This is a genomic window from Chryseobacterium sp. TQ-BC-N36, assembly GCF_058382295.1.
This window is the reverse complement of the sequence record NZ_CM178175.1, coordinates 1,268,775-1,326,445: the sequence shown is the minus strand read 5'-3', so window position 1 is coordinate 1,326,445 and position 57,671 is coordinate 1,268,775. Positions and strand designations below refer to the sequence as shown.

Annotated in this window: 60 protein-coding genes, 5 tRNA genes and 1 CRISPR repeat array (2 of these 66 cut by a window edge); of the genes, 39 read left to right on the top strand and 26 right to left on the bottom strand. The window is 36.3% G+C overall.

What is annotated here, in order from left to right:
- From cas9 to AC3FI7_RS05915, 5 genes are all read left to right on the top strand, one after another.
- Positions 1-322, top strand: partial view of a type II CRISPR RNA-guided endonuclease Cas9 gene (cas9, locus tag AC3FI7_RS05935; RefSeq protein ID WP_491461633.1) — the 3' end only. 3,866 nt of this gene lie to the left of the window's left edge; only the last 322 of its 4,188 coding nucleotides appear in the window; the start codon falls outside the window, past its left edge; its stop codon occupies positions 320-322.
- Positions 323-358: 36 nt separating this feature from the next.
- Positions 359-508, top strand: a complete 150-nt coding sequence (locus tag AC3FI7_RS05930; protein WP_172616995.1) for a hypothetical protein — start codon at positions 359-361, stop codon at positions 506-508.
- Between the two features lie 19 nt (positions 509-527).
- Positions 528-1,421 (top strand): type II CRISPR-associated endonuclease Cas1, encoded by an 894-nt coding sequence (cas1, locus tag AC3FI7_RS05925; protein ID WP_491461632.1) that lies wholly within the window; start codon positions 528-530, stop codon positions 1,419-1,421.
- A complete protein-coding gene (gene cas2, locus AC3FI7_RS05920; protein WP_491461631.1) occupies positions 1,418-1,756 on the top strand; it encodes a CRISPR-associated endonuclease Cas2 in 339 nt (112 codons plus the stop codon). The genes cas1 and cas2 overlap by 4 nt, the downstream gene beginning before the upstream one ends.
- A gap of 57 nt (positions 1,757-1,813) precedes the next feature.
- Positions 1,814-3,399: direct repeats of the CRISPR family, unit length 47 nt; unit sequence GCTGTGACTAATCACGAAGATAATAATTTTTGAAAGCAATTCACAAC.
- 189 nt (positions 3,400-3,588) lie between these two features.
- Positions 3,589-4,266, top strand: coding sequence for a YceI family protein (locus AC3FI7_RS05915; RefSeq protein WP_343658652.1), 678 nt, complete (start codon positions 3,589-3,591; stop codon positions 4,264-4,266).
- A gap of 69 nt (positions 4,267-4,335) precedes the next feature.
- On the opposite strand, the gene AC3FI7_RS05910 is transcribed toward AC3FI7_RS05915, so the two are convergent.
- A complete protein-coding gene (locus AC3FI7_RS05910; RefSeq protein ID WP_142722773.1) occupies positions 4,336-4,692 on the bottom strand; it encodes a hypothetical protein in 357 nt (118 codons plus the stop codon).
- Between the two features lie 362 nt (positions 4,693-5,054).
- Between AC3FI7_RS05910 and AC3FI7_RS05905 the strand changes: the two genes are divergently transcribed.
- The 7 genes from AC3FI7_RS05905 (at position 5,055) to AC3FI7_RS05875 (ending at position 12,543) form a co-directional block, all read left to right on the top strand.
- Positions 5,055-5,309, top strand: a complete 255-nt coding sequence (locus tag AC3FI7_RS05905) for a DUF1294 domain-containing protein (protein ID WP_142722774.1) — start codon at positions 5,055-5,057, stop codon at positions 5,307-5,309.
- Positions 5,310-5,420: 111 nt separating this feature from the next.
- Complete coding sequence (locus tag AC3FI7_RS05900; protein ID WP_142722775.1) at positions 5,421-5,627, top strand: bacteriocin-like protein; 207 nt, start codon at positions 5,421-5,423, stop codon at positions 5,625-5,627.
- A 134-nt stretch (positions 5,628-5,761) separates the two neighbouring features.
- Positions 5,762-7,567, top strand: coding sequence for a translational GTPase TypA (gene typA, locus AC3FI7_RS05895; protein WP_142722776.1), 1,806 nt, complete (start codon positions 5,762-5,764; stop codon positions 7,565-7,567).
- A gap of 131 nt (positions 7,568-7,698) precedes the next feature.
- Positions 7,699-9,312 (top strand): glycoside hydrolase family 10-like protein, encoded by a 1,614-nt coding sequence (locus AC3FI7_RS05890; protein WP_491461630.1) that lies wholly within the window; start codon positions 7,699-7,701, stop codon positions 9,310-9,312.
- 244 nt (positions 9,313-9,556) lie between these two features.
- On the top strand, positions 9,557-10,108 hold the full coding sequence (locus tag AC3FI7_RS05885; protein ID WP_142722778.1) for a ferritin: 552 nt from the start codon (positions 9,557-9,559) through the stop codon (positions 10,106-10,108).
- Between the two features lie 180 nt (positions 10,109-10,288).
- Positions 10,289-11,380 (top strand): redox-regulated ATPase YchF, encoded by a 1,092-nt coding sequence (gene ychF, locus AC3FI7_RS05880; RefSeq protein WP_343658649.1) that lies wholly within the window; start codon positions 10,289-10,291, stop codon positions 11,378-11,380.
- Between the two features lie 83 nt (positions 11,381-11,463).
- Entirely contained in the window at positions 11,464-12,543 is a 1,080-nt protein-coding gene (locus AC3FI7_RS05875) for a hypothetical protein (RefSeq protein ID WP_491461629.1), read from the top strand.
- Between the two features lie 52 nt (positions 12,544-12,595).
- Here the strand turns inward: AC3FI7_RS05875 and AC3FI7_RS05870 are convergent, their stop codons facing one another.
- Both AC3FI7_RS05870 and AC3FI7_RS05865 read right to left on the bottom strand, forming a co-directional pair.
- Positions 12,596-12,850, bottom strand: a complete 255-nt coding sequence (locus tag AC3FI7_RS05870) for a bacteriocin (protein WP_142722781.1) — start codon at positions 12,848-12,850, stop codon at positions 12,596-12,598.
- 32 nt (positions 12,851-12,882) lie between these two features.
- Complete coding sequence (locus tag AC3FI7_RS05865) at positions 12,883-13,041, bottom strand: hypothetical protein (RefSeq protein ID WP_172616996.1); 159 nt, start codon at positions 13,039-13,041, stop codon at positions 12,883-12,885.
- A 142-nt stretch (positions 13,042-13,183) separates the two neighbouring features.
- On the opposite strand from AC3FI7_RS05865, the gene AC3FI7_RS05860 reads away from it, so the two are divergent.
- Together AC3FI7_RS05860 and AC3FI7_RS05855 are read left to right on the top strand one after the other, a co-directional pair.
- Positions 13,184-14,122, top strand: a complete 939-nt coding sequence (locus AC3FI7_RS05860; RefSeq protein ID WP_142722782.1) for a helix-turn-helix domain-containing protein — start codon at positions 13,184-13,186, stop codon at positions 14,120-14,122.
- A gap of 89 nt (positions 14,123-14,211) precedes the next feature.
- Positions 14,212-14,976: an SDR family NAD(P)-dependent oxidoreductase gene (locus AC3FI7_RS05855; RefSeq protein ID WP_142722783.1), complete on the top strand. Its 765-nt coding sequence runs from the start codon at positions 14,212-14,214 to the stop codon at positions 14,974-14,976.
- A gap of 89 nt (positions 14,977-15,065) precedes the next feature.
- Here AC3FI7_RS05855 and AC3FI7_RS05850 read toward each other — a convergent pair whose 3' ends face one another.
- Together AC3FI7_RS05850 and AC3FI7_RS05845 are read right to left on the bottom strand one after the other, a co-directional pair.
- Positions 15,066-15,242 (bottom strand): ComC/BlpC family leader-containing pheromone/bacteriocin, encoded by a 177-nt coding sequence (locus AC3FI7_RS05850; protein WP_172616997.1) that lies wholly within the window; start codon positions 15,240-15,242, stop codon positions 15,066-15,068.
- A 161-nt stretch (positions 15,243-15,403) separates the two neighbouring features.
- On the bottom strand, positions 15,404-16,552 hold the full coding sequence (locus AC3FI7_RS05845) for a methionine aminotransferase (protein WP_142722784.1): 1,149 nt from the start codon (positions 16,550-16,552) through the stop codon (positions 15,404-15,406).
- Positions 16,553-16,776: 224 nt separating this feature from the next.
- Between AC3FI7_RS05845 and AC3FI7_RS05840 the strand changes: the two genes are divergently transcribed.
- From AC3FI7_RS05840 to AC3FI7_RS05805, 8 genes are all read left to right on the top strand, one after another.
- A complete protein-coding gene (locus tag AC3FI7_RS05840) occupies positions 16,777-17,316 on the top strand; it encodes a DUF2867 domain-containing protein (protein ID WP_142722786.1) in 540 nt (179 codons plus the stop codon).
- Between the two features lie 466 nt (positions 17,317-17,782).
- A complete protein-coding gene (locus AC3FI7_RS05835) occupies positions 17,783-19,669 on the top strand; it encodes a DNA topoisomerase IV subunit B (RefSeq protein ID WP_142722787.1) in 1,887 nt (628 codons plus the stop codon).
- 127 nt (positions 19,670-19,796) lie between these two features.
- On the top strand, positions 19,797-20,273 hold the full coding sequence (locus AC3FI7_RS05830; RefSeq protein WP_142722788.1) for a hypothetical protein: 477 nt from the start codon (positions 19,797-19,799) through the stop codon (positions 20,271-20,273).
- 6 nt (positions 20,274-20,279) lie between these two features.
- Entirely contained in the window at positions 20,280-22,871 is a 2,592-nt protein-coding gene (locus tag AC3FI7_RS05825) for a DNA gyrase/topoisomerase IV subunit A (protein WP_491461628.1), read from the top strand.
- A gap of 43 nt (positions 22,872-22,914) precedes the next feature.
- Entirely contained in the window at positions 22,915-23,556 is a 642-nt protein-coding gene (locus tag AC3FI7_RS05820) for a rhomboid family intramembrane serine protease (RefSeq protein ID WP_142722790.1), read from the top strand.
- Positions 23,557-23,587: 31 nt separating this feature from the next.
- Positions 23,588-24,676, top strand: a complete 1,089-nt coding sequence (locus AC3FI7_RS05815; protein ID WP_491461627.1) for a helix-turn-helix domain-containing protein — start codon at positions 23,588-23,590, stop codon at positions 24,674-24,676.
- A gap of 158 nt (positions 24,677-24,834) precedes the next feature.
- Positions 24,835-25,620: an SDR family NAD(P)-dependent oxidoreductase gene (locus tag AC3FI7_RS05810; RefSeq protein ID WP_491461626.1), complete on the top strand. Its 786-nt coding sequence runs from the start codon at positions 24,835-24,837 to the stop codon at positions 25,618-25,620.
- The gene (locus AC3FI7_RS05805; RefSeq protein ID WP_491461625.1) at positions 25,617-26,585 is read left to right on the top strand and encodes an NAD-dependent epimerase/dehydratase family protein; all 969 of its coding nucleotides are present in this window, start codon (positions 25,617-25,619) and stop codon (positions 26,583-26,585) included. The genes AC3FI7_RS05810 and AC3FI7_RS05805 overlap by 4 nt, the downstream gene beginning before the upstream one ends.
- A gap of 53 nt (positions 26,586-26,638) precedes the next feature.
- Here AC3FI7_RS05805 and AC3FI7_RS05800 read toward each other — a convergent pair whose 3' ends face one another.
- The 8 genes from AC3FI7_RS05800 to AC3FI7_RS05765 all read right to left on the bottom strand — a co-directional run bounded on the left by AC3FI7_RS05800 (position 26,639) and on the right by AC3FI7_RS05765 (position 33,666).
- Positions 26,639-28,180 (bottom strand): L-type lectin family protein, encoded by a 1,542-nt coding sequence (locus AC3FI7_RS05800; protein WP_142722794.1) that lies wholly within the window; start codon positions 28,178-28,180, stop codon positions 26,639-26,641.
- An 8-nt stretch (positions 28,181-28,188) separates the two neighbouring features.
- Positions 28,189-28,761, bottom strand: a complete 573-nt coding sequence (locus tag AC3FI7_RS05795) for a phage tail-like protein (protein WP_491461624.1) — start codon at positions 28,759-28,761, stop codon at positions 28,189-28,191.
- A 520-nt stretch (positions 28,762-29,281) separates the two neighbouring features.
- On the bottom strand, positions 29,282-29,641 hold the full coding sequence (locus AC3FI7_RS05790) for a DUF4180 domain-containing protein (RefSeq protein WP_142722796.1): 360 nt from the start codon (positions 29,639-29,641) through the stop codon (positions 29,282-29,284).
- Between the two features lies 1 nt (position 29,642).
- On the bottom strand, positions 29,643-30,665 hold the full coding sequence (locus tag AC3FI7_RS05785; RefSeq protein ID WP_491461623.1) for a serine hydrolase domain-containing protein: 1,023 nt from the start codon (positions 30,663-30,665) through the stop codon (positions 29,643-29,645).
- 28 nt (positions 30,666-30,693) lie between these two features.
- Positions 30,694-31,542: a peptide chain release factor N(5)-glutamine methyltransferase gene (gene prmC / locus AC3FI7_RS05780; protein WP_491461622.1), complete on the bottom strand. Its 849-nt coding sequence runs from the start codon at positions 31,540-31,542 to the stop codon at positions 30,694-30,696.
- Positions 31,543-32,301, bottom strand: coding sequence for a peroxide stress protein YaaA (yaaA, locus tag AC3FI7_RS05775; protein ID WP_142722799.1), 759 nt, complete (start codon positions 32,299-32,301; stop codon positions 31,543-31,545).
- A gap of 5 nt (positions 32,302-32,306) precedes the next feature.
- Positions 32,307-33,023 carry a CPBP family intramembrane glutamic endopeptidase gene (locus tag AC3FI7_RS05770; protein ID WP_343658638.1) on the bottom strand — a complete coding sequence of 239 codons (717 nt, stop codon included), beginning with the start codon at positions 33,021-33,023 and terminating at the stop codon, positions 32,307-32,309.
- Between the two features lie 31 nt (positions 33,024-33,054).
- Positions 33,055-33,666 (bottom strand): L-threonylcarbamoyladenylate synthase, encoded by a 612-nt coding sequence (locus tag AC3FI7_RS05765; protein ID WP_142722801.1) that lies wholly within the window; start codon positions 33,664-33,666, stop codon positions 33,055-33,057.
- 101 nt (positions 33,667-33,767) lie between these two features.
- On the opposite strand from AC3FI7_RS05765, the gene AC3FI7_RS05760 reads away from it, so the two are divergent.
- From AC3FI7_RS05760 to AC3FI7_RS05740, 5 genes are all read left to right on the top strand, one after another.
- Positions 33,768-33,840 (top strand) — tRNA-Met (locus tag AC3FI7_RS05760).
- A gap of 37 nt (positions 33,841-33,877) precedes the next feature.
- Positions 33,878-33,950: transfer RNA gene (locus AC3FI7_RS05755), tRNA-Met, on the top strand.
- Between the two features lie 37 nt (positions 33,951-33,987).
- Positions 33,988-34,060: transfer RNA gene (locus tag AC3FI7_RS05750), tRNA-Met, on the top strand.
- 38 nt (positions 34,061-34,098) lie between these two features.
- Positions 34,099-34,171, top strand: a tRNA-Met gene (locus AC3FI7_RS05745).
- A 38-nt stretch (positions 34,172-34,209) separates the two neighbouring features.
- Positions 34,210-34,282 (top strand) — tRNA-Met (locus AC3FI7_RS05740).
- 139 nt (positions 34,283-34,421) lie between these two features.
- Here AC3FI7_RS05740 and AC3FI7_RS05735 read toward each other — a convergent pair.
- The 4 genes from AC3FI7_RS05735 to AC3FI7_RS05720 form a co-directional block, all read right to left on the bottom strand.
- Positions 34,422-34,751, bottom strand: a complete 330-nt coding sequence (locus tag AC3FI7_RS05735; RefSeq protein ID WP_491461621.1) for a hypothetical protein — start codon at positions 34,749-34,751, stop codon at positions 34,422-34,424.
- Between the two features lie 30 nt (positions 34,752-34,781).
- Entirely contained in the window at positions 34,782-35,612 is an 831-nt protein-coding gene (locus tag AC3FI7_RS05730; RefSeq protein ID WP_491461620.1) for a GLPGLI family protein, read from the bottom strand.
- A 123-nt stretch (positions 35,613-35,735) separates the two neighbouring features.
- A complete protein-coding gene (locus tag AC3FI7_RS05725) occupies positions 35,736-35,987 on the bottom strand; it encodes an Ada metal-binding domain-containing protein (protein WP_343658637.1) in 252 nt (83 codons plus the stop codon).
- Between the two features lie 20 nt (positions 35,988-36,007).
- Complete coding sequence (locus AC3FI7_RS05720; RefSeq protein ID WP_343658636.1) at positions 36,008-36,721, bottom strand: 2OG-Fe(II) oxygenase; 714 nt, start codon at positions 36,719-36,721, stop codon at positions 36,008-36,010.
- Between the two features lie 187 nt (positions 36,722-36,908).
- Between AC3FI7_RS05720 and AC3FI7_RS05715 the strand changes: the two genes are divergently transcribed.
- Positions 36,909-37,364: a GNAT family N-acetyltransferase gene (locus tag AC3FI7_RS05715; protein ID WP_343658635.1), complete on the top strand. Its 456-nt coding sequence runs from the start codon at positions 36,909-36,911 to the stop codon at positions 37,362-37,364.
- A 282-nt stretch (positions 37,365-37,646) separates the two neighbouring features.
- Here the strand turns inward: AC3FI7_RS05715 and AC3FI7_RS05710 are convergent, their stop codons facing one another.
- On the bottom strand, positions 37,647-38,228 hold the full coding sequence (locus AC3FI7_RS05710; protein WP_491461619.1) for a hypothetical protein: 582 nt from the start codon (positions 38,226-38,228) through the stop codon (positions 37,647-37,649).
- Positions 38,229-38,562: 334 nt separating this feature from the next.
- Here AC3FI7_RS05710 and AC3FI7_RS05705 point away from each other — a divergent pair, with 334 nt between their 5' ends.
- From AC3FI7_RS05705 to AC3FI7_RS05685, 5 genes are all read left to right on the top strand, one after another.
- Positions 38,563-38,928 (top strand): BlaI/MecI/CopY family transcriptional regulator, encoded by a 366-nt coding sequence (locus tag AC3FI7_RS05705; RefSeq protein ID WP_142722809.1) that lies wholly within the window; start codon positions 38,563-38,565, stop codon positions 38,926-38,928.
- A 5-nt stretch (positions 38,929-38,933) separates the two neighbouring features.
- A complete protein-coding gene (locus AC3FI7_RS05700; RefSeq protein WP_491461618.1) occupies positions 38,934-40,817 on the top strand; it encodes a M56 family metallopeptidase in 1,884 nt (627 codons plus the stop codon).
- Between the two features lie 56 nt (positions 40,818-40,873).
- Positions 40,874-41,776 (top strand): GLPGLI family protein, encoded by a 903-nt coding sequence (locus AC3FI7_RS05695; protein ID WP_343658632.1) that lies wholly within the window; start codon positions 40,874-40,876, stop codon positions 41,774-41,776.
- Positions 41,777-41,920: 144 nt separating this feature from the next.
- Entirely contained in the window at positions 41,921-42,487 is a 567-nt protein-coding gene (locus AC3FI7_RS05690; protein WP_491461617.1) for a sugar O-acetyltransferase, read from the top strand.
- A 354-nt stretch (positions 42,488-42,841) separates the two neighbouring features.
- The gene (locus AC3FI7_RS05685) at positions 42,842-43,375 is read left to right on the top strand and encodes a GLPGLI family protein (protein WP_491461616.1); all 534 of its coding nucleotides are present in this window, start codon (positions 42,842-42,844) and stop codon (positions 43,373-43,375) included.
- 46 nt (positions 43,376-43,421) lie between these two features.
- Here the strand turns inward: AC3FI7_RS05685 and AC3FI7_RS05680 are convergent, their stop codons facing one another.
- Positions 43,422-44,414 (bottom strand): serine hydrolase domain-containing protein, encoded by a 993-nt coding sequence (locus AC3FI7_RS05680; RefSeq protein ID WP_491461615.1) that lies wholly within the window; start codon positions 44,412-44,414, stop codon positions 43,422-43,424.
- A 130-nt stretch (positions 44,415-44,544) separates the two neighbouring features.
- On the bottom strand, positions 44,545-45,198 hold the full coding sequence (gene fsa / locus AC3FI7_RS05675; RefSeq protein WP_089692379.1) for a fructose-6-phosphate aldolase: 654 nt from the start codon (positions 45,196-45,198) through the stop codon (positions 44,545-44,547).
- 239 nt (positions 45,199-45,437) lie between these two features.
- Here fsa and AC3FI7_RS05670 point away from each other — a divergent pair, with 239 nt between their 5' ends.
- On the top strand, positions 45,438-45,926 hold the full coding sequence (locus AC3FI7_RS05670) for a YdeI/OmpD-associated family protein (protein WP_142722815.1): 489 nt from the start codon (positions 45,438-45,440) through the stop codon (positions 45,924-45,926).
- Positions 45,927-46,011: 85 nt separating this feature from the next.
- Here the strand turns inward: AC3FI7_RS05670 and AC3FI7_RS05665 are convergent, their stop codons facing one another.
- A complete protein-coding gene (locus tag AC3FI7_RS05665) occupies positions 46,012-46,542 on the bottom strand; it encodes a tetratricopeptide repeat protein (RefSeq protein WP_491461614.1) in 531 nt (176 codons plus the stop codon).
- Positions 46,543-46,736: 194 nt separating this feature from the next.
- Between AC3FI7_RS05665 and pepE the strand changes: the two genes are divergently transcribed.
- The 4 genes from pepE (at position 46,737) to AC3FI7_RS05645 (ending at position 50,945) form a co-directional block, all read left to right on the top strand.
- The gene (gene pepE / locus AC3FI7_RS05660; protein ID WP_142722817.1) at positions 46,737-47,429 is read left to right on the top strand and encodes a dipeptidase PepE; all 693 of its coding nucleotides are present in this window, start codon (positions 46,737-46,739) and stop codon (positions 47,427-47,429) included.
- A 5-nt stretch (positions 47,430-47,434) separates the two neighbouring features.
- The gene (locus tag AC3FI7_RS05655) at positions 47,435-48,286 is read left to right on the top strand and encodes a hypothetical protein (protein ID WP_343658626.1); all 852 of its coding nucleotides are present in this window, start codon (positions 47,435-47,437) and stop codon (positions 48,284-48,286) included.
- Between the two features lie 108 nt (positions 48,287-48,394).
- Positions 48,395-49,768, top strand: a complete 1,374-nt coding sequence (gene dacB / locus AC3FI7_RS05650; RefSeq protein ID WP_491461613.1) for a D-alanyl-D-alanine carboxypeptidase/D-alanyl-D-alanine endopeptidase — start codon at positions 48,395-48,397, stop codon at positions 49,766-49,768.
- 7 nt (positions 49,769-49,775) lie between these two features.
- Entirely contained in the window at positions 49,776-50,945 is a 1,170-nt protein-coding gene (locus AC3FI7_RS05645; protein ID WP_142722820.1) for a sensor histidine kinase, read from the top strand.
- A 134-nt stretch (positions 50,946-51,079) separates the two neighbouring features.
- On the opposite strand, the gene AC3FI7_RS05640 is transcribed toward AC3FI7_RS05645, so the two are convergent.
- The 5 genes from AC3FI7_RS05640 to AC3FI7_RS05620 all read right to left on the bottom strand — a co-directional run bounded on the left by AC3FI7_RS05640 (position 51,080) and on the right by AC3FI7_RS05620 (position 57,302).
- Positions 51,080-52,936 carry a M61 family metallopeptidase gene (locus AC3FI7_RS05640; protein ID WP_343658624.1) on the bottom strand — a complete coding sequence of 619 codons (1,857 nt, stop codon included), beginning with the start codon at positions 52,934-52,936 and terminating at the stop codon, positions 51,080-51,082.
- A gap of 131 nt (positions 52,937-53,067) precedes the next feature.
- Positions 53,068-54,699, bottom strand: a complete 1,632-nt coding sequence (locus AC3FI7_RS05635; protein ID WP_491461612.1) for a M1 family metallopeptidase — start codon at positions 54,697-54,699, stop codon at positions 53,068-53,070.
- A 150-nt stretch (positions 54,700-54,849) separates the two neighbouring features.
- A complete protein-coding gene (gene tatC, locus AC3FI7_RS05630; RefSeq protein ID WP_491461611.1) occupies positions 54,850-55,677 on the bottom strand; it encodes a twin-arginine translocase subunit TatC in 828 nt (275 codons plus the stop codon).
- A gap of 67 nt (positions 55,678-55,744) precedes the next feature.
- Positions 55,745-56,182: a hypothetical protein gene (locus tag AC3FI7_RS05625; protein ID WP_491461610.1), complete on the bottom strand. Its 438-nt coding sequence runs from the start codon at positions 56,180-56,182 to the stop codon at positions 55,745-55,747.
- 160 nt (positions 56,183-56,342) lie between these two features.
- Positions 56,343-57,302, bottom strand: a complete 960-nt coding sequence (locus tag AC3FI7_RS05620; RefSeq protein WP_142722824.1) for a KpsF/GutQ family sugar-phosphate isomerase — start codon at positions 57,300-57,302, stop codon at positions 56,343-56,345.
- A gap of 158 nt (positions 57,303-57,460) precedes the next feature.
- On the opposite strand from AC3FI7_RS05620, the gene recQ reads away from it, so the two are divergent.
- On the top strand, positions 57,461-57,671 hold the 5' portion of the coding sequence (gene recQ / locus AC3FI7_RS05615) for a DNA helicase RecQ (protein ID WP_142722825.1). Its footprint extends 1,994 nt past the window's final position; 211 of the gene's 2,205 nt are visible here — the first part of the coding sequence; it begins with the start codon at positions 57,461-57,463; the stop codon falls past the right edge of the window.

The window sequence follows — 57,671 nt, the reverse complement described above, 5'->3', positions numbered from 1 at the left end:
ATATAATTCTGAACTAGGTTGGAAATTTTTATTTACAATGAAACAGAATGAAATGTTTTTATTTCCTTCAGAAGATTTTGATCCGAAAGAAGTAGATTTATTTGATGATAAAAATCTGATTTTGATTTCAAAAAATCTTTTCAGGGTACAGAAATTTACAATTAGAGATTATTTTTTTAGACATCATTTAGAAACTACCGTCGAAGATAATTCTACTTTAAAGAATGTTACTTGGAGAAGAGAAGGGTTGAGCGGTTTAAAAGGTATTTTAAAAGTCCGTTTGAATCATCTGGGAAAAATAATTCAAATAGGAGAGTATTGAATTTGATTTATATTTTCAATTGATTAAAAATGTATTATGTCAAAAGCAGCACTGGAATTTTTAAAGAGAAATAATCTTTTACAATCTTTTAAAGCAAGAGCTGAACAATGTGTTAAATGGTCAGAATATTGTGGCTATGGTTTCGCTGATGATATGGAGTATATTTTTAATGAATATTATAGTTAAATAATTCAAATTTAAAACCATGATCACCCGCTCCATCTACATCGGTAATCCCGCTTATCTCAAACTCAAAGATGAGCAGATGAAAATCCTCTGTCCGGAAACCAAAACGGAAAAGGGGAGTGTTCCTGTGGAAGATTTGGGATTACTCATGCTGGACCATTACCAGATTACTATTTCTCATAATCTCATTCAGAAGATGATGGGAAATAACGTAGTGGTCATTAGTTGTGATGCACATCATTTACCCCACGGAATAATGCTTCCCATGTATGGTCATACTGAACATTCTGACAGGGTAAAAGATCAGCTGGAAGCCAGTGAGCCGCTTAAAAAACAGCTTTGGAAACAAACGGTGGAATGTAAAATTGAAAATCAGAAAAATGTACTGATGAAGTTGGGAAACTATTACGAACCTATGATTGATTATCAAAGAAACGTAAAGTCTGGAGATATGACCAATATGGAAGGGATTGCAACTCAGCATTACTGGAAATATCTGATCAGTCTGGATTTCCTGAGACAGCGTTTCGGAGAATCACCCAATCAGTTTTTTAATTTTGGATATGCAGTGCTCAGAAGTATTGTCGCCAGAGCTATAGTGGAAACAGGATTGCTGCCTGTTCTTGGAATTTTTCATAAAAATAAATACAATCCCTATTGCCTGGCAGACGACATAATGGAACCTTATCGTCCTTTCATTGATTTATTGGTAATGCAATGGTTAAAGATTCATCCCGATACAGAAGAATTGACGAAAGAATTTAAAGCTCATATTTTGCAGATTGCAACCAAAGATGTGAGTATTGATGATAAAACAAGACCATTGCTGGTTGCTGTTAAAACAACAGCTTCGTCGCTTTATAAATGCTATACCGGCGAAAAAAGATTGATTTCTTATCCTGAACTGTTATGAACGCCGAAAGGTTTAATGCATACCGTATTATGTGGGTTTTAGTATTATATGACTTGCCGACTGAAACTAAAGCGAATATGAAAGATGCCAATCGTTTTCGCAAGAGTTTGATTGATGACGGATTTACTTTGTTTCAGTTTTCAATGTATGTTCGCCATTGTCCAAGTAGAGAAAATGCTGAGGTTCATATCAAAAGAGTGAAATTTATGCTGCCGAAAGCCGGGAAGGTCGCCATTATGTGTATCACGGACAAACAATTTGGGGATATTGAAATTTTCTTTGTCAGGAATAAAGAAGAGCCGCCTCCGACCTTTCAACAGCTTGAATTATTCTGATTTTTAAATCCTGATTAGATAATAAATCCACTGAAATTCAGTGGATTAAATTTTGAGGCTGTGACTAATCACGAAGATAATAATTTTTGAAAGCAATTCACAACTTTATAGTCGCCCTAACGACTAATGGTTTGGCTGTGACTAATCACGAAGATAATAATTTTTGAAAGCAATTCACAACAAATGCTTAAAGAGGCAAAACAAGTTACGAGCTGTGACTAATCACGAAGATAATAATTTTTGAAAGCAATTCACAACGGGGGACTCGTTAAAGGATATAGGTATCTGCTGTGACTAATCACGAAGATAATAATTTTTGAAAGCAATTCACAACCAACGAATGACGATCCGGAGAATCCTTTTAGCTGTGACTAATCACGAAGATAATAATTTTTGAAAGCAATTCACAACTCTGCCGCTGCTTTTGCTGCTGCATCAGCTGCTGTGACTAATCACGAAGATAATAATTTTTGAAAGCAATTCACAACACTTCCCGTATTTTGAAAACAAGCCTTCTAGCTGTGACTAATCACGAAGATAATAATTTTTGAAAGCAATTCACAACGCCAGATCGGATAGTATTTATTCCTGCATTGCTGTGACTAATCACGAAGATAATAATTTTTGAAAGCAATTCACAACTATATTCCCGGAACCATTCTCATAATTAATGCTGTGACTAATCACGAAGATAATAATTTTTGAAAGCAATTCACAACTGTGTTCCAAGTCTTTAACCATGAACATATGCTGTGACTAATCACGAAGATAATAATTTTTGAAAGCAATTCACAACGGCTTGGTGGGCGAATACCTTAATAGATTGGCTGTGACTAATCACGAAGATAATAATTTTTGAAAGCAATTCACAACCTAAAATCACTTTGTAACTAAATTTGGTTAGCTGTGACTAATCACGAAGATAATAATTTTTGAAAGCAATTCACAACGGCTTGGTGGGCGAATACCTTAATAGATTGGCTGTGACTAATCACGAAGATAATAATTTTTGAAAGCAATTCACAACCTAAAATCACTTTGTAACTAAATTTGGTTAGCTGTGACTAATCACGAAGATAATAATTTTTGAAAGCAATTCACAACTCTCGAGATAATTCCATATTTCAATGGCAAGCTGTGACTAATCACGAAGATAATAATTTTTGAAAGCAATTCACAACAAACGTGATGCTAGCATATAGGTAATGCAGGCTGTGACTAATCACGAAGATAATAATTTTTGAAAGCAATTCACAACTGCGTACCTTTACTATTAACTGATAATCAAGCTGTGACTAATCACGAAGATAATAATTTTTGAAAGCAATTCACAACCAAGGTCAATAACTCTTCCTGTTACTTTTCGCTGTGACTAATCACGAAGATAATAATTTTTGAAAGCAATTCACAACTGAAGTACGCCTCGTTTTGTTTCTTCAAGGGCTGTGACTAATCACGAAGATAATAATTTTTGAAAGCAATTCACAACTAGCGCCAAGCTGATCCACATAAGAAGGCAGCTGTGACTAATCACGAAGATAATAATTTTTGAAAGCAATTCACAACCTGTTAGCTCTATGGCAGAAATATCATTTGGCTGTGACTAATCACGAAGATAATAATTTTTTAAAGCAATTCACAACTAGTATACTGGATTCTTTCAATGAAGACAAGCTTTGACTAATCACGAAGATAAGAATATCCCTGCAAAAAGATTTATAATTTATATAAAAATACCACATTTATTGATGTATGGTAAGGTGCCTCCCGATAGGATTTTCTATTTTTGTACCCGAAAACAACAAAATTCAAACTTTTTTAAACAGTTCAATATGAAAAAAATTAGCGTAATTGCATTAGTAGGAGTAGGATTGCTTTTAGCATCATGTAATAAAGAAAAATCGGCAGAATCTGCAGCTACTGCTCAGGAGCAGAAAGTAGCAGAGAGCAAAGGTGAAACACTTGCTGTAGATACAGCAGGGTCTGTAGTAAACTGGAAGGCATTCCATAAAGGAGGTATGGCACCTCGTTGGGGAACGCTTACAGTAAAATCAGGAGATATCAGTGTTGATGCGGGTCAGATTGCTGCAGGAAACTTTATTATCGATATGAATTCTATTAAAGTAGATCCGGCTTCAGTAACGGAGAAAGATAAAAAACCGGCAGATCTTGAGGCTCACCTTAAAAACCCAGATTTCTTTGATGTAGCGAAAAACCCTACTTCAGATTTCAAAATTACAAGTGTTACTGATCTGAAAGAAGCACCAAAAGATGCTGTAGCAGGAGCTAACAAAACAGTAAGCGGAAACCTTACATTATCAGGAAAAACAATGAATGTTACTTTCCCTGCTAAAGTAGATGTTACTGAAAACTCAGCAGCTATTCAGGCTAAATTCACTGTAAACAGAGCAGATTGGGGAATCAAATTCGGTACTTCAGAAGCAGATCCTGCAGAATGGATGATCAGCAAGGATATTGAGATTGCTATTGATGTGAAAGCTAAAAAATAAGGTATTTAAATTTCAATACCTCTGGGCTGCCTAAATACAAGGCAGCTTTTTTATTTTACGTCAAAAAAATCAGTTCAAAATTTTTGAAGTCTGAATCCTTACACCATATTCACTTCCAAGATACAAAGGATTACCGTGCTTTTCAGACCAGAATCCATCAAGGATATCCTTGCTTAGACATCGGTATACGGCAACGCCTTTATAGATTTTATGATCTTCCCCTTCGTAGCTGAAGTTAATGACTAAAATCTGGTCTTTGTAGAATCCGGTGCCATTTTGTATATGATCACCGATCATCCATTGAGCAATGATACGGTTGTTTTCATCAATGGTTAGGGTTAATATACCGTGATAAGTGGGCAGGGAAGACTCTTCCTGGTTACTTCCTTCAATAGAGTAGCTTCCTGCCAGGTCCTGTACTGTCATTGATTTTATTTTTTAGGAACGGCAAATTTATGAAATCTGTTCTGATAGCGCCACAAATTAAACTTTGGAATTTTTCATGTGAAAACGTTGTTTAAACTTTACCCATCACAAGAGTTACAAAAGGTTTCATTTTAAAATACTTTAGTTCACTTAAGTAAGTTTAAAATGATACCGCAGAAAAGTTCACATAAGATGAAAATCAAAGATTTTCACAAAACTTAGGTGTGCTTAAAGCACAAGGCCTGGTTCTGAAAAGACTTAAGTGTCTAAAACTTTTGTGACTTTTATGGTTAAAATAATGATTATAAAAGTTTAAACAACCTTATAAATTAAATTTTACTTTTGCAGCAAATTAATTTTGAATGCTACCTTTTCTGTTCATCACAAATCTGATTACATTTGGAGCTTTTGGCTTTGATAAATGGCAGGCCAAAAAACATCAATGGAGAATTTCAGAGAATACTCTTTTAGGAATTTCTCTTCTGGGCGGAATTTTAGGAGCTGCTTCCGGAATGATCATTTTCAATCATAAAGTTTCCAAAAAACCGTTTCTGGTAAAATTTATACTGGTGGTATTGATTGACCTGGTATTGTTTTACCGATTGATGAGGCATTGATATATGCATAACTACCATGTTGTTTTCAAATGTTAAATATTGAAATGAAATAGTTTTTGTTAGGTATTTTTTATAAATTTATCATGCTAATAACAAATACAACAAAACAACATGAGAAATCTTAGAAAAATCTCCAGAACCGAAATGAAATCAGTTCAGGGAGGAATTGTAAAAGGAATGGTAAGATGTAAAGATGCAGACACGTGTGTCGTAAGATGGGGATGGGCCACCGGGTCATCCAGTAACTGTGCGGCATTTGACATCATATGTGGAGAACCGCCTGCAGTAGATCCATGCGAAATACAGGCTTGCGTATAAATAATTTAGAGAGTGCTTTTGGGCACTCTTTTTTATGGTCTTGTCAATCGTATTTTAAACAAAATATTAAATATTTGGATAACTAAATATTTTTTCATTAAAAATCACTACTTTTGCACCCGTAAAAATCTTTTATGCAAAACATTAGAAATATTGCGATTATCGCACACGTTGACCACGGAAAGACGACTTTGGTTGACAAGATCATTCACGCTACCAACATTTTCAGAGAAAATCAGGAGAGTGGGGAGTTAATTATGGATAATAACGATCTTGAAAGAGAAAGAGGGATCACAATCTTATCCAAGAATATTTCTGTTACTTATAAAGACACAAAAATTAACGTAATTGATACTCCTGGTCACGCCGATTTTGGTGGAGAAGTAGAAAGAGTATTGAAAATGGCTGATGGGGTTATTTTGTTGGTGGATGCGTTTGAAGGACCAATGCCACAAACAAGATTCGTACTTCAGAAAGCCTTAGAATTAGGATTAAGACCATTAGTAGTTATCAATAAAGTAGATAAACCCAACTGCCGTCCAGACGAAGTTCATGATCAGGTATTTGATTTATTCTTCAATCTTGAGGCTACTGAAGAACAGCTGGATTTTCCAACATTCTACGGTTCTTCTAAACAAGGTTGGTTCAACACTTCATTAGAACAAACTGAAGATATTTTACCATTATTAGATGGGATCTTACAATATGTTCCGGCTCCTACTGTAACGGAAGGAAACCTTCAGATGCAGATCACTTCCCTTGATTACTCTTCTTTCTTAGGAAGAATTGCGATCGGAAAAGTGACAAGAGGAGAGATCAAAGAATCCCAGTGGATCGGTCTTGCTCAGGCAGATGGTAAAATAGTTAAAGGAAAAGTAAAAGAACTTTACGTTTTTGAAGGACTGGGAAAGAAAAAAGTAACTGAAGTACAGGCAGGAGACATCTGTGCTGTAGTAGGTTTCGATGCATTCCAGATCGGTGATTCATTCGTAGATCTTGAAAATCCTGAACCATTGGAAAGAACGGCTATCGATGAGCCTACCCTGAACATGACATTCTCTATCAACAATTCACCTTTCTTCGGTAAAGATGGTAAATATGTTACATCTAACCACCTGAAAGAAAGATTAACAAAAGAATTAGAGAAAAACTTAGCCTTAAGAGTTCAGCAGACTGATGATGCTAACACTTTCTTAGTATTCGGTAGAGGTATTCTTCACTTGTCAGTTTTGATCGAAACTATGAGAAGAGAAGGATACGAGATGACCATTGGTCAGCCACAGGTTATCCTGAAAGAAATAGATGGTGTAAGCTGTGAGCCTTACGAATCTTTAGTAGTAGATGTTCCTGAAGAATATGCTTCAAGAGTTATCGACCTGGCTACACAAAGAAAAGGAGATCTTCACATTATGGAAACTAAAGGAGAAATGCAGCACATGGAGTTCGAAATTCCTTCAAGAGGATTGATCGGATTGCGTTCTCAGATGTTGACCGCTACTGCTGGTGAAGCTATCATGGCACACCGTTTCACAGAATACAAGCCTTTCAAAGGAGCTATTCCGGGAAGAAACAACGGAGTACTGATCAGTAAAACTACAGGTCCTGCGACAGAATATTCAATCAACAAACTGCAGGATAGAGGTAAATTCTTCGTTGATCCGGGTGAGGAAATCTACACTGGAATGATCGTTGGAGAACAAAACAAACCTGGAGATCTGGTTGTGAATATCGTGGAAGCAAAACAGTTGAACAACATGCGTGCGGCTGGAAAAGATAAAGATACAGGGGTTGCTCCGAAAATCTTATTCTCACTGGAAGAATGTATGGAATATATTCAGGCTGATGAAGCGATCGAGGTTACTCCGAACTTTATCAGAATGAGAAAGAAAATCCTTTCTGAAGAAGAGAGAAAAAGAGTAGAGAGATCTGCAAAAGCATAATAAAAATTTTATATATAAAATCAAAGCCTCGATTTTCGAGGCTTTTTTTCTATACCAACTCATTAAAATGCTTATTTTGGCATAATAATCTCTGAGAAATAAAAAATAAATTTTAAAGTAGTTTTGTGACTATGAGAATGAATAAATTAAAACTTATCGTTTTATTGGGTGTTTTTGCTTCTTACACCACCTCATGTTCCGTTCAGAACAATGTTGTAAAAACACCTTCCACGAAGAACCCGACAAAACCAACCAACAATACAAACCCACCAAAAGTAAATCCTGTAACGACAAAACCAGTAACAGGAACAGCATCAACTGAAGAAAGTTTCAGGACCAATCTTCCGGAAATCAAAAGAGAATTCCGTGGTGCCTGGATTGCGAGTGTTGCGAATATCAACTGGCCTTCAAGAAACGATCTTACAGTAGAGCAGCAGAAAACAGAGGCAATCAGTATGCTTGATATGCTCAGGGACAATAATTTTAACGCTGCAATATTCCAGATCAGACCTTCAGCGGACGCTCTCTATACAAGCAATATCGAACCATGGTCTTATTTCCTGACCGGAGAAACAGGAACTGCACCTTCTCCCAACTATGACCCGCTTCAGTTTTGGATTGAAGAAGCTCACAAAAGAGGGTTAGAGCTGCATGTCTGGTTAAATCCATACCGGGCACACCACACCAATGGAGGAGCAGTCAGCAGCCAGTCAATGGTGAATAAGCTGTCCGATATTGTGGTCCGGTTAAAGAATGGAATGTATTGGTTTGATCCGGCCAATCCGAAAACACAGGGACATGTATCAAATATTGTAAAGGATATTGTCAAAAGATATGATATTGATGCCATTCATTTCGATGATTATTTCTATCCGTATGCAGCTTATAATAAAGGTGCGGATTTTCCTGACAATGCAACCTGGAATGCTTATGTGAGCAGTGGAGGTACTTTGTCCAGAGCAGACTGGAGAAGAGATAACGTTAATAAATTTGTAGAACGTATCTATAAGGAAATTCACGCAGAAAAGAATAATGTAAGGTTCGGGATCAGCCCGTTCGGAATCTGGAAACCCGGATATCCTGCAGGAATTGTAGGTTCATCCCAATACGATGAGCTCTATGCCGATGCTAAATTATGGTTAAATAAAGGCTGGGTAGATTATTTTTCCCCACAGCTGTATTGGCCGATTGATTCCAAAGGACAAAGCTTTGAAGCCCTGTTAAGCTGGTGGCAGTCTGAAAATACCATGAACCGCCACTTATGGCCCGGCCTGAATACTGTTGAGATCAAAGTGTCAGATCGCCCGACAGAAATCAAAAACCAGATTGCCATTTCAAGAAATATCCTGAAAAATGATGCGGGAGAAATTCACTGGAGCATTGCAGGATTGACCAAGAATCCCAACATGCTTCCTGCTTTGAAAAGCGGTCCTTACAGTGAAAAAGCATTAATACCGAAATCACCGTGGATAAAAGCTGTTCCATTACAAGCTCCCACATTGTTTATTGCAGATAACGGAAGTTTTGCCCAGACAGGTTGGAGTACAAAAAATGCTGCTGAAGTTTTCCTTTGGGTACTCTTCACACAATATAACGGAGTATGGCAGACGGAAATTTTAACGCTGGACACCCTTTCAAAAGATATTCCTAAATTCAGAGACGGTAAAAAACTGAATGCTGTAGCTATTAAAGCCATCGACAGGTTAGGAAACGAAAGTGATTATACAGCCAGAAGAATTAAATAGTTGGGCTATGACCTGCTACCCAATATGTCATTGCGAACCTTTTGGTGAGTCAATTTCAATAATAAATTTAAAAACCAGTTCTGGAAAAGAGCTGGTTTTTATTTTAGAATAACTATAAATTATTAATTTAAATTACTGAAAATCAATTGTGTTTTAAAGTGGTTTGTAAATTTTAATATAAAATAATAACCTTATCGGAACTGTTTTTGCATGAGTAATCCCATAATCACCAAAATATAACATTATGAATACTAAAAGACTTTCCGACAACATGGAAAAAGCACTGAGTGATCAGATGAACAAGGAAATTCATGCATCACACGTTTTTTTATCTTATGGAATTTGGGCTGATGATAAAGGATATCAGGGAATTGCCAATTTCCTTTACCGCCATGCTCAGGAAGAAAGAAATCATTCAATCAAATTCATGGAATATATTTTAAACAGAGGAGGAAAACCAAAAGTAGAAGCTATTCCGGCTCCTCCGGCAGATCCTGAAAATCTCACCGCTTGTTTTGACGGGGTTTTTAAACATGAAGTTGACAATACAACCGCTATTTACAGAATTGTAGATCTTTCTATGGAAGAAAAAGACTGGGCAACATGGAATTTTATGCAATGGTTTGTACAGGAGCAGATTGAAGAGGAAACATTAGCTCAGAATCTTATTGATAAACTGAAAATTGCAGGTGGTGACAGAGCCACAGATGAATCTTTATTTACTTTAGATAAAACTTTACAGGAAGCACCGAATGATGTTCCGTTGGCTCAGGAAGCTACAGGAGATAATCCATAAGACGATTCGGTGAAATCCAGCCTTTTCAAAATCTGTCGGAATACCGACAGATTTTTTTATTATGAAACTCACCCAAAAATCACTATCTTTGCACACTCGTAATTCAAGGTTCAGAGTTCAATGTTTAAAGTTGTAGAAACCTTGACTTGCTCCTAAACCTTAAACTTTGAATTTTACAATATGAAATGTGGAATCGTAGGCTTACCGAATGTGGGTAAATCAACTCTTTTTAACTGTCTGAGCAATGCTAAAGCTCAATCAGCAAACTATCCTTTCTGTACTATTGAACCGAACCTTGGAACGGTTTCTGTACCGGACCAGAGATTGTTTGAACTGGAGAAAATCGTAAAACCTGAGAGAGTTTTGCCGGCTGTAGTTGAAATTGTTGATATTGCAGGTCTTGTGAAAGGAGCCAGCAAAGGAGAAGGATTGGGAAACCAGTTCTTAGCCAATATCCGCGAGTGTGAAGCGATCATTCACGTTTTGAGATGTTTTGATAATGGAAATATTGTTCACGTAGAAGGTTCAGTAGATCCGTTAAGAGATAAAGAAATTATTGATATTGAGCTGCAGCTGAAAGACCTTGAAACCGTAGGAAAAGCAGTTGAGAAAGCTAAAAAATTCATTAAATCCGGTAAGAAAGAAGATATCCTTACTTACGAAACACTTCAGAATTTACAGAAATTCCTTGAGGATGGTAAAAATGCAAGAGAATTTGCTGTAGATGATCTTACAAAATCAATTATCGGAGAAGTTCAGTTATTGACCAATAAGCCGGTACTTTACGTTTGTAATGTAGATGAAAACTCCATCAAAAACGGAAATGAGTGGATTGGTAAGATCGAAAAAATGGCTCAGAATGAAGGGGCAGAAGTAGTTGTATTAGCGGCACAGATTGAAGCGGATATCAATGAACTTGAAACGTTTGAAGAAAGAGAAATCTTCCTTGAAGAATTAGGGCTTACAGAACCGGGAGTTAACCGTTTGATCAGAAAAGCTTATGATCTTTTAAAACTTCAGACGTATTTTACTGCCGGAGTGAAAGAAGTAAGAGCATGGACTATCGGACAGGGATGGACTGCTCCACAGGCAGCGGGAGTTATTCATACAGACTTCGAAAAAGGATTTATCCGTGCCGAAGTGATCAAGTATAACGATTATATCAATTACGGGTCGGAAGTAAAAGTAAAAGAAGCCGGAAAACTTTCTGTTGAAGGTAAAGAATATATCGTACAGGATGGTGACATCATGCACTTTAGATTCAATGTATAAGAAAAGTATTAAAGTTAGTTATAAAGAAAAGCGCTTCCATGTATTTGGGAGCGTTTTTTGCATTGGTGTATTAAAATTTAACCATGAAAATCTTTTATTTCGCAAGCCTTATTCTATTTTTCTCATGCGCAAAATCGGCAGAAGAAAACTGTTTTGTAAACCGCAGAGACCAGGTGTTTGAAAGTTATAAGGAACAAAAGCCATTTACAGTAGAACAAATATTAAATGAAAAGCCTGATTATCTGAAAATCATCAGTCTTAAAAAATACAGAAGCTTTAAGAAAGACAGTATCGGTTCCTATACTCACGCAGGATCTGAGAGATATGTAAAAATGGAAAAAAGACTGGAGAATGATTTCAAAGTGTTCAGTGAAAAGTTTTCAGATCAGTTTATGCTTTATTCGTCACAGCAGACAGCTGGTATAATGTATGGCTTGGGACGGAACAGATTGGGATTTTGGTTACTCAAAATCGAACATGATATACCTGAAGCTTATTTTCTTGGACTGAGTTTCAGCCATTACTATATAAATGAAGTTCAGGAAAATCCTATTATAAAAGATGGATTTCTTCAGTTGGAAGGAAGTCTTGTGAAAATCATAAAAGTTGAGGGACTTCCCGGCTATGATGATTATTCAGCAATGGAAGACGGAAAAATGTTTAAGATAAATCTGAAGGATTTGATGAAGGATTCTGACCATGATGGATATAATGACATTTTTGAAAGAAGTTTTGGTCTTAATCCGGAAAATAAGGATACAGATGGCGATGGTATCAATGATTTTGAAGATATGAATCCTATGTTCAGATCTGAAAACAATAAGTTCACACAACTTTATGAACTTTTGCTGCCGGACTATGGAACTGCGGATATGAAAAGACTGCATTATACATTTCAGGTTTATAAAACTGATTGTAAATATTTTCAAGGGATTAATCCCGAACTTAGGGTTTTGTTCATTCCGGAAAATAAAAACAGACAAACCTATTACACAAGAATGACAGATATAACAGATCAGGGTATTTCCAGGATTCAGAGAAGCGATAAGGATCCTGATACATTTTATATTCATGAATCAGGAAGCAGTTTTACAAATGAATATGAGGCAGAATATGTAAAAGGAAAATGGATGCTAAAGAATATCGGAGGTACTGTTATTTAGTCATTTAACAATAAAAAAAAACGCTTCCTAACAGGAAAGCGGTTTCATTATATTATGACATTGCTGGTTCTAAATTTGGCCAGCATGGTGGCTCTACGCAATTAAATGAAATAACAGAACATACCATTGGTCCGTTTCCTGGCATGCATTCCATTGTTACACCGGGGCGACATTGCCGCTCATAACATGAAGGATGAATTTGTGCGCATCCACCACCACTATGAGTACATATCATTACTCCTCCTTTAATTGTCTTTAACTCTTTTTTATTGAGTTTTTTTCCATTTTTTAAATGTTGATTTTTCATTAATTAGTTTTTATGGTTTAGTTTTTTAGGTCTTACAATTCAATTCCAGGTTGGCATTGTATCTCTGCGCAGGCAAAAGAAATTCTCTTACAGGTAAGATCAGGAAGCAGGCACATTTCCTTTCCGCCGGTAATTACTCTTAATTGTTTTTTGTTTAATTTCTTTCCGATTTGATTGATTTGATTTTTCATTGATTTGATTTTTAATAGGTTAGTTTTAACGAATGTAAGAAAAATAAATGAAGTATATCACGATATATGGAAAAAACATGTTTTAATTGGAAATTTTTAATAGGTATAACTTCGTATATTTGAATTTTACAAATCATCTGATATGGAAAAAATAGCACACACTTCACTGGAAGATTTTTACAAAGAGATGGCTGCCAAACTGGGTAAAGATCTTGACAGTATTTTTCCCAAGGGGCTTCATAAAGACATAGGGCACTTTAATGTTTTCGATATTGCCCAGACACTCGAAAGAGCAAAAGCTACTTCTGAAATGCCTTATAACAGAAGAAAATATTATAAAATAAGCTTTATAAAAGGTAGAAACAGGGCAGAGTATGCAGATAAAGTAATTTCTATAAAAAAGAATGCCTTATTGTTTGCAACGCCTAAAGTTCCTTATCATTGGATCCCTGAAGATCCCAATCAGTCAGGGAGTTTCTGTGTTTTTACAGAAGACTTTTTTATTAAAGATAAATCGTACTACAATCTGGAAGATCTTCCTATTTTTCAGCCCGGAGGAGTACCTGTTTTTGAAATTGATGATGAACTCGCAAAAGAGATTGAGACTCTTTTTGAAAAAATAAAAAAAGAAATTGACTCCGATTATGTGTTTAAATATGATCTGATCAGAAATTATGTACTGGAATTGATTCATTATGGGCAAAAATTGCAGCCGGCATCCAAAATATCAGCATCCAATGAGGCTTCCTTGAGGGTTGTTTCTTTATTTATAGAGTTGTTGGAAAGGCAGTTTCCTATTGAATCCTGGGAACAGAGGCTGCAATTGAAAACGGCTAAGGATTACGCAGACAGGCTTGCGGTTCACGTGAATTATCTGAATAAAAGATTAAAAGAAAGCACCGGAAAGACAACTACTGAACTTATTTCCGACCGCATCGTTCAGGAAGCTAAAATACTTTTAAAACAGACGAGATGGAATGTTTCGGAAATATCTTATGCCCTGGGATTTGAAGAAATTGCCCATTTTTCTAATTTCTTTAAAAGAAAAACAACCTTTACCCCATTGGAATTTCGGTCCTGATTTGAATTTTGCAAATTTCAGATTGATTCAAGCAAACACTTCAGTTCGAAAATATCCCAACTTTGTATCATCAAAATAATCAAAATACAATGAACACAAAAACAAATATTGCACTGGTAACCGGAGGAAACCGTGGATTGGGAAAAAACTCAGCACTTAAAATTGCTCAGAAAGGATTAGATGTTATTATTACGTACAGAAGTAACAAAGAAGAAGCAGAAGCTGTAGTCAATGAAATACAATCATTGGGGCGAAATGCTGTCGCGTTTCAGCTTGATACCAAAGACATAAAAAGTTTCGACGCTTTTGTAAAGGATGTTACCAGCCATTTACAGGAAAACACAGGAAGTACTCATATTGATTATCTTGTCAATAATGCGGGAACAGCTTTATATTCACCGATTACGGAAGTGACGGAAGAACAGCTGGATGATGTGGTAGATATTCACTTTAAAGGAGTCTTTTTTCTCACTCAAAAGCTTTTGCCATTTATTAATGATGGAGGAGGAATTATTAATGTCTCTTCAGGATTAGCAAGATTTGCAACACCGGGTTCTTCTGTTTACGGATCAATAAAAGCAGGAGTAGAAATGCTGACGAAATATATGGCTAAAGAGCTGGGCGCAAGAAAGATCAAAGCTAATGTTGTGGCTCCGGGGGCTATTGAAACTGATTTTGGAGGTGGAAGAGTGAGAGATAATGAAGAGATTAATGCCATGGTAGCTGGTGCTACAGCCCTGGGCAGAGTCGGTCTTCCTGATGATATCGGTGGAGTCGTAGCCTTCCTGTGCACAGAAGATGCAGGATGGATCAATGGGCAAAGAATCGAAGTTTCCGGGGGAATGTTTTTATAAATATTTTCCAAAAGAACTTAGCGAAAATAGGATCGGCCGGCTCAAAATGAGCCGGCCGATTTTGAATTGGTATAAGATATGTTCTAGTATTATCCTACAGGATCAAGAGGTTCAGGGAGCTGGCATTCCTGCTCTGCACAGCCTGGTCCGGTGTATACGCAATATCCGGAAGAATTTGTACATCTAACACTGCCAGAGCCTCCATTGATTGTATGTAATGCATTCCGGTCCAATTTTTTTCCTTTGTTTAATTTTTTGTTTTTCATGGGATCGTTTTTTTGATTTATTCTTTTTTAATTTTTATTCGTGAGAAAGAATTTAATATAAATGAATCATCAACTGCGTCCGGAAGCCCTCAGTTTTTGCACAGAATGATAAATTCGCTATTAAAATATTACAATACGGTTCACCGTGAAGTATTTTTATATTAGATCTTTGATAGGTTTTCTATAGCCTTTTCTAACGTTTCTTTCTTCTTGGCGAAACATAGCCTGATCACATTTTCATTCAGCTTGTTTTTATAAAAAGAAGAAAAAGGAACGCTGGCTACCTTGTGATTAATAGTAAGTTCAGAAGCAAAATCAAAATCATTTTTATCAGAAATTTTATCATATTTTACTGCCTGAAAATAGGTGCCTTCACAATCCAGCAGTTCAAACGAAGTTCCTGCCAGTCCTTTTCTCAGAAAATCTCTTTTTTCCTGAAAGAATTGATTCAGATGAGAATAATGTTCTTCGTTTTTCATGTATTCAGCCAACGCCAGCTGAATAGGGGTATTTACGCAGAATACATTGAATTGATGAACCTTCCTGAATTCGTCCGTTAAGTTTTTAGGAGCCGCACAGTAACCTACTTTCCAGCCTGTAACATGGAAAAGTTTTCCAAAAGAAGCTACAAGAAGACTTCTTTCTTTCAACTCAGGATATTTGCAGATGCTTAAATGCTGTTTTCCGTCAAAAACAATATTTTCATACACCTCATCACTCAAAATAAGAATCGAAGTTCCTTTTACGAGTTCAATAAGCTTTTGTATATCATTTTCTTTCAGGATTTTTCCTGAAGGATTATTGGGATTGTTAAGAATAATCATTCTGGTTTTTTCGCTGACAAGTTTTTTTACAGCAGTCCAGTCGATTTCATAATCCGGAGCTTTCATTTCAAAACGTCTTACAATGCCTCCAAAAAGCTCTACAGTAGGTTCGTAACAGTCATAAGCCGGTTCGAAAATAATCACTTCATCATCTTTCTTAACAAAAGAGGCGATAGCTGTAAAAATAGCCTGAGTTCCACCTGCGGTAACGGTTATTTCTGAATCCGGATGGTAAACTGCCTCATGACTGTTTTCTATTTTCCGCGCAATTTCTTCCTTCAGACCAATCATTCCTCCAAGAGGCGCATACTGATTGAACCCTTTTTTAATAAAGTGATCCACGTGATTCAATAATTCCGGATCGGGCATAAAATCCGGAAAGCCCTGGGAGAGATTGATCGCTTCATTTTCATTGGCAAGCTGAGTCATCTGGCTGAAAATAGTAGTTCCTACATTGGAAAGTTTTGATAAAGGAAGTTGTATCATAAAAACAGTTTTGTTGACCGAATTTAATGAAATATTTAAAACCGTTTGAACTTATGGAAATAAAAAATAGAAAACAGCCGGTTCAGAGCTGCTATTGGAAAATTTCTTTGATGAAGTATGTTAATTCAAAGAATGAAAATCATTAAACATTTGTTTGAATTTTTCTTTTGGATTGTGGAAAGATCCTTACATTTGTTATACAAATAACCATAATAGCAATGACGATGAAGATTAAGAAGACAGCGTTTCCTGAAAACTCCATTTTATCCTCAGGAAAAAAAGATTTCGATTATATTGATAGCTTTAAAGGAGAGCTGACAGATACCCATCGGAATATCGATATTTCAGAAATCGGAAAAGCTTTCTTTACAAGCGGACCAAAATGGGGAAAGAAAATGTTTGCTTTCAGAAATAAAGTAGTGGGATTATTCGGGTTAAAGACAGGTTCTGAAACAGAAAAACAGCAAACGGAGAAAGATTTTAAATGTGAAATAGGAGAACACGCAGGAATTTTCACGGTATTTGATAAAACCAGTAATGAAATCATTCTGGGGGAAGATGACAGGCATCTGAATTTCAGGGTTTCTCTTTTAGTTGACAGGAATAAAAAAGATCCGGATAAAAATTTCCTTACCATATCCACTACTGTGAAGTTTCATAACTGGATGGGGATCCTCTATTTTCTGCCCGTCCGACCCTTTCATAAACTGATTGTACCTGCTATGCTGAAAAATATGATTGGCCAGCTGGAAAGCAAAAAATAAAATAGTTACTTCAAAAGAGAAAGTAAGAGTTTTCTCATTAAAGTTGTTTAAACTTTACCCAACCACAAAAGTCACAAAAGGATTCATTTTAAAACACTTGAGTTCACTTAAGTAAGTTTAATGATACCGCAGAAAAATTCACACATAAGATGAAAGTCAAAGAATTTCACAAAACTTAAGGGGATGTGCTACACATAAGGCTTGGTGATGAAAAACTTAAGTGTTAAAAACTTTCGTGTCTGAAATAATGAATTTAAAAGTTTAAACAACCTCATTTTAAAGATATTCGTGAAAATTTTAATCATTAAAATAAATTTTACCTGCTTTTGTATACCAGCAAATTTAAAAGGCTTAAAACTCTATGGCTGCTCTTCTCACCGTACAATAAAAGTTAGGAAAAAATGATTTTTAAAATTCGGATAATTTTGGACAATTTTGTACTTTTGTATGTTTGCTGAAATCATATATGTCACAAGAAATAAATCCAACCTATTCCGAAGATAATATCAGAACCCTCGATTGGCAGGAACACATCCGTCTGCGCCCCGGCATGTATATCGGGAAGCTGGGTGATGGTTCTTCCGCTGACGATGGTATTTATATCCTTTTAAAAGAAATCCTTGATAACTCTATTGATGAGTTCAGGATGCGGGCCGGAAAAAGAATTGAAATAAAGCTGGACGACGGCAAAGTTACCATTCGTGACTTTGGGCGTGGGATTCCATTGGGGAAAGTCGTTGACGCCGTTTCAAAAATGAATACCGGTGGTAAATACGATAGTAAGGCGTTTAAAAAATCTGTAGGATTGAACGGAGTCGGTACCAAAGCCGTAAATGCTCTTTCTGACTACTTCAGAGTCCGTTCTTTCCGTGATGGGAAAATGAAAGCTGCTGAATTCTCCCGCGGAATGATCAAAGAAAATTTTGATGAGAAAGAGACTTCAGACAGAAACGGTACTGAAATTTCCTTTATTCCTGATGGAGAAATCTTCCTTCATTTCAAGTACAGAAAAGAGTATATCGAAAGAATGCTCCGTAATTATGCTTATCTGAATCCGGGACTGAAAATTCTTTTCAACGGGGAAACATATTATTCTGAAAACGGTCTTAAAGACCTTTTAGAAGAGGAGCTGGAAAGTGATATCCTTTATCCGATCGTTCATCTGAAGGATGATGATATTGAGGTGGCCATTACCCATTCAGACAAATCGCAGACAGAGACCTATTTCTCTTTTGTGAACGGACAGAATACAACACAGGGTGGAACGCACCTTAATGCATTCCGTGAGGCATATGTGAAAACGGTTCGTGAATTTTTCAATAAAAGCTTTGATGCTTCTGATATCAGGAAATCGATTATTGCAGCGATTTCAATCAACGTAGAAGAGCCGGTATTCGAATCCCAGACCAAAACAAAATTAGGATCCAATGATATGGGACCTAACGGGCCTACTGTAAGAACATTTATTATAGATTTCCTAAAGAGCAAACTGGACAATTTCTTACACAAGAATCCGGAAATAGCAGAAGCGATCCAGAGAAAAATATTAATTTCCGAAAGAGAAAGAAAAGAACTTTCCGGGATCCAGAAATTAGCAAGAGAAAGAGCAAAAAAGGTCTCTCTTCACAATAAAAAACTTCGTGACTGCAGACAGCATTATAACGATCAGAAAGCCGAAAGGAAAGGAGATACCCAGATTTTCATTACCGAGGGAGATTCTGCATCCGGATCTATTACAAAATCAAGGGATGTCGAAACGCAGGCCGTATTTTCACTGAAAGGTAAACCGCTGAACTGTTATGGTCTTACCAAGAAAGTGGTCTATGAAAACGAAGAGTTTAACCTTCTCCAGGCCGCTTTGAATATTGAAGAAAGTCTTGAAGACCTGAGATACAATCAGGTAATTATCGCTACTGATGCCGATGTGGATGGGATGCACATCCGCTTGCTGATGATTACTTTCTTTCTGCAGTTCTTTCCGGATCTCATTAAAAACGGACACCTTTATATCCTTCAGACTCCACTGTTCAGAGTAAGGAATAAAAAAGAAACAAGATACTGTTATACAGAAGCAGAAAGGGTAAAAGCACTGAATGAGCTGGGGAAGAATCCTGAAATTACACGATTCAAAGGACTTGGAGAGATTTCACCAGATGAGTTTAAACATTTTATCGGAAAAGATATCCGCTTAGAGCCTGTTGTGGTTGGGAAAGACCAAACCATAGATCAGCTTCTGGAGTTTTATATGGGGAAAAACACACCCGACAGACAGACGTTCATTCTTGAAAACCTTGTTGTAGAAGATGATACAGATATTGATAAAAAAGAAATTCTAAATGAAGTAGAAAACTAGGAATTTTATAAGAGAACTTAGAACCAGAGTTCTGTTAGTGAATACAAAACAGATATATTGATAAAAAACACATTTTGGATGAAGTAAGAATTATAAGAATTATAAAACTTACACAACCAAAAAATCAATGAGACTAAGTAACCGTAATAAAGTATCTATTTATAACTCGCTAAGTACTATCCTTTTTATGATGATGGTATTTGGAGTCATTGTTTTTGCTGCTAATGAGTACAGATTCAATGCGTTAGGAAATGAAAGCTATTTGCTGATCATTGTTCCTTTTCTGTTGCTGCTTATCTTTTATACTTGCGGGCGGCAGATTTTTGAATATGACAGTGATGGTGAGGCGCTGAACTTTAAGAACAGGAATATCATTCCTTTTTTAGACAAACCTCTTCATGATGAGTTTCCGAAATATAAGCTTATAAAATATGATATAATCAGTATTTTATTTATCAAAAGATTATACATTACTGTTTCAAGTAAGAATAATGGTTCCACTATACTTAAGTACCAGATTTCTTATCTGAGCAAAAAAGAAATAAACGATTTAAAACTCTCTCTGAATAAAGTAGTGAAAGCTAATAAGGAGAAAAAAGATTAAAAACAGATGACGACAGAAGAATATTCGCATGAGGGTGAAAGCTTGAAAAAAGTTTCCGGTTTGTATAAAGACTGGTTTCTGGATTATGCTTCCTATGTAATTTTGGATAGAGCTATCCCTTCGGTATATGACGGTTTGAAACCCGTTCAGCGGAGAATTATGCACTCTATGCGGGAACTGGAAGACGGCCGCTACAATAAGGTGGCCAATATCGTGGGAAATACCATGAAATATCATCCGCATGGAGATGCTTCCATTACAGATGCCATGGTACAGATCGGGCAGAAAGAACTGTTGATAGATACTCAGGGAAACTGGGGTAATATTTATACCGGAGACTCGGCTGCTGCGGCAAGATATATTGAAGCAAGGCTGACTCCTTTTGCCCTGGAAGTAGTCTTTAATCCTAAAACGACAGAATGGACAAAGTCTTATGACGGGAGAAACAATGAACCTGTTGATCTGCCGGTAAAATTCCCTCTGCTTCTTGCACAAGGAGTAGAAGGTATCGGAGTAGGTCTGTCCACTAAAATTCTTCCGCATAACTTCAATGAGCTCATCAACGCATCTGTAGCGTATTTAAAAGGTAAGAAATTTGAACTGTATCCGGACTTCCTAACAGCCGGCTATCTGGATGTTTCAGAATATAATGACGGACATAGAGGCGGAAAAGTAAGAGCCAGAGCAAAAATTACCCAGACGGATAAGCATACTTTGGTTATTTCTGAACTTCCTTACTCCAAAACAACAACCGATCTTATTGACTCTATTTTAAAAGCCAATGAGAAAGGAAAGATCAAAATTAAAAAGATTGAGGACAATACTTCAGATAAAGTAGAAATTCTGATCCATATTCATAATGATGTTTCTCCGGATAAGACCATTGATGCACTGTATGCATTTACCGATTGCCAGGTGACAATCTCTCCAAATGCCTGTGTGATTGTAGGAGATAAACCTATGTTCATGAATGTTTCTGAAATTCTGAAAATGAATACGGATCATACAGTATCATTGCTTAAGAAAGAGCTGGAAATTGAACTCCATGAACTTCAGGAAAGCTGGCATTTCTCCTCATTGGAAAGAATTTTCATTGAGAACAGAATCTACCATGATATTGAAGAGGTGAAAACCTGGGAAGAGGTACTGAAGACCATTGATGCCGGATTAAAACCCCACACCAAACATCTTTTAAGAGCGGTTACAGAAGATGATATCTTAAAACTGACCGAGATCAGAATCAAAAGAATCTCAAGATTTGATTTAGATAAATTTAAAGAAAATATTGCAGCTCTGGAAGGCAAAATAGAACAGGTGAAATACAACCTTGCCAATCTGATCGCCTATGCTATTGATTATTATTTAAATATTCAGAAAAAATACGGAAAAGATAAGCAGAGAAAAACTGAGCTTAGGATCTTTGACACCATTGATGCTACAAAAGTAGCTGTAGCTAACGAAAAATTCTATGCAAATTTTGAAGAAGGCTTCATTGGTACATCCCTGAAGAAAGATCAATATCTGTTTGACTGTTCTGATATTGATGATATCATCACATTCAGAAAAGACGGAAGTATGAAAGTGGTAAAAGTGGAAGCCAAAACCTTCATCGGAAAAGATATCCTGCATGTTGCCATATGGAAGAAAAACGATAAAAGAACAGTATATAATATGATCTACCGTGAAGGGAGAGAAGGGCCATATTATATGAAACGTTTCTCCGTAACAGGAGTGACCAGGAATACAGATTATCCTTTAGCTTCAGATAAAAAAGGTTCGGAAACCCTTTATTTTTCGGCAAATCCTAATGGAGAAGCAGAAACGGTAACCGTACTTTTAAAGCCTAATCCAAGAATCAGAAAGAACAAAATGGAGATCAACTTTTCTGATCTTGCCATCAAAGGGCGCGATTCCAAAGGAAATCTGGTGACAAAATATGCTGTGAAGAAAGTAGATATGAAAGAGGAAGGGGTTTCTACCCTCGCTCCAAGAAAGATCTGGTTTGATGATACTGTAAGAAGGCTGAATGCAGATGCAAGAGGTACGCTGCTGGGAAGTTTCAAAGGAGATGACAAAATCCTTACAATCAACACCAATGGCGAAGTAAAGCTGGTTTCATTTGATCTTGGCAACCGTTTTGATGATGAGTATCTGGTATTGGAAAAATGGAAACCCGAACAGCCGATTACCTGTATCTATTACGATGGAGAAAAGGATATTTACTTCATCAAGAGATTTTTACTGGAAAATACAGTGAATGTACAGACTTTCATGCCCTCTGAGCATCCTAAATCATTTATTGAAAATGTGATTGTTGCCAACGATGCCACTGCTGAAATTATTTTCGCAAAAGATAAAGGAAAAGAACGCGAACCGGAAACTGTAAATATTGATGAATTCATAGCGGTAAAAGGAATAAAAGCCATTGGAAACCAGTTTACCAAATTCAAAGTAAAAGCAATCAATATTACGGTTCCAGAACCCGTGGAAGAAGAACCGGAGGTTTATGAAGATCCAGAACCTGCAGGAGATCCAGATGAAGACGGTGGAATTATTGGTGATCTGTTTCAGGAGGACGGAAGTAATGAGAATGAATAGAGCATAATGCCTTTTCATAGATAACATAAAAAACAGACAGACGATGGATATAATTGTTTTAATTATCATTGCAGCCACATGTATCTTTAGCTATATGGGGTTTAACAATACAGCATTATTTGAAAAATATAAATTTAATGTTGGGGCCATTGCTAACCGTAAAGAGTATATAAGGCTTATCAGTTCAGCATTTTTACATGCCGACTTTATGCACTTGTTTTTTAATATGCTTTCCCTGTATTTTTTCCAGGAAGTAGTCATTAATTTCTTTGGTGAAACAGGATTTTTGATTCTTTATTTCGGATCCATGATCCTTGGGAATTTATTCAGTCTGCAGATCTATAAAAACCAACCCTGGTATTCAGCAATTGGGGCTTCAGGGGCTGTTTCGGGAATTATTTTTGCTTCTATAGCAATGGCGCCGAATGAGATCAGTGTGAATTTCCTTCCGGGATGGCTATTTGGAACTTTATATTTCGGATACTCCGTTTATATGATGCTGAATCCAAAACAATGGGATAACCTGGGCCATGCAGCACACCTTGGAGGTGCTTTTTTCGGACTTGTTTATTCTATTGCAATGCATCCGCAGCAAGCGATGAACAATATGGTGTTTTTAGGAATTATGTCGCTTCCGTTAATTTATTTAGGATATGAAATTTTTGTAAGGAAGCGAATAGGATAAAAGACTATTTTTAAATAAAATATCAAAACCAATGAACACATCAGAGTTAAACAGTTTCATCGTGATACTTATCTATGGTTCATTGGTTTTGCTTTCTCTGCTGAAGCTGGCCAATCCTTTAAAAGTAAACCGTAAAGCCAATTTCTGGTTCGGAATATTCCTTTTTTTGTGGTCTACCTTCTGGCTGGATGAGGTTCTGTTTCTGGTAACAGGCTCAGCAGTGGACTTCCATTCCCTTTTTTGGGTAAGATGTATTCAGTTTTTCACACCGATTGTTTTCTACTTCAGTGTACTGTTCTATACAAATCCTTCCTTTACTTTTAAAATCACGGATGTAAAATTTTTGTTGCTTCCCGCAGCATTTCTGCTTTGTCTTATATTGATCAGACTGGGTTATAAAGCACCGTTTGAATCTCTGAGCATTATTTTGATCCTGATTCAGGCACTCTTTTATACGGTTCTTTCTTATGTTACGATCAGAAAGCACCAGAAGAAGATTCAGCAGTTTTCTTCCAATACGGAAGGCATCAATCTGAACTGGCTGGAGTTTATCATTCTGGTAATGCTTATTGTGAACATTATCTACATCATTTACAACCGTTTTTATGATCCCAAATCACTCAATTTCTTTATCAATAGCATTTTTTTATTGGTTATTTATTGTGTAGGATACTATTCTCTGAAGCAGGAAGAGATCTATCCGTTAGAAGAAAAACAGAGAGAGGAGCTTATCTCTATCAGTGAAGATAACGGTGCTGAAGAAGTAAAAAGAAAGCTGATTTCTGATGAAGAATTACTGAAGATTAAATTATCACTGGAAAAAATAATGGAAATACAGAAACCCTATCTTGACAGTGAACTGAATCTGATTAAGCTGGCAGAGATGCTCTCAGTTTCTACCCACCATTTGTCGTATGTCATCAATACAGGTTTTGAAAAGAATTTCTTCCAGTATGTGAATGAGTTCAGAGTAGAGTATGCCAAAAAACTTCTGAAAGAACCCAACAGTAAATTATCTATTCTTGGAATTGCTTACGAGTCCGGATTCAACTCCAAAACCTCATTTAATACCACCTTTAAAAAAATGACAGGACAGACTCCTTCTGAGTTCAAAAAATAAGTTCCGGTTTATAATTTTTTACTTTTTTTATTTGTAATATTTTGATTGTCAAATTTTTAAATATATACATTCTCTGTATTGAAAATCAGTTCTTTCAGATAATACAGAACATTTGAGGGTGTTTTTCATGATAGCTTTGTACTGTAAAATTTACATTTATGGATACTAAAGAATCATATGCTGTTGTTACAGGAGCAAGCCAGGGACTTGGCAAAGCATTCGCAGAGCATCTGGCCAGGAAAAAAATTAATGTTGTTCTTGTAAGTCTTCCGGATCAGAACCTCCGGGAGCTTTCCAAAGCATTGGAGCAGGAGTATGAAATAAAAGCCCGTTATTATGAAACCGACCTTTCTATTCATGAGAATGTCATGAAACTGACAGAGTGGCTTAACAGATCTTTTAATATCTATATCCTGATCAACAATGCAGGACTCGGTGGGACTAAAAAATTCACAGAGGCATCTTCTGATTATATTAATACCATTTTACAGGTTAATGTTGCGGCCACTTCTTTGATTACCCATCAGCTTCTCCCCAATCTTTTAAAGCAGCCGGAAGCCTATATTCTGAACGTTTCAAGCATGGCAGCTTTCTCTCCGATAGGTTTCAAAACAGTATATCCTGCCTCCAAAACTTTTATTCATTCATTTTCAAGAGGATTGTATGAGGAATTGAAAGATACCAATGTTTTTGTAAGCGTTGTCAATCCGGGTGCTATGAAAACCAATACGGATGTTTGTAAAAGAATAGAAAAACAGGGATTTATGGGAAGACTTACACTTTTGAACCCTGATAAAGTTGCATCATACTGTATTCGTCAATTGTTTAAAAAAGATTCCGTAATTATGGTGAACCCAATAAGCTGGCTGATAATGAAAATTTTACCGATATGGATAAAACTGCCATTGATGACCCAGGCTATAAAAAGAGAAATTGAAGCATGAAAAATGTGTGTATAACCGGAGCAACAGGGCTCCTGGGAACTAATCTTATTATTAAATTATTACAAAATGGTTATTCTGTTACTGCTCTGGTGCGTAAGAAAAGTACATGGACGGGTGAAGAAAATGAAAATCTTAAGCTCATAGAAGCCGACATTTCATCCGGTATCTCAACATTACTTGCTGATATTGACTGCTTTATTCATGTTGCGGCAGAAACCCGCCAGAATCTTATCAATTATAATGATTACCAAAAGATAAATTATGAAACAACAGTAAATCTTTATCATCAGGCGGAGTTGGCAGGAGTACAGAAGTTTGTGTTTGTAAGCACGGCCAATACCTTAGGATTTGGAAATACCGCATTCTGGGGAAGTGAAAAAGCACCACAGATATATCCTTTTACCCATTCCTGGTATGCGCAAAGTAAGCTGGCTGCTGAAGATTATCTTTTAAAAAACTTAAAAAATACTGAGGTTATCATTGTAAATCCAACTTTTATGATCGGAGCTTATGACACCAAACCAAGCTCAGGGAAAATTATCTTTCGGGCCTGGAAAAAGAAACTGATTTTCTATCCGAAAGGAGGAAAGAATTTTGTGCATGTGGAAGATGTTACCACCGGAATATTGAATGCCATTGAAAAAGGGAGAAATGGTGAAAAATATCTTTTAGCTAATGAAAATATGAGCTACAGGGATTTTTTTAAGAAGATAAACAGAATTACCAGCCAAAAACCGATTATGATGCCCATTCCCAATATCATTCTAAACTTACTTGGATGGGTGGGTGACGGCCTGAGAAAGCTGAAAATAAAGACCAGTCTCAGTACAGCCAATATGAAAGCACTGCAGGTCTGTAATTATTATAATAACCGGAAATCGGTAGAAGAACTTGAAGTTCAGTACCAGCCTGTTGATAAAGCAATCGAAGATGCTGTCCGGTATTTTATTAAAAACGGTAAGTAGTATCAATACTGCAAGAACGATAAAACCAGCTGATAGCAGCTGGTTTTATCAATTTATCTTGTTATATTCTGAGTAACATTCTTATTGGATATCACGCAGGCTTTGCTGCAGTTGTTTGTACTGGAAATATTAACCTGTATCAGTGCGGGCAATGATCTGTATTCTTCCTTATTGTAAGGAGCTTCAGTACCATTTCTTCCACCGCCTTTAATATCGTATTGTATCTGGGCCACTCCGGTAAAACCGTTTGCAGGTTTGAAAGCAAGCTTTCCGGTTGAGTAGGAATAAGTCCATGTTCCTTGATTGTTCGTATAGACACCGCCTGTTATATTCGGAATCACCGTTCCATTATTATCTAAAAAACGGAATGAATTAAAATCAAGATTGTTATAAGAAAGTGCAGGTGGGTTCTGACCGTTTGCTGAAGAATACGCTGCATCATTCAGTAAAGGGGAAAAAGTGGATTTTATCCCCGGACAACCTGCAAACAGATCATCAGTTACCTCAGCTGCATAAGGTCTTGTAACCCCTAAGTTTTTTAATAGATGTATATTTCTGGCCGCTCCGGTAGAGGCCGCAAAACCGATCCTGAAAGTAGCAGGCGGCGAAGTGTCCAGTGTTCTCACGGTAGTGTTGGATAGAGTAGTCTCAGTATATTTCAGAGATGTTGGGTAATAATAATTATCAATCACTTTATCTTTCACAGTTCCATGCTGTATTTCCAGGGTTATATTGTAACCACCGGCAGGATTGGGGACCAATGTCACATATGCTTTACGGAACCTTGCATCATTTTCATTCTGGGGAATCGTAGTTCCGCCGCTTTCAATACTGAATTGCTGAAGGGTGGGGTTTTTAATGCCTACATATTTTCCTGTTGCGGTATCCAGATATGCAGATCTGTTACTGCTGGATGGCGCTGCATTGGTGGCAATACTATACAGTAATGGGTAGCCGTTGTATCCGGCAGGTTCGGCAGAAGAGAGATATTGATTTCCACGTTTAGCCCTTAAAGAAACATTGCTTCTTCCATCTGCTAGTGTTACACCAAAGATTCCGTTTCTAACCCTTTCACTCTGTTTAAAGCTTGTTTTAAAATTTCCGAATTCATCCAGCCCTATCCCCAGATAGGCACCTCTCAGTCCTTCTGTGGATTCGCCACCACGTACAAAGCTATATCCTAATCCTCCGCCAAAGTATCCAAGATTAAGCTGTTGTTTAGGAATAGATCCATCTACTAAAAATATGGAGATACCATCTCCACCGTTAGTATTTCCACCATAAATGGCAAATTCAAATTCAAACTTGATTCCCTGATCACTTTTGAATATTTTATCGGCCAGGATGACACCTCCTGAAATATTATTCACACTTCGGGTTAATCTCAGTCCGTCCGTAGTAAAAGTTGCGTCATTCTGGACACCGCTGGTAGCCACTTTATAAGCTTCCTGAGGCTGCAATCCCTGTGTGAAATTGACAAAATACGGATATCCGGTTCCCTGTTCATTCTGTGCGTGAACATTCCGGCTGAAAATAAATAAAGAAAGAACAAACAAAAACCTTTTATATTGTACGATTGAGGTACTTTTTATCATAACTCAAATTATTTAACCACAAAAACAATATTAATAAAAGAACAGTCTGTAGCGGCTACTTTCACATCGTATGTCATTACTCCGTCATCAGAAATGGAAATATTACTGAATACATTGGGGTCAGCATCCGTTACATAATAATAAAGATCTTTACTTGACGGGAAAAACGGAATTGAGGCTGGAGCGCTGGTACTTTTTGCTTTTGGGGATCCAAACTGATTTTTATACAGAGTATACAGGTCTTTAGTCCGGCCATTAGCTGTTGTGGAAGTATCGAAGGAGACACTTGGCATATAGAACATTTTTACAGCATTGCTACTGATACATAGCCAATCAGGTTTGGCAGGGGTTCCAATATTCTGGCTTAAGCATTTCTTATCAGTATCATAGATAAGAAGTGAGTTGGCCGGATTGGAAATAGCATCTCTTTTGGCTGTAGTGAGTCTTGGTATCAGCATTCCTTTACTTTGACTGTAAATATCAAGAGCTGCGCTGTTATCAGGGGTAGGTGTATTTATCCCTACTTGTGCAAATGAAAATGAACTTACCAAAACGATTGGTAGAAATAATTTTTTAATCATAATGAGTTTAATAATTTTTATCTGTGTGTTTATGTTTTTTGTGCTGTGTTTTTTTAAAATACTTCCAGTCAGCTTCATTCCTGCCAAATGAGAAATATTATTTCCGGAAATTCACCGGAATAATGATGGTGCTGCTGTAACGGCATGATGGTTTCTCAGGTCCAAAAGCCAGTGACAGATATAACAAGCATGCCTCAAAAAGAGCACTCTGTCTTATCTGAAAGTGTCAAAGTAAATTGAGTTAGGCTGTCTGTTATAGTGAATAGATGCCAGTAAGTAAGTGAAATTCATAATCCTTTGTGTTTCTGCAAATATATGAATAAAACACTGGAAATCCTGTTTTTACGAGGATGTTTTTGAATTTAACATTATTTATTAGTTAAATTAATTTTTTTAATTTAAAATTTTGAAAATATAATAATATATATAAAATTTTTTTAATATGTATAATATAGCAAATAGAAAGGTGAATTAAAGAAAATAGTGTTTATTCGAGGGATACAAAAGAAGCGCAAAGTAATTACTGAGAAATTTTTTCCAAAGCATCTTCCAGGGATTCAACAAAATTCACATGTTTTGTTTTATTACTTTCAAAAATAAAATCTCTCATACTCTTGCTTTCATATTTGCTGAAATTGCCTATAATGGCTAAACCTATACGATAGTTTGAGAATTTCTGGAGAATTTCTCCAGCCATTTTTGTTTTTAAATCAAAGAACTCATGAGAAATATTTTTCTCATGAAGGATGACTTTATCATATCCCTGATAATATATATTTCCCATCAGGTCTAATCCATCCTGTGCAGACTGGATGATCACATCATCAGATATAATTTCTGCAATTTTTGTATTGTTGATTTCGTGAGATTGAATAATCATTTTATTGGATCGTTTTTTTTATATCATGTAAAAAATTACCTAATGGAAATGCATCCCCCTGATTAGTAAGAGCTATAATGCAGCTGTTATTTTTCAGGTCTCTCCAGAATAAAGCTTTGAAACCATTCAGTCCTCCTGTATGCATAACCGATTTCTCTCCACTTTCATTCTCTATGAACCACGCAAACCCATAATTTGATGTCTGTCCGCTGGTCAATTGAAAAGGAGAATACATCATAATGGTATTTTCTTTATTAATTAAAGTATAGTTTCGTAACGCCTGATCAAATTTATAAAGATCTTCAGGAGTAGAGAAGATTCCACCATCACCGGTTGTCAGAATGGAATAATCATCAGGTTTTTTCTGCTTATTATATCCTGAAGCTCTATTCTGAATAACGGTATTGGATTCATACACATAGGTATTATTCATTTTTAGAGGAGTGATAATCTGCTCACGGATAAAATCCGGATAAGATTTCCCGGATACCTTTTCGATAATCTGAGCAAGAATAATATATCCACTGTTGCTATACTTAAACTGACTGTCGGGAATGAAATCACGATTTTTCAGATTAAACAGCCAATTTATTACATCCTGATTTGTTAATCCCTTTTTCGAAAACAAATTCTCATAGTCTCTGATTCCGGAGGTATGGTGTAAAAGCTGTCTGACCGTAACGTTTTCAGCATACTCAGGAAGGTTAACAAACATAGAAGCTTTATCATCGAGTTTCAACAATCCCTTTTGTTCTGAAATTAAAATTGCTATAGCCGTAAATGACTTACTGAGCGATGCGATATAAAATGAAGTATTTTTATCTGCTTTAAGCCCTTTTTCAATGTTACGGAATCCCAGAGTAGTATCACATACCATCTGACCATTTTTCACAATCAGAACAGAACCGTTGAATTCTCCTTGACTGTAATATTTATTCACAACATCCTGTGGATGCTGTTTGCAGGATACAAGTTGTACAATCAGTGAAACAGCGGTGAGAATATTCCATATCAGAGTTTTCATAGGTTTAAGTGTATGGAAGCAAAATTACTTATTTCCTCCCATAAATAAACCGGTCATTTTCAGATAAATCCTTCAATAATTGAGCATCAGAGAAATACTGATACAGTTCCAGGGTTTCGGACCCCAGTTTCTGATTGATTTCTAAAAAAAGCAACCCTCCGTCTTTCAGATGCTTTTTGGCGTCTTCCGCAATTTTTCTGTAAAAAATCAAAGCATCAGCAGTAGGGGAGAAAAGAGCCATTTTAGGTTCAAATTCTTTCACTGAATCTGCAATTTCAACCTCTTCTTCGATTCCGATGTATGGAGGATTTGAAATGATGATATCATAGTTTTCTGTGAGTTCATCATTGAGATAATCTGCATGGATGAAATTGATATCCAACTGATGGTGCTCTGCATTTTTTTTGGCAGTACTCAAGGCTTTTTCAGAAAAATCAACAGATGAAACATGGGCTTCCGGAAAGTATTTTTTTAAAACCAAAGGAATCACCCCGCTCCCGGTTCCAATGTCTAAAATTTTTAATCCCTGAACTTTAATCCCTGAACTTCTGATCTCTCTGATAGCAATCTCCAATAGTTCTTCCGTTTCAGGACGAGGGATCAATACATTCTCATCCACAAAAAACTTCATTCCATAAAATTCTGTTTCGCCCAGGATTTGCTGGTAAGGTTTTCCGGATTTGAGTTCTGATACAAGATGACAAAGTTTTTCTTCATCATCAGTCAGAAGTTCCTGATTGGCAGATCTTCTTTGTTGAAAATTATCAAAACCGACTATCTGATGAATGAACAAAGACGATAAAAACATACTTTCCGACTCTGTATAAAGCCCGGAAAGTTCTGCTTTGAAATGTTTTTTAAAGGCTGAAATTGTCATTTATCTTGTAAAAACCAGTTTTGTATCCGTGGATTTCTCTTCATCAATTCTATACCCTTCATAGTTGAAGGCTTTTACATCCTCCAGAGTTTTGGCGTTGGTTTCTGCACAGAATCTTACCACAAGGCCTCTTGCGTGTTTGGTGTAAACCACAATGGTCTTTAACTTTCCATCTTTCAACTCGTAAAAATCAAAATCAATCACTTTGTGGTTCAGCTTTTTTCTGTCAACTACTTTTCCGTATTCATTGCTGGCAAGATGAAGAAGAATTTCTCCTTTTTTCATTTCGGAATTCAGCTGTTCTGTGATCTTTTCTCTCCAGAATTCATAGAGGTTTTTGTATTGTTCAAATTCAAAAGGGCGTCCCATTTCAAGCCTGTACAACATTACTTTATCCGAAGGTTTCAGTAAACCGTAAAGCCCGGAAAGGATTCTGTAGTTTTTCTGAAGGTAATCTACAGCATTTTTATCCAGTGTTTTGGCATCCAGCCCTCTGTAAACCTCTCCTGTAAAAGCAAACATGGCCGGAGCAGATTCTTTTGCAGTAGGCTTGGATTTCCATTTCTGGTTTCTTTCCCAGTTTTCATCCGCCAGTTTAGCTGATATTTCCATCAGTTCGGAAAGATATTTTGGAGACTTCTCTTTTAAATAAGTTTGTATATAGGCTGCATCTTCAATGAATTTTGGGGTAGTGGTTCTCAACAGGTCTGTTGAATTTTCTACGTTCATCAGTTTTGCAGGGGATGTTATAATTTTCATAATGTTTAAAATACAGATAATTGTTTAATATCAATAAAATTCATGGCCATCAGGGAAATAAAGTCAATCATAAAATGACAGATGATCAGAATTTTAATATTGGAATACAGTTTATAAAACATAGCAAAAGCAACTCCAATAAAGAAAGGTATGACTACCTGACTTATAGTGCCATAAGTACTGTGAAGGATCCCAAACAGAATAGCCGATACCAATATTCCCGCAAGTGGACTGTTGTAAATTCGTTCAATTCTGGGCTGTATATAGCCACGCATAAGAAATTCTTCTACAGTACCTGCCGTAAAGGATGTAAAAATAATTAAAAAATAATCATTTTTAAAAATGAAGTTAAGTTCCAAAAATTTATCACTTACTTTTTCCTGAATCAAAAGCTGTATCATCACATTCAGAACAGCTCCTCCAATACAGCAGATGAGGTATAAGTAAAAGATTGTTTTTATATAGAATGCTATGGGATAAGGGCTCTCTTTTTTTAATAAAAATGACTCTTTTTCTATAAAAAGACTGTATAGAAATATCAGAAGAAAAACTCCCCAGATCGCAACCCTGGTGAGAAAAAAATTGTCTCTGGTAATTCCTTTTGTTCCTGTTATTATGCTGACAGCAGGAAAAGCATACAGCATCACAGAAGCTAAAAGCACAAAAGTGAGTAAAATTCCTACAGAATACTTCCCCATAAACCCCATAATCCAATCTCTCAAATATAAGCTTAAGCCTGAACCTTAATCAGAATTAAATAATACCTTTTCCCTGACGGATAACTTCCGGTTCTCCTGAGGTAAGATCTACAATAGTTGACGCTACATTATCTCCATATCCTGAATCAATAACAATATCTACCAAGTGATCATATTTTTCAGCAATAAGTTCAGGATCGGTAGAATATTCAATGATTTCGTCATCGTCTCTGATGGAAGTGGAAGCAATAGGATGTCCTAATTTTTCAACAATCAGCTGTGGAATCGGGTGGTCCGGAACACGGATACCAATTGTTTTATGACCTTTATATGCTAAAGGCAGACTTTTATTAGCTTCAAGAATGAACGTAAAGGGCCCTGGAAGATGACTTTTCAGAAACCTGAAAACTGAAGTTTCAATAGGTCTTGTAAAGTCAGAAAGATGGCTTAGATCATTACATATAATGGAGAATTTTGATTTCTCAAGCTTTGTTTTTTTGAGCTGCGCCAGTTTTTCCATGGCTTTGATGTCAAAAATATTACAGCCTAAAGCATAAATGGTATCAGAAGGATAGATGATCAGTCCGCCATTATTTAATGTTTTAATAACCTCATTCACAAGATTTTCCTGTGGGTTGTCCGGATAAATTTTTAATATTTTTGCCATAAAACAAAGATACAAATAATAAAATAGTTTTCATAAAAGTCCTTTATTTAAAAGAAAAATTAGGATTTTTAAAAAATATTCGTACCTTTGCAATCCAATATCGCGGGATGGAGCAGTAGGTAGCTCGTCGGGCTCATAACCCGAAGGTCATCGGTTCGAGTCCGGTTCCCGCTACTAAGCAGTGCTTTCGGTAGGCACTCTAAAAATACACCGCGGGATGGAGCAGTAGGTAGCTCGTCGGGCTCATAACCCGAAGGTCATCGGTTCGAGTCCGGTTCCCGCTACTAAGCAGTGCTTTCGGTAAGCACTCTAAAAATACACCGCGGGATGGAGCAGTAGGTAGCTCGTCGGGCTCATAACCCGAAGGTCATCGGTTCGAGTCCGGTTCCCGCTACTAAGCAAGTGCTTTCGGTAAGCACTCTAAAAATACACCGCGGGATGGAGCAGTAGGTAGCTCGTCGGGCTCATAACCCGAAGGTCATCGGTTCGAGTCCGGTTCCCGCTACTAAGCAAGTGCTTTCGGTAGGCACTCTAAAAATACACCGCGGGATGGAGCAGTAGGTAGCTCGTCGGGCTCATAACCCGAAGGTCATCGGTTCGAGTCCGGTTCCCGCTACTAAAACGAGAAATCGGTATGACTTATTGTTATACCGATTTTTTTATGTTTGTTGTTTTATGAGTGATCTACTATTTGATATTTGAAAATAGCGGAAAGTAAATAAAAAACGCCTTCAATCGAAGGCGTTTCTATAAGATTATAAACCGAATTCAGCTTTATACTTACAGCCTTGTGATACACCGCTATTTACAGCATTCGCTAAGTCATCAATAAATCCTTGATTTCCAGCTTCATTAGGGGATTCACTTGCAAAAGTTACTGTCATATGGCCTCCTCCACAAGGTAAATCGAACTCTACAGTGTAATACCCTTTAAAAAGTTTAGTAACTCTAACATTTTGAACATTGGTTATTTGTTCAATTTTTGTGAAAGTTTCTTTTTTACTGGCAAAGCTGTTTACTTCAAATGTGTTTGCAAATGTTAATGAAGCAGTTAATAATGCTCCAAATAAAAATAATTTTTTCATGGTTAAAAATTTATATTAAAAAAGTTTTTATTAGTCTAAAAATACATTCTGAGAGCTCAATTCATCCTTTCTTCTTTTGGTATAGTCTGTTCCTCTATCATCTTTAATAATGATATCATCTCCTAATGAATTGATATTGGGATTTTCATAATAGGTCTTACGTGCCTTTAAAAATTCCTCCTTCGATTTTAATTTTATGATGCGTCCTAATGATAAAGGTTCGATAATTTCGGAGGACTGTCTTATTTCAGAAGCATTGATTTCTATGGTATTGTTTTTATTATACAATTTTATAATTAAACCGGGTAATCCTTTAAATCTGAAGGGGCCTTCTGAAAATGGATATTGCTGAGTATACCATGCAAAAAAAATGTCGCCAGTATCTGTTGTGGTTTGAGCCAGATTACATTTCATTCCATCAATTGTTTTGGTGTCTTTCAACAATTCCCATTTGAGTTGGGGTTCTTCAAATGAATAATTATATTTGCTTACTGGCAGTGTTGCGGTAATTGTACTTCCATCTCTATAAACATTTCCTCTTACTTTTGGATATGCTGGAAGAGAACCTAAGTCAATTTTATTTCCTGACATTTCTCTTGTTTTCTTATATAAATAGTCATAATATTTTTTTGCATCAGGACTATAGTAAAGAGATTCGTTTTCATTACATAATAAAGTTACTTCGGCATAAGAAGCATTGTTTTTTTTTGTACTGTCGGGAATGAATTTCATACTGTAGCGAACTTCCAGTTTAGCTGCCGTCTGAGCAGAAAGTAAAATAAAGCTTAGAGTAAATCCAATTGAGAATATAGCTTTCTTAATCATGAATAAGTTGATGTCGGTATGGTTATTATGGTGCAATGATACAAATTTTTTAATATTATATATACTTAAAATACCTGATTTTTATAAATTTTTTATTATGTTAACTTATCTGCCAGGGTGACATTTGATATATATATTGAAAAATTATCAATTTGATTTTTAATTACAGTAATCGTGCTTTTTCCAATTTTTATACGCTTCTTTCATACAGTGGCCACAAGGACGGAATTTATTTTGCAAAGCTTCCTTTTCATTGGTGAAGAAAATTCTGTTTTCTTTTTTCATTCTTTTTCCTGATTTACAGTTTAACAATCCGTAAATCTTGAGTTTTTTATTGCCTCCAAAACATATTTCCATGCTGCGGATTTTACTTCTTAAATTTTCAGGTGATATGTGGGAATGTAGGATCATAGTAGATGACAATCTGCCCATTAACTTATAGCGTCGTGAAAAATAACTCCCAACGCATACCTGTTTCCTTCTCTGATTTCACTTACACCGTGTTTCATATTGACTCTGTAATAGCCTTTGGTCCCTTTTTCCGGTTTAAATTGAGTAGTGAAAATAAGGACATCTCCCTTTTTAGGCTTTAAAACAATAGCTTTTGACTGTGACCGCGGAATCTGTTGGGTAAGTACAAATTCCCCACCTGTAAAATCTTTCTCAGGTTCACTGAGCATGAGTACAATTTGAATAGGAAAGTACATCTCTCCATATAAATCCTGATGCAGCGTATTAAATCCACTTTTTCCATATTTCAGAATTAAAACAGTGGCTTTCTGCTGTCCGTTAGCATGGCACTGATGTAAAAATTCCTGATGATCTAGAGGAAATTGAGTATCAATATGTAAGACATTGAACCAGGAATTGGCAATAGAAGCCAGATAAGGGTAAATGGTTGTTCTGATGGTTTGAATGATTTCAGGTAATGGGTAGGTAAAATATTTATATTCTCCCAGTCCGAAACGATGTCTGGCCATAACTACTGTTTTGCGGTAAAGAACAGAATGGTCATAGCTGGCCTTCAATGCTTCACATTCATCTTCAGACAGCAGATCAGGGATGAGGGCATATCCGTTTTGATGCATTGTTTCTGTAATGTCTTGCCAGTCTGTATTTTTTATTTTATGAACAATATTTTTCACGGGTTACATTTTATTCTGCAAAAATCTGAAGTTGTTCAGGACGATACAATCCGAAACATGCGGTATTTATTGTATGATATAAGAAAGATCAGAAACCTGTCTGGCCTATGGATTTAATATTATTCTGGATGATATGAGTGGTCATGGTTAAGGCTACTTTTGCGCTGTTAATAAAAAATATATAACAATGAATTACATTATTAAAAAGGCAAGCCTTGAGGATCTTGATGAAACAGCTGAATTATTCAATCTTTACCGTGTTTTTTACAGACAGGAATCAGATGTTGAAAAAGGAAAAGTTTTTCTCAGAGAACGCTTTTTGAACAGTGAATCTGATATTTTTCTTGCAGTGACAGATGGAAAAGCAGTGGGATTTGTTCAGCTTTATAAGTTATTTCATTATACTAAGCTGCAAAAACAATGGCTGTTAAGCGATTTGTTTGTTCATCCTGATTATAGAGGAAAAGGGCTTTCTGTTGCATTGATTGACCGCAGCAAGCAATGGTGCGAGGAAACAGGAGCGTGCGGACTCATGCTTGAAACAGAAAAGACCAATGATATCGGAAACACATTATATCCACGCTGTGGATTCGAATTTGATGGAATGCACAATTACTATCATTGGTGGAAACAGGGGAAGTAGTATTACTTCTACAGTAGTGAGCGTTTAATTCTACAGGCATTCTTCTGCCAATAAAGGTCTTACTCCTATTTTTGTAAAGCTCTTACAGATCATGGGTAGGACAGTTGATCTGTAGAGTGTATGCAAAAAAATCTCTGCCTAATTTTCTACTTTTTCCCCAAGGGTTTTATGATTAGTACCACAAAACTGCTTTTTCTGGCAGAGATTTTTTGCTTTTTCGAACAAAAAAGAGAACCGTAAGTAATTACAGTTCTCTTTTTTTATTTTATAAAACGCCAGATCTTATTGAGCCAGCTGGCCATAAGGAGCCAGCTTGTTGTCGTCAGACATGGTCTGTCCCAAAAATTCTCTTTTCTGATCAGCTTTCATTCTTCCTGCCGCATCATTGGCATTAAAGTAAGCTTCGTTTAATTTTGTAGCGATATCAGCTGGTTTAAAATCAAATTTAGTATCACCATCTACGCCTAAGTATCCGTTCTTTCTTGTAAGGTTGGTAATATAATTGTTATAATTGATCATAGTACCTCTAAACATATTGTTATGGTATTCCATACATTTTTTAGCTTTTTTAGAGGAATTGTTCAGGATACAGTTTTTCATATTGTTTCTATATAAGAACCACTCAGATTCTAAAGTACTGTATTCTTTACCTAAAGCAATCTTTCCGTTATTCACAATATTATTATCTCCTTCTTTAGTTGCAATCGTCTGAAGATGTTGGATAACCAATGGAACGGTAGCTTCGATTTTTGATTTTGTATCTTTTAGTATGCTAAGATCAGCAGCAGGAGAACCCTTCTTTTGTGCTGTAGTAACGTTAAAAATAAGCAGTAATAGTACAATCAATAAATTATATCTTTTCATGAGAAATTTTTAAAGCACTAAAATAAATATAATTTCCCGGTTAAAACAAATTCATTTTAATTTTATTTAATAAAATTTAACAAGTTTTAAGAATTTATCCCTGAAATGACTCTTTTTCTGTGGATTAAACAGTTAATATTTTCTCTCCTTTAAAAAATTAATATATTTTATTTATTTTTATTTTATTGATTTTCAGAGTGTTGTATTTTTGCGCGAGTTTATCACTAAAAAAATAGTTGTTTGGTTCAAATTTATTTCTACATTTGTATAACTAATTTCTTAGTGATATAGAATTGGATGCTTTATATCACGATAATTGATAAATGAACAGGATATGAAAATTCAGACTTTAACAAAAGCAGAAGAGCAGGTAATGCAGTATGTATGGAAAATAGAAAAAGGATTCCTGAAGGATGTTCTTGATCTTTTTCCGGATCCTAAACCGCATACCAATACGGTCTCTACCATTTTAAAAGTATTGAAAGACAAAGAATTTGTAGACTATCGTGTACACGGAAGGCAACATGAGTATTTTCCGCTTGTTTCAAAAGAACAGTACTCCGGGAAGACCATGAAAAGCCTTGTGAAAAATTATTTTAAAGGCTCTTACAAAAGTGCCGTTTCATTTCTGGTAGAAAAAAATGAAATGACGGTAGAAGACCTTGAGATGTTATTGGATGAACTCAAAAAGAAAGACTAATACCTATGGAAGCAATACTTTTATACTTTGGGAAAACAATTTTATGTTCGGGTGTAACATTCTTGTACTATCAGTTGTCTTTAAAAGACAAGACATTCCATCATTATAACAGATTTTATCTGTTGGCTGCAATCGTGATATCACTGCTGCTGCCACTCATCAGAGTAGACGATTTTACGATAGAGGTAAATAATGATATGTATATGCTTCTTGACAAGATTCAGAATTTTAACACACACAAAAACATAGACAATGGTAACCTTTATTTTAACCTTATTTTTTCAGCTCTGGGACTGGTTTCTCTCTATTTTTTAGGGAAGCTGATCTATGGAATTTTCAAAATCCAGCAGTTTAAAAAAGAGTTTCAGAAAGAAAGTTTTGACGGGATCAACTTTTACCGTACAGATCTTAGCGAAGCCCCGTTTTCATACTTTAAGAATCTTTTCTGGAAGAATGCTATTAGCCTGCATTCTGATATAGGAAAACAGATTTTAAAGCATGAGATGGTACATATTGAGCAGAAACATTCCTTTGATAAGATTTTTATCGAGATTATTACTTCTGTTTTCTGGTTCAATCCGTTTTTTCATATCATCAAAAAAGAAATTAGTCTCATCCACGAGTACCTGGCTGATAAAAAAGCCGTACAGCAATCGGACACCAAAGCATTTGCGCAGATGCTTTTAGCAAGCCACTTTTCCGGAACACAGTTGCCTGCTGCCAGTCCGTTTCTAAGTTCAAACCTTAAAAAAAGACTTAAAATGTTACAAAAACCAAAAACCAAGTTCGGATATGCGCGAAGAATTCTTGCATTGCCGGTGTTATTTACCGTAGCTTTTGCTTATCTGGTAAATGCAAAGAACAGAGAAATTGAAGAAACCAATCTTTCCATAAAAAAAGCAGTTTCAGAAATCAAAAAAGATACGGTAAGACCTGAAAAATCTGTTCAGGGAAATATTACAGGATTAAAATCTGTATCACCGGAAGATCATACAAAATTGACCGAGCTTGAAAAAAAGATAAAAGAAAAAGAGAAGGAGCTGGATGGATTGGATCCGGAAAGTGATGCCTTCAGTGATAAAATTGAAGAAATAAGTAACCTGGCATCAGAGATAGGAGAGATGGCTTCTAAAGTTGAAGTTGATGAATATTTCAATTCCGCTGAATGGAAAAATCAAATGAAGGAACTTGAAAATATGGATCCTCTTGATAAGAAAGCACTTCGTAAAATAGAAAGAGCGGCTAAAAAAGCGGGAAGAGCAGCTGAAAGAGCTGTAAAACACATCGTTCCCCCCACACCACCTAATGCACCAGCTGAACCTCAGGCTCCAAAAGCTCCGAAAGTAGTTTATTTTAAAAACAATAATACGGTCTACTATAAAGATCTTAGCTCTAAAGAAAAAGAAGAAGTACGTAAAGTAATGGCAGAAGCAAAAAATGCTATGAAAGAAGCAGCAAAAGCCAGAGTGGAAGGAGAGAAAGCAAGAATAGAGGGAGACAAAGCGAGAATTGAAGCAGATAAAATCAGGTTTGATGCGGATAGAATAAGAACAGACGTTGAAAAAGCCCGTGTGGAAGCAGAAAAAAGATCAATCAGCTTTAGAGATGGTACTTTTATTAAAGTAACCAACGCCTCACCTGATGTAATTGTAATGAATGCTGATTTCATTAAAAAGGATGGCAACGGAAATATTGCCATGAATGGAGTCAAAAAGTTCAGAATAAGTGGTAATGACGATGTGAAATATAAGTACTATATTGACGGGAAAGAAGCTTCCAGGGATGATGTAAATTCATTAGACAACAATAATATATCAAGAGTCAATGTCAATACTCAGAAAAAAGGAGATTTTAAACAGGGAGAAATAAGAATTGAGACAAAGAAATAAAGTTCCATCAGGCTTTGTCAGTTTCAGATTGACAAAGCCTTTTTTAATCTTACATTATGAAAAGCAAAATTCTATTTTTTATATTTCTGGGCGTGCTGACCAGTGCACAGGTCAACAGGTTTTTTTATGAATATAAGTTTATTCCGGATTCCAATAATAAAACAGATGTAAAGACTGAAATGATGATGCTTGATATCGATAAAAACGGATCAAGTTACTATAGCCGTGATAAATTTGTAGCCGATTCTATAGGAAAAGCCGAACTTGAAAAACAGTTGAAAGCAGGCAGCGGAAATATCAGTGTCAACAAAAGAGAGAGGCCGGGACAGGTTTCCTATAAAGTAACCAAGCAATACCCGGATTTTAAAACTTATCTCTTCAGAAGCATTTCTACAGATAAGTATAAAATAAAAGAAGATCAGAAACCGGAATGGAAAATATTGCCTGAGAAACAAAAAATAGGAGCGTACCAGGCTCAGAAAGCCACTGCCAGCTTTGGAGGAAGAGAATGGATTGCCTGGTTTACAACAGATCTTCCTTTTCAGGATGGCCCTTATGTTTTTTACGGACTTCCGGGCCTTATCGTAAAAATTGAGGACACCACCGGATCTCACATAATGACGATGATAGGTAATAAAACAATTAATACTCCGGCCGCTGACTCGGAAATGCAGGTGCCTGATCATGTAAAGGTACTGGGAATAGGCGGAAAAGAGCTGGAAGTAACAAAAGATCAGTTCAAAAAAGTATGGAAGGCTTATGTAAATGATCCTGCAAAGAATATGAGAGAAATGTTGATGAAGAATAGTGATGGCAATACCAAATTTAGTTTTAAGCTGAGAACGGGAGATGGCAAAGAAATCTCAGATCCCAATCAGGTACTGAGGGAAATAGAAAAAAATACTAAAGAAGCCCTTAAAAAAGATAATAATCCGATCGAACCGGATCTGGTGAACTAAAATTATTATATTTTCTACTGTAAACAGAATAGCAGAAATTTGTTATTCTGTTTTTTATTTTCAAGATTTAGATGATGAATATCAATTAAGATCATTGTTGCAAATTTCTTATCTTTCAATAGTCAATAATCAATGTTATATCTCATGACAGAAAAGGAAAAATGTGCAGCCGGACTTTTATATAATGCCAATTACGATAAGGAGCTCATTCAGGAACGTATTGTATGTAAAGATCTGTGCCAGGAATATAATGGGTTGAAAAACTCAGATATAAAAAACAGATACAGACTACTCAAGCAGATTATGGGCAGTATCCAGGAAAATATTTGTATCGAACCCAATTTCTGGTGCGATTACGGATATAATATAAAAGTAGGAGAGAATTTCTATGCCAATCATAATCTTGTTATTTTAGACTGTGCTGCTGTCGAGTTCGGAGATAATGTTTTTATCGGGCCTAACTGCAGCTTTTATACAGCAGGTCATCCATTGGATACAAAACAAAGAAATGAAGGACTGGAGTATGCACATCCTATAAAAGTAGGTGATAATGTCTGGTTAGGAGGAAATGTGGTTGTACTACCGGGTATTTCTATTGGAAATAACTCGGTGATAGGGGCGGGAAGTGTTGTTACTAAAAATATTCCTGATAATGTAGTGGCTGTGGGAAATCCGTGTAGGGTTGTTAAAGCAATAGTAAAAGAAAACTAAATAATTTTTCAACTGATAATCTATGAAAAAAATAATTATTGCATTCAGTCTGCTATTGACTTTGGCAGTCAATGCTCAGAATAAAAGATTTATTTATGAGTATAAATACAGTATTGATTCAACTGCTAAAGACAAACCTGAAACTGAAATAATGTTTCTGGATGTTATTTCCAAAGGATCCAGGTTTTACAGTAAAGATATTTTTGAGTCTGATTCACTGATGACTGCATCTATGGAAAAGCAGCTGCAGGCAGGAAATGGAGAAATCAACTTTTCCGGTATAAAATTTAAAGGTAAGGTGGTTCATAGTGTTGAAAAACCTATCCTGATTATTCGGTACGTTTTTTTAACAATTTGTCAGCGGATGAATATATGGTACAGGATGAAAGAAAACAGGACTGGAAAATTCTTCCTGATAAAGAAAAAACAGGAGGCTTTTCTGCCCAAAAAGCAGTATGTTCTTTTGCGGGTAGAAAATGGACTGCATGGTTTACTACGGATCTTCCTATTCAGGATGGCCCTTATAAGTTCTCAGGACTTCCCGGGTTGATTGTAAAGATTGAAGACGCTTCTCATACCCATTCATTTGAATTAAAAGGAATTAAAAAACTTCCAGCCGGATATGAGTGGAAGAGCACTAAAGAAAAAGAAAGATTCAATGCACTTGTTACTGTAACTGAAGCAAAATACCGAAAAGCCTTTAAAGAATATCTTGCAGATCCTATGAAAAGTGAAAAACAGATGTTAGCACAGGGAGTTGAAATCCAGGAAATAGATGATTCCGGAAAACTGGTAACTCAAGATAAAGGAAAAAAAGAAAAAGAACTGAAGATGAAAAATGATCTTAAGAAGCAGAACAATATTCTTGAACTGGACCTGCTGAAATGATATTTTACAGGATATCATAAAATGTCTGGATTTCATTTCAGACATTTTATTTTAAAATCTGATCCCAAAGGTCTCTGTGAAATTTTATCATATTGCTGTAACCATTAGGGTTTTCACCCATTCTTAGGATGATAAGATTTTGGCTGGGAATAACATCGAGGATTTGACCGTTTTTGCCCAGTGCACAAAATATATCTTTCGGAGCATCAGGAACGAGCGACTGATTGAAGGGTTGTTCAACTCCGGGAATTTTTATAACATTTTTTCCATTAAGCCACCATAAATAACCGTAAGAAGGATTAAGATCCTGCGAAGAATCTATCATCTGCTTAAAATAATCATCATAAGAGTAATACATTTTGCCGTCAAGTTTCCCTTTATTTAAGATCAGTTTTCCAAATTGTAAAAAGCTTTTTGCGTTACTTGAAAATACAAGTCCATTTTCAAAAGGGATCCATTTTTCTGAAATTTTTGCACCTGAAAGCTTTTCATAAGTATACTGATCGATGCTTTTGTGACTCGCTTTTTCAATCACTTTAGCCAGTTGGGAATACGCTGAGGTATCATAATACCAGAAAGTCCCGGAAGTATTTTTAAGCACAAAACAGCTGGCAGACCCGCATTGCTGATCCTGTACATAATCAAGTCCCGAAGTCATAGTGAGAAGGTTTCTGACGGTGATCTTATCTTCATCCTTTTTATCCATTCCTGTCCATCTTCCCAGATATTTTGAAACCGGATCATTGATGCTTAATAAATCCTCCTGCTGGGCAATACCGATCAACACTGCAGTAAGGGATTTTCCGGCTGAAGCCCAATACCAGTTGGCATTTTCGTCAAAAGGCATTTTGTTAATAATTTTTGTTCCGAAATATTTTTCATTAATGATTGCTCCATTTTGAAAAATAATAAAAGCCCGGCTTTTATGTTCAAGGTTAAATTGATTGAGTTGTTCAAGCTTTTCTTTTGAAAAGATAATGTCTTGAGAGAACACAAAAGAAAAACAGAGTAATGCGAACAGAATAATATTTTTTCTCATGGCTTTTATTTACTATTTGATTCACATGTAATCAGGTAGTTAAATCCGGAAATAATAAGATCTGTATAAAGATAAAAAATCCCGGAACAATGTTCCGGGATTTTGTTATATCTGAGCAAAGGATCAGCTATTATGCCAATTTCTGAGAATCTGCAATAAACTGAGCCAGTCCGCTGTCTGTCAATGGGTGCTTCAATAAGCTCAAGATCGGAGGAAGTGGAGATGTAATAACATCCGCTCCGATTTTAGCACAGTCAATAATATGCATTGAGTGACGGATAGAAGCTGCTAAGATTTCAGTTTCGAACATATAGTTATCAAAAATTAATCTGATTTCCTGGATAAGGTTCAGACCGTCTGTAGAAATATCATCCAGTCTTCCTAAGAATGGGGAAACATAAGTAGCTCCTGCTTTTGCTGCCAAAAGAGCCTGCCCTGGAGAGAAGATCAATGTACAGTTGGTTTTGATTCCTTTATCAGAAAAATATTTTAATGCTTTGATTCCGTCTTTGATCATCGGAATTTTTACAACGATATTTGGGTGAATAGCAGCCAATTCGTCTCCTTCTTTGATCATTTCTTCATACGTTGTAGAAAGAACTTCAGCAGAAATATCTCCGTCTACAAGTTCGCAGATCGTTTTGTAATGGTTTCTGATGGCTTCAGCACCCTGAATACCTTCTTTTGCCATTAATGAAGGGTTGGTTGTTACCCCATCCAAAATTCCAAGATCTCTTGCTTCCTTAATTTGCTCTAAATTAGCTGTGTCAATAAAAAATTTCATTTTGATAAATAGATTTATTGATACAAAGATAGGGAATTAATTGGGTTCTGAAGTATGAATTTTGAGTTACGGAGGTCAGGGGTGAGAGTTTGGGAGTCTGAGAGTTTGAGAGCAGAGAGGGCAGGAAAAAAAATCTATTAATATTAAATCAAACAGTTAACTTTGCTTCTAGCTTCTAGCTTCTAGCTTCTAGCTTCTAGCTTCTAGCTTCCAGCCTGATCAGTTTAAATTTGCTATCTATGGAAAACAACCGTTTCACAGCCACATTGGAAATCATAGGAATTAATCCGTTTGTATTTGTTCCGGAGGAAATACTGGATACGATTTTTGAAAAATCCGGAAGAAATAAAAGTCCTGTTCCGGTAAAAGGAACCGTGAATGGAAAGGAATTTAAACAGAACCTTATGAAATATCTTGGGGAGTGGAGGCTATATATTAATCTCATTATGCTGAAAAACTCTCCCAAAAGAATAGGAGAAGTCATTGAAGTAGTTCTGGAATATGATAACTCCGACAGAAGTATCTCCATTCATCCGCAATTGGAAAAAGCTATTAAAGAAAGCAGTCTGGCGACAAAGAATTTCGAAAAGCTGATCCCTTCAAGAAGACATGAACTTATACGGTATATTAATAATTTAAAAACAGAAGCAGGGATCCGGAGGAATATTGAGAAAATCATAAGCCATCTCCATGGTGAAACAGATTTTTTTGGAAAAATGATTGAATAAGATAACCGGAAATGTAGAAGTGTAAATTTAAACAGCTGCACAGTATTACTATATAAAAATGCCGGAAAAATTTCCGGCATTTTCTTTATGAATTTAAAGCTTTGCTAAGCTTCACAGCATCCTCGTTGGTAGGGTCATACTGAATAGATTTAGCAATATGCTCTTTTGCCTTATTAGGATCAGTTTTCTGTTCTGCAAAGGCAATATAGAAATAGGCGTATGCCAGATTTTTCTTATTTTGCTCTACTTCTTCAGGTTTTACTGTTGCGATATACTTTTCGTAAGCAAGTTTTGCATTGGCATCATCTTTAGCAGACTGATAGGCATAAGCCTGACTGTAATAAGACGGAGCCCAGTCCGGTAGTAAAGCAGAAATCTTTTTCCAGGTATCAATGGCATTGGTCCAGTCTGAAGCATCCTGATAAGCTGCTGCTAATTTTGCTAAGGATTCAGTATCCTTTGGATTGGCCTCAACCTGCTTTTTAAGGCCTTCAATAGTTGGATTCGTCGATTGGCTTGTTGCAGTCGCAGTTTCCGGTTGAGTTGTTTGTGCATTTACAAGACCTACACTTCCCGCTAATATTAAACCTAAGAATAGGCTATTAATTTTACTCATTTTCATAATCTTATATTTTAAATTCATCATCTAAAGTTCAATAATAATTCCACAAAAGCTTAAATTTTAGAGGCTTTAAGTTTTTTTAGAAAATATTAACGGGATTGATGTTTTTTTTAATTTAATTTTTGATTCGTTGCTGTTTGAGGCTATCTTTGTCATCCATTTTTTATTAATACCTATAATTTTGTCATATGAACATCATATTAGCTTCAACATCCACCCTTTTTGGTGGAGAATATCTGGAATATCTCAGAGAAGAATTAATCCAATTATATAAAGGGATTGATGAAATCGTGTTTATTCCTTTTGCGCGGCCGGGTGGGATTTCCCATGATGATTATACTGCAAAAGCCCGCTCTTTCTTTGAAACGATCAATATAAAAGTAAAAGGACTTCATGAGTTCGAAAATAAAAAAGAAGCTATTAATCAGGCAAAGGGTTACTTTACCGGTGGTGGGAATACTTTTTTATTGGTGAAAACATTACACGAAGAAGGGCTGATGCCTGTACTTAAAAACAATGTATCAGGTGGAAAAGCTTATCTTGGATGCAGTGCAGGAAGTAATATAGGAGGTCAGAATATGAAAACGACGAACGATATGCCCATCGTATATCCGCCAAGTTTTGAGTGTATGGGGCTGGTTCCTTTCAATATTAATCCACATTACCTGGATCCTAACCCGGATTTAAAGCATAATGGAGAGACAAGAGAAACACGCATTAAGGAATTTCTTACCCAAAATGACATTAAAGTGGTAGGCCTCAGGGAAGGAAACTGGATCAGAAGAATAAACGATTCTATTACCGTAGAAGGAAGTGAGCTGACAAGGATTTTTGAGAAAGGAAAAGAGCCTTATGAAATAGAATCGGGCAGCAGACTCTGATGCATATGAATAAAGAAGAGATCGACCTTTTTATAGAGAGTAATCTGCTCAATTTTTCAGTAAACAGTACCGGATGGAATGAGCTGATCCGGAAATTACTGTTCGAATTTGCCGTTGCAGGCTGGAATATGGAGCACCGTGTTTTTGGAAAAGAAAAATTCGGAGAGCTGAGATGTTATACTTATTCTGAAGACGAAACGCTGAATAATAAACTTAAAAACATTAAAGATAAATATTCAGAATTGTCTGTAAAAACCTGTGAGATCTGCGGAAGTGAAGGTAAAATGCGAACGGTAGGCTCATGGCAGACAACATTATGTCTGGCCCATTTTCTGGAACAGCAGCCGGTTATTGAAATTGATAACAGACAGAATGTCAGGAAGAATAATAAAACCATTCTGAATATTAAAAATATCATTAAAGCTGAGGTTGAATATGACCTTCAGAGATTATGGCTTTATACCAATCAGGAAGACGGATTTTATTTTTCGTGGCAGGAACCGAATTATTATCTGCTTTTAAAAAAAATTGCACTTTTACTTTTCCCGGAAGATATACGGCATAAAATTTCAGAATTATTTCAAAGTTTGAAGGATTGTGAAATATGCGGTTATAAGGCATTGCATCAAAGCAATTGTCTACGCTGTCATCATGAACCCTGGAGAGATTCCGGATATTTTATTGAAAATTACAAAGACAAATCAAACTATATCAAAGAATGCCAGATGGATATTTTCATAGATGAAGATGATTATGAAAAATATTTTAAGCATGACCGGGCGTTTGAAAAATCTCCTGGCCATCAGATTCTTTTTACTTCCGATGATCTCAGGGAGTATGAGAAGCTTTTATTTTAACTATATTTGATTAGAATTTTGATATACGAAAAGGTTCAGGATATTAACAAATATAATGACAGTGAACTGTTCTGAACCTTATTCGTTTAGACCCAAATTAACAATGTAATGAAAAAAACATTTGCTGTACTTACGCTTTCTGTACAGATGGTTACCGCACAGAATATTGCCCAGAAATTAGACAAAGTAACAAGGGATCTTATGGATTCTTCAGGAGCAGCTTCTTCCAGTTTATCATTTTATGTTTCAGATGAAAATGGTAATTTTATATATGAATACCAGGGAAATAAAGGCCTTTCGACGGCTTCTACGCAAAAAATTTTTACTGCGGGTGCTGCTCTGGAAACATTAGGAAAAAATTATACTTATACAACCACTTCAAGCTATTCTGGGAATATATCAGGAGGAACACTCAACGGAAACCTTTTCATCAGTTCCAACGGTGATCCCACATTGGGAAGCTGGAGGTATGAGGGCTATAAACCCGAAAATTTTAAAAAGAAATTAATTGATGCCATTAAAAACTCAGGGATAAAGAAAATATCCGGTGATCTGATTATTGATGATTCTTACTTTGATCATCAGACGATTCCCGGAGGGTGGCCATGGGACGACCTTGGCAATTACTATGGTGCCGGAGTATGGGGAATCAACTGGAAAGAAAACCAATTTGACATCAATATAAACGGAACCGATTTTAAAAGTTTTTCTTATCCTTTGGAAGGAGTACAGTGGCTCAATGACCTGAAAACCGGCGGAAGTTCAGATCAAAGTCTTATTTTTACTGCTCCCCATTCGAATGTTGCACTGATTAACGGGATACTTCCGGCAGGAAAAACGGTAACGGTTTCCGGTTCTACTCCTAATCCGCCTTTACAGCTGGCGGCAGAAGTAAAACAGTGGCTGAAAGAATCAGGGATTGAACTTTCAGGAAAGGCTGTGTCCAATTCACAGCTTGAAATAGAAGGAAAGAAAGCTTTGGCAGCCCCTAAAAATAATATTCTCCTAACATATCAGTCACCGACTCTGGATAAAATTGTTTACTGGTTTCTAAGAAAAAGCATCAATCTGTATGGGGAAACGTTAATTAAGACCTTAGGAAAAGAGAAAAAAGGAGATTCAGCCTTCAAAAGCGGAGTTTCTTATCTCAGGGAATTCTGGAAATCAAAAGGAATCAGTTCTAATATGATCAACTTTGCAGATGGAAGCGGACTTTCCCCACAAAATTATGTAGCTGCAAAAGCTGAAGTACAGGCACTTTTATATGCTAAAAAACAATCCTGGTTTGATGCATATTATGATGGATTCCCGGTTCAGGATAATGGAATGAAAATGAAAAGCGGAACAATGAAGGATACCAAATCTTTTGCAGGATATCATACAGCAAAAGATGGAAAAAAATACGTATTTTCGATTATTATCAATAACTATCAGGGAAGTGGAAGTACGGAGCTGCAGAAAATTCTGAATGTTTTAAAATAAAATACCATTGAGAAAATCCATACTCACCAGGCTGAACAACTGGATCATTTTTGTGGTCATGACTACTTTGGTTATTGCTATCATTGTGGCTTCAACATCACTTATCAATTTTCTCAGAAAAGAGGAGATTAAAAGGATCAGTCTCCTGTCCAAAGCCATTAGGATACAGCAGGAAGTAAAGACTCCTGATACAGATGTACTGGACCTGCTGCCGGATATTCTTAATATCAATAATACGATTCCGTTTATTGTCACAGATAAATATAAGAATCCGATTCTTGATCTCGGGTACTACAGAAATATCCCGGAAAGCACAATAAAAGATCCTGAAAAGCTTCAGGACCTGATCCGGAATATGGAAAAGAATTATGATCCTATTGAGATCAAAGTGCCGGATGGGAATAACCAGTTTGTCTATTATGACAACTCAAGACTGCTTAATAATCTTCGCTATTCACCTTATATTTTAGGATTGTTTATTTTATTGTATTTCGGTTTTTCATTCTGGTTTTTCAGAACGATCAAGAAGACAGATGAGGGATACCTGTGGGCCGGGTTGGCCAAAGAAACAGCTCATCAGATCGGAACGCCTTTATCTTCCATGATTGGCTGGATCGAAATTATGAAGCTGGATAATCCGGATTCGGAAGGAGTACATGAGATAGAAAAAGATATTGAAAGGCTCAGAACCATTTCTGAACGATTCTCCAAGATAGGATCTGTTCCTGAGCTGAATGACAGGAATTTCAATAAAACTATCCAGGAAAATTATGATTACTTAAAAACACGGATTTCCAGAAAAATCAATTTTACTCTGAACCTTCCAACGTATACTGTTATGGTCCCTCACAATAAAATTCTGATGAGCTGGGTCATTGAAAATCTGGTAAAAAATGCAGTAGATGCCATGAAAGGAGAAGGAGCAATCACCATGTCTGTTTTTGAAAGAAACAAAAATATTCTGATCGAAGTAAAAGATAACGGAAGCGGAATGACAAAACAACAGGCACGGAATGCTTTTAATCCCGGTTATTCTACCAAAAAAAGAGGTTGGGGGTTAGGATTGTCACTGGCCAGAAGAGTCATTCATGAATACCACAACGGGGATATCAAGATTTCCCAGACGGAAATAGGAAAGGGAAGCACTTTTAGAATAACCATCAGAAAGGAGGAGTGATGCTGACCTAAAAGTATTTATAAACAGGAAACCTAACAGGTTTTCAAAACCTGTTAGATTTGCATCAGATAGTCTTAGTCTTATGTCAATCTTAGAAAATAAAAAGCGGGGAAAAAATTTCCCCGCTTTTCTGTTTATTTTTTACCAGTAAGCCACTGGGTCTGCAGTTTCAGCTCTTCAGGAGTCGGATTCGCTTTAAATACAGGCGTTTCCATAGTCATTTTATCCAGAATAGCTTTTCCTTTCAGCGTCATTTTTTCTTTCTTACCGGCGTTATCTCTCAGAATGGTTACCGTTACTTCCTGTCCGTCTTTGATCGTTCTTGTATAACCGATAAAGTCCTGTACTTTTTTGATGTCTATTGTTTTTCCATCTAAAGCAAGTACCTGATCCGTGATTTTAAATCCTATACTTTTTGCAAAAGGAGATAATGCAGAGTGATCATCAAATGCAAAGGCATTGGTTTTATCATCAAAACCTGTCTGGTTCGGATCTTTGATAAACCAGAAAATTGGCTGGCTTTCCTGCTTTTTAATATCCACACCCACCATATTCAGATACTGGGCATAAGGAGTAGGCTGATTTCCTGCGATATATTTGTTGTAAAAGTCTTTTACCTGAGGATATCCGGTTACCGTTACCAGTTCATCAATCAGCTTATCATCTTTGAATGGTTTGTTTTCTCCAAATCTTTGAGACAGCTTTCTGATCATATCACGGTATCCCATTTCTCCGTTGGAAAGTTTTCTGAGTTCAATATCCAGACACATTGCCAGAAGGGCTCCTTTCTCATATACATTTCTGTACTGGTCTTTATAAGGCTCTACCAATACATTTTTACTCATTACGGTAAATGGCATTGTATCATCATAGCTCTTGGAGTTGGCAATCTTCTCACCAATTCGCTGAAGGAACTGATCTTTATTGATCAGGCCTTCCTGGATCTGGAACAGATTGGCGAAATACTCCGTTCCACCCTCGTACATCCATAAATGCTGAGACATTTTCGGATCTGCATAATCGAAATAGTGAATCTCTTCAGAATGGGTTTTCAGAGGATTTACTGTATGGAAGAATTCGTGGGAAACTACGTCTGTTATGGTGTTATCAATAGCATCTTTCGGCATTGCCTCAGGCAGTACCACACTTGTGGATTCATGGTGTTCCAGAGCTCCGAAACCTTTAACTGCAGGGCCGTCCCCTCCGGAAAGGTAAAGCATGATAGCATACTTTTTATTTGTGTTCATATCTCCCAGGAATTTTTTCTGGGCAATAACCATTTTTTCAAGATTATCTTTGAAGTCTGCAGCTTTGTATTTCCCTGTCGGAGAATATACACCCAATACAAGATCCATTCCTCCTGCATTGAAGGTAATATAATCAGGTTTGGTATACATTAGCGGAGAATCTGTCACCTTAGCGTAATTGGCAAGGGTATAGGTATCTGTGGATTCAGATTTATCCTGATCTACCAATGCTGTTGTTCCGTAAAAATCGGTTGGTTTCTGAACAATCAGCTGATAGGGAACATCCTGCATGTTTTCAATATACCCAATAAACCCATGGGTATTGATCATGTACACTTTTCCTGCTTCAATATCAGTTCCTGACGGAGAAAATACGGCTTTATGTTTTGAAGTATCCGTTTCTTCATCAAAACTGTCATTCACAAGATAGGAGATTTTGGAAAGTCCCTGTGCATTTTTCAGTGAGTAGGTATTATCATTTACTTTAGTGTAAGTAAGTTCTTTTCCTTTATTGTCATAAAATTTAATTCCTTCGATGAATCTTCCATAGTCGTCTACAGAATAAGTGCCGGGAACCGTTTTGGGAAAATGGAATTTGACATCCCCGGATTTCATTTTCGGAAATTCCATGGTAACGGCTACTTTATCATCTTTTACATTGACCAGATCAATGGTTGTTTTAATAGACTGGGCATTTGCCAAAAAAGCAGCAAAAATACCGAGACTAAGTACTGTTTTTCTCATTAGGTTTACATTAATAGTTAAATAGTTGCTTTTTTTATCATTTTGTTACGGGAAAAGTATTAAACTTTTCTTAAATTTTTAAGTAAAAAGAAAAAGGCAGATCTGCTGATATGCAAATTTGCCTTTTTTCCCTATTTAGTATTGTAATAATTGATATAATAGTTGGGATTAAACTCAACCGGAGTATCTTTTGTGAGCTTTACGGTCTGCCATTCTTCTGTAGGGTTAATGGTCTGGGCGCCATTGATAATGATGGGTAATTTCAGATTTTTTACCACATCTGTATAGCGGAACTTTAATGTATTGCCATTTTGAGTATATTCCAGGGTTGGTATTTTTATCGTTCTCAGATACTGATCAAAAACCGTGGAAAAATCAATTCCTGATTTTGAAGAAATATATTTTTCAATCTGCTGTGTAGTTACCGTCTGATGATAAAAATCTTTATTCAAGCCCCTTAGAATCTGTCTGAATTTTTCATCATTATTGATCACCTGTCTTATAGTATGAAGCATATTGGCTCCTTTCGGGTACATATCTCCGCTGCCTTCATTTCTTACGCCGTACCGGCCAATAATAGGAATGTCATTGTCTATCAATTTCCTGATTCCCTGAACATAGATGTCAGCCGATTTTTTGTCCATATATTTTTCCGTGAAAAGAGTCTCGGAATAATTGGTGAAACTCTCATGGATCCACATATCTGCCTGGTCTTTTGCCGTAATATTATTGGCGAACCATTCGTGGCCGCTTTCATGAATAATAATGAAATCCCAGTTTAGCCCTACTCCTGTCCCTGAAAGATCTCTGCCCAGATAGCCGTTCTGATATTTGTTTCCATAAGCTACATTACTCTGATGTTCCATGCCAAGGTGAGGAGATTCTACAAGTTTGTATGAATCTTCATAAAACGGATATGGACCAAACCAGTATTCAAATGCAGAGAGCATAGGTTTTACCTGTTGAAACTGTTTTTTTGCCTTGTCCAGATTATAGTCAATTACCCAATAATCCAGGTCCAGTTTTCCTTTTTCACCCTCAAATACATCTTTGAAATTGACATATTTCCCTATACTCGGGATAATGGAGTAGGCGTTGATAGGATTTTTAACTTCCCAGGTATAAGTGGTTTTGCTGCCTGTTGTTTTTTTATCAGTGAGTCTGCCGTTACCCACACCTACCAGATCATTAGGCGTTATAATTTTCATGATGACTCCATTATCTGGTTCATCGCTCCAGATATCTTTGGTAGGAAGCCATATGGAAGCTCCTATTCCCTCATCAGCAGCAGTCATCCATGGATTTCCTTTTTCGTCTTTAGTGAACACCCATCCTCCGTCCCATGGTGCGTTTTTAGCAATGGTTGGCTTTCCGGAATAGATTACGTTGATGGTGTATTTTTCACCTTTTTTGAATTTTTTATTCGTTGTAATGAAAATAAAATCCCCATCCTGCTTATAATTGGCAATAGGAAAGCTTCCTTCTATCTTATCAGCTTTCATAGGCTGCTGAAGATCGATCTGGAAAACAGGATTGATAACATCTTTTATAATTTCAAAACTGATTGTATTATTTCCTTTGATGCTTTTCTGTTCAAAATCCGGTTCTACAGAAAGATCATATTTTTTGACATCCCAAAAATTTCTGAATTCAGTATTGGAGCCCTTTAAAGTATCCTGCCTGGTGAAAACTTTACCCTTCTCAAAGAACTGTCCGAAAACCAATCCTGATGCAAATAAAAGGGTATATGATAATTTTTTCATGTAAAATTTAATTAATAATCTTTTCAAAATTATAAAATTAAATTAACAGCCCCGTACTGAAATGAAATTAAATACATAATTTAAGAAGACATAAAAAAGCCCGGTCATTGCCGGGCGGTGGTATATTGTGATATCTAAAAGTACGGTCAATTAGTCCTGTACTGCAGGAAGGTTTCCGTTACTTTTCTGTACTTTCTTGTAAGTAAAAGTACACATCATGATACTGAATTCATATAAGATAAGCAGTGGGAATGCCGCCATCAGCATACTCAAAACGTCTGCCGGTGTAATGATTGCTGCCACTACCATAATCAAAACAATAGCATGACGACGGTATGTTTTCATAAACTTTGGGGTAAGAATTCCGATGCTGGTAAGGAAATAGATCAGAATCGGGAAAAGGAAAATAACTCCCATACCCAACACTACCTGTAAAAATAAGGTGGTGTAATCACTTAAGTCATAAAGCGGAACAATAATATCTGAGATTTTAAAAATAACCCCGAAATTAACGGCAAACGGAAGGATTAAAAAATAACCGCATAATACTCCGGTCATAAAAAGCATCCATACTGCATTGATGATATAAATGGAATTCTTTTTCTCTCTCGGATGTAAAGCAGGACTGATAAAACGCCACAGTTCCCATACAATATAGGGAAAAGCCGCCACCATTCCCCCAAAAACAGAAACAGCCATCATTACATTAAACTGCTGATACAGTCTCTGTACACGGACAGGGAAATCTTTTGGAAGGTGAATACTGTCTTCCCCCAAAATCATTCTTGAAAAATGATTGACAACCCTGAAGGTAGGGAAATCATTTCTGGTAGGCCCAAAAAAGATATGGTCCATAATCCAGTTGATATTAAAACCAACTATAAAGGCCGCAATTATGATAGCAATAATCGAACGGATCAGATGCCCTCTTAATTCTCCTATATGCCCAAGAAAGGACATGTCTTTACCATCACTCACAGAATAAAATTTTTAGAGAGCAAATTTATGAAATATTTAGTTAAATGATCGATGTTGGATTCTAAAATTATCGAGGAACATATAATGCAAAATCAAAATCTCTTTCTTTAATATTCATTTCTGTTAAAAGGTCTTCTGCAGCTATATTTATTTTTTTCCACCTTTCATCGTTGCTAAGATCCAATGATTCGAAAAACCATTCTTCTTCATCCACTTCATCGGTAACCTTTTTAAAATCTTCTATTTTCAGTCTCAGCGATTCGCTGATGAACTTATTTCTGAATAACGATTCTATTTCTTCCCTGTCGGAAAATATACGTAAATCACTACCGATATCTGTCAGAGATAGACAGTCTGCTACATAATTAAATTTTTTATCATCATAAGTACAGAAGATCAGGCATCGGACAAACAAGATCAAAATAATCCTGGCTTTTTTGATCATAATAGAGATTTCTATCATGATGAGAATATTCATGACTATGATCAGGTTCCAAAGGCGCATGATACACTCTATTTCTCTGTGAATCCTGATAGTCAAGGTATTTTTTCAAAAATACAGGGAATAAGATCAGCAAATAAAGGATAACCATCATAATACCTTAAAAACACTTAATTAAAACGTTGAACCGGAGGTATGATATCTGAAATCTGTTATTTAAACTTTAGTTTATCCCTTCGTCTAACAGTTTATGCAGATCTATTATGCCGAAATATTTTCCGTTTTCTGTGACAACCAGCTGGCCGATATTATTTTCCTTCAGGATTTTCATCGCTTCTTTGGCAAGAGCATCTTTTTCAATGGTTCTCGGGCGGGCAGACATGATGTCTTTAGCCAATACCTTACTGATATCTTCTCCTTTCATCAGCATTCTTCTCAGATCTCCATCTGTGATCACACCGATAATCTGGTCTTCATGAGTTACCACTGTAATTCCGTGGCTGGAAGCACTGATAGAAATAATCACGTCTCTTATCGGAGAATCTTCTGCAACCTGAGGCTTTTGAGATGAAAGAAACTGCTCAACCTTAGAGGTCAGGTTCTTCCCTAAGCTTCCTCCAGGATGAAATTTGGCAAAATCGTTGGCCTTGAAATCGTTCAGTTCCATCAAGGCTACGGCAAGAGCATCCCCCAGCGCCATTTGTATAGTTGTAGAGCTGGTAGGGGCAAGTTTATTCGGACATGCTTCGACATCAACGTGAGTATCCAGAATAATTTCGGAAAACTCAGCCAGCTTACTGGTCTTATTGCCGGTCATTCCGATCAAAGCAGAAGAATAATCCTTCAGATAAGGAACCAGATTGGTAATTTCAGGAGAATTCCCGGAATTGGAGATGCATAAAACTACATCCTGCTTCTGGATCACTCCAAGATCTCCATGAATAGCTTCGGAAGCATGCAAAAATTGAGAAGGGGTACCTGTAGAGTTTAAAGTGGCTACGATTTTATTGCCAACGTGGGCAGATTTTCCTATTCCTACCACGATAAGCTTTCCTTTTGCCGAATGAATGATCTCTACTGCACGGGCAAACTGGTCATCTATTCTGTTTTTTAATTTTTCCAGTTCGGAAATCTCTATTTCTAAAGTGCTTTTTGCAATTGATATAATGTTGGTTCTATCCATTTTACGATGATAAGGTATACAAAAAAGTTCTTAAAAAACGTTATATTTTAAAAAGAATATTTAATATAAATTTTATTTTTTATAAATTCGTTCGCTTTTATTTTAAGCAGAATTTTTATAACTTTGGGTGAGATGCAAATTTAGCAATAGAAAATTAGATGAGCGCAAAAAAAGCCAATTTATCAGGCGAATTGAAAAAGTATTTTGGGTTTTCTACATTTAAGGGCCAGCAGGAACAGATTATAGACAACCTATTAGGTGGGAAGGATATATTTGTTTTAATGCCAACAGGTGGCGGAAAATCTTTATGTTACCAGCTTCCGGCACTTATTTCGGAAGGTACGGCAATTGTCGTTTCGCCCCTAATAG

Bases quoted from the DNA above. Each gene is read 5' to 3' on its own strand.
- AC3FI7_RS05930 (WP_172616995.1), top strand. From the start codon at position 359: ATGTCAAAAGCAGCACTGGAATTTTTAAAGAGAAATAATCTTTTACAA.
- cas1 (WP_491461632.1), top strand. From the start codon at position 528: ATGATCACCCGCTCCATCTACATCGGTAATCCCGCTTATCTCAAACTC.
- cas2 (WP_491461631.1), top strand. From the start codon at position 1,418: ATGAACGCCGAAAGGTTTAATGCATACCGTATTATGTGGGTTTTAGTA.
- AC3FI7_RS05915 (WP_343658652.1), top strand. From the start codon at position 3,589: ATGAAAAAAATTAGCGTAATTGCATTAGTAGGAGTAGGATTGCTTTTA.
- AC3FI7_RS05910 (WP_142722773.1), bottom strand. From the start codon at position 4,692: ATGACAGTACAGGACCTGGCAGGAAGCTACTCTATTGAAGGAAGTAAC.
- AC3FI7_RS05905 (WP_142722774.1), top strand. From the start codon at position 5,055: ATGCTACCTTTTCTGTTCATCACAAATCTGATTACATTTGGAGCTTTT.
- AC3FI7_RS05900 (WP_142722775.1), top strand. From the start codon at position 5,421: ATGAGAAATCTTAGAAAAATCTCCAGAACCGAAATGAAATCAGTTCAG.
- typA (WP_142722776.1), top strand. From the start codon at position 5,762: ATGCAAAACATTAGAAATATTGCGATTATCGCACACGTTGACCACGGA.
- AC3FI7_RS05890 (WP_491461630.1), top strand. From the start codon at position 7,699: ATGAGAATGAATAAATTAAAACTTATCGTTTTATTGGGTGTTTTTGCT.
- AC3FI7_RS05885 (WP_142722778.1), top strand. From the start codon at position 9,557: ATGAATACTAAAAGACTTTCCGACAACATGGAAAAAGCACTGAGTGAT.
- ychF (WP_343658649.1), top strand. From the start codon at position 10,289: ATGAAATGTGGAATCGTAGGCTTACCGAATGTGGGTAAATCAACTCTT.
- AC3FI7_RS05875 (WP_491461629.1), top strand. From the start codon at position 11,464: ATGAAAATCTTTTATTTCGCAAGCCTTATTCTATTTTTCTCATGCGCA.
- AC3FI7_RS05870 (WP_142722781.1), bottom strand. From the start codon at position 12,850: ATGAAAAATCAACATTTAAAAAATGGAAAAAAACTCAATAAAAAAGAG.
- AC3FI7_RS05865 (WP_172616996.1), bottom strand. From the start codon at position 13,041: ATGAAAAATCAAATCAATCAAATCGGAAAGAAATTAAACAAAAAACAA.
- AC3FI7_RS05860 (WP_142722782.1), top strand. From the start codon at position 13,184: ATGGAAAAAATAGCACACACTTCACTGGAAGATTTTTACAAAGAGATG.
- AC3FI7_RS05855 (WP_142722783.1), top strand. From the start codon at position 14,212: ATGAACACAAAAACAAATATTGCACTGGTAACCGGAGGAAACCGTGGA.
- AC3FI7_RS05850 (WP_172616997.1), bottom strand. From the start codon at position 15,242: ATGAAAAACAAAAAATTAAACAAAGGAAAAAAATTGGACCGGAATGCA.
- AC3FI7_RS05845 (WP_142722784.1), bottom strand. From the start codon at position 16,552: ATGATACAACTTCCTTTATCAAAACTTTCCAATGTAGGAACTACTATT.
- AC3FI7_RS05840 (WP_142722786.1), top strand. From the start codon at position 16,777: ATGAAGATTAAGAAGACAGCGTTTCCTGAAAACTCCATTTTATCCTCA.
- AC3FI7_RS05835 (WP_142722787.1), top strand. From the start codon at position 17,783: ATGTCACAAGAAATAAATCCAACCTATTCCGAAGATAATATCAGAACC.
- AC3FI7_RS05830 (WP_142722788.1), top strand. From the start codon at position 19,797: ATGAGACTAAGTAACCGTAATAAAGTATCTATTTATAACTCGCTAAGT.
- AC3FI7_RS05825 (WP_491461628.1), top strand. From the start codon at position 20,280: ATGACGACAGAAGAATATTCGCATGAGGGTGAAAGCTTGAAAAAAGTT.
- AC3FI7_RS05820 (WP_142722790.1), top strand. From the start codon at position 22,915: ATGGATATAATTGTTTTAATTATCATTGCAGCCACATGTATCTTTAGC.
- AC3FI7_RS05815 (WP_491461627.1), top strand. From the start codon at position 23,588: ATGAACACATCAGAGTTAAACAGTTTCATCGTGATACTTATCTATGGT.
- AC3FI7_RS05810 (WP_491461626.1), top strand. From the start codon at position 24,835: ATGGATACTAAAGAATCATATGCTGTTGTTACAGGAGCAAGCCAGGGA.
- AC3FI7_RS05805 (WP_491461625.1), top strand. From the start codon at position 25,617: ATGAAAAATGTGTGTATAACCGGAGCAACAGGGCTCCTGGGAACTAAT.
- AC3FI7_RS05800 (WP_142722794.1), bottom strand. From the start codon at position 28,180: ATGATAAAAAGTACCTCAATCGTACAATATAAAAGGTTTTTGTTTGTT.
- AC3FI7_RS05795 (WP_491461624.1), bottom strand. From the start codon at position 28,761: ATGATTAAAAAATTATTTCTACCAATCGTTTTGGTAAGTTCATTTTCA.
- AC3FI7_RS05790 (WP_142722796.1), bottom strand. From the start codon at position 29,641: ATGATTATTCAATCTCACGAAATCAACAATACAAAAATTGCAGAAATT.
- AC3FI7_RS05785 (WP_491461623.1), bottom strand. From the start codon at position 30,665: ATGAAAACTCTGATATGGAATATTCTCACCGCTGTTTCACTGATTGTA.
- prmC (WP_491461622.1), bottom strand. From the start codon at position 31,542: ATGACAATTTCAGCCTTTAAAAAACATTTCAAAGCAGAACTTTCCGGG.
- yaaA (WP_142722799.1), bottom strand. From the start codon at position 32,301: ATGAAAATTATAACATCCCCTGCAAAACTGATGAACGTAGAAAATTCA.
- AC3FI7_RS05765 (WP_142722801.1), bottom strand. From the start codon at position 33,666: ATGGCAAAAATATTAAAAATTTATCCGGACAACCCACAGGAAAATCTT.
- AC3FI7_RS05735 (WP_491461621.1), bottom strand. From the start codon at position 34,751: ATGAAAAAATTATTTTTATTTGGAGCATTATTAACTGCTTCATTAACA.
- AC3FI7_RS05725 (WP_343658637.1), bottom strand. From the start codon at position 35,987: ATGATCCTACATTCCCACATATCACCTGAAAATTTAAGAAGTAAAATC.
- AC3FI7_RS05715 (WP_343658635.1), top strand. From the start codon at position 36,909: ATGAATTACATTATTAAAAAGGCAAGCCTTGAGGATCTTGATGAAACA.
- AC3FI7_RS05710 (WP_491461619.1), bottom strand. From the start codon at position 38,228: ATGAAAAGATATAATTTATTGATTGTACTATTACTGCTTATTTTTAAC.
- AC3FI7_RS05705 (WP_142722809.1), top strand. From the start codon at position 38,563: ATGAAAATTCAGACTTTAACAAAAGCAGAAGAGCAGGTAATGCAGTAT.
- AC3FI7_RS05700 (WP_491461618.1), top strand. From the start codon at position 38,934: ATGGAAGCAATACTTTTATACTTTGGGAAAACAATTTTATGTTCGGGT.
- AC3FI7_RS05695 (WP_343658632.1), top strand. From the start codon at position 40,874: ATGAAAAGCAAAATTCTATTTTTTATATTTCTGGGCGTGCTGACCAGT.
- AC3FI7_RS05690 (WP_491461617.1), top strand. From the start codon at position 41,921: ATGACAGAAAAGGAAAAATGTGCAGCCGGACTTTTATATAATGCCAAT.
- AC3FI7_RS05680 (WP_491461615.1), bottom strand. From the start codon at position 44,414: ATGAGAAAAAATATTATTCTGTTCGCATTACTCTGTTTTTCTTTTGTG.
- fsa (WP_089692379.1), bottom strand. From the start codon at position 45,198: ATGAAATTTTTTATTGACACAGCTAATTTAGAGCAAATTAAGGAAGCA.
- AC3FI7_RS05670 (WP_142722815.1), top strand. From the start codon at position 45,438: ATGGAAAACAACCGTTTCACAGCCACATTGGAAATCATAGGAATTAAT.
- AC3FI7_RS05665 (WP_491461614.1), bottom strand. From the start codon at position 46,542: ATGAGTAAAATTAATAGCCTATTCTTAGGTTTAATATTAGCGGGAAGT.
- pepE (WP_142722817.1), top strand. From the start codon at position 46,737: ATGAACATCATATTAGCTTCAACATCCACCCTTTTTGGTGGAGAATAT.
- AC3FI7_RS05655 (WP_343658626.1), top strand. From the start codon at position 47,435: ATGAATAAAGAAGAGATCGACCTTTTTATAGAGAGTAATCTGCTCAAT.
- dacB (WP_491461613.1), top strand. From the start codon at position 48,395: ATGAAAAAAACATTTGCTGTACTTACGCTTTCTGTACAGATGGTTACC.
- AC3FI7_RS05640 (WP_343658624.1), bottom strand. From the start codon at position 52,936: ATGAGAAAAACAGTACTTAGTCTCGGTATTTTTGCTGCTTTTTTGGCA.
- AC3FI7_RS05635 (WP_491461612.1), bottom strand. From the start codon at position 54,699: ATGAAAAAATTATCATATACCCTTTTATTTGCATCAGGATTGGTTTTC.
- AC3FI7_RS05625 (WP_491461610.1), bottom strand. From the start codon at position 56,182: ATGCGCCTTTGGAACCTGATCATAGTCATGAATATTCTCATCATGATA.
- AC3FI7_RS05620 (WP_142722824.1), bottom strand. From the start codon at position 57,302: ATGGATAGAACCAACATTATATCAATTGCAAAAAGCACTTTAGAAATA.